The following is a 56,791-nucleotide window of genomic DNA, read 5'->3' as shown; positions in this document are numbered from 1 at the left end:
CGACAACATCGCCTGCGTCGTCGCCGACGTGGTGAGCCTGGAGGCGCCGGCCGCGGCCACGACCGCCGGCACCGGGCGGTGAGCACGTCAGGGGTCGGGTCGCTCGGCGCCTACGCGGTCGACCGCCGCCCGCTGGCCGTCCCGGCCTTCCGGCGACTGTGGGTGGCGTCGGCGGTCTGCGCGGTGGGCGGTTCCTTCAGCGTCATCGCCGTGCCGACGCAGCTGTACACGGTGACCGGCTCCTCGGCGGTCGTGGGCGCGGCGGCGGCGGTGTCGTTCGCCGCGCTGGTCGTGGCGGCGTTGTGGATCGGCGCGCTCGCCGACGTCATGGACCGGCGAAGAGTGTTACTGGCGGCCCACTGCGGCCTCGCGTTCACGTACGTGGCCTTGTGGGCCCAGGCCGTGCTCGGCGGGCGCTCCGTCCCGGTCGTGATGCTGTTGGTCGCCTGCCAGGGCCTGTCCTTCGCGGCGATCATGACCACGATGGGCGCCGTGGTGCCCCGCCTCGTCCCTGTCGAGCTGCTACCGGCGGCGAACAGCCTCAGCTCTCTGACCCGCTACGCCGGGTCGATCCTCGGACCGGTGCTGGCCGGGGTCGTGATCCCGATCGTCGGCCTCGACACGCTGTACCTGTTCGATGCCGTCGCACTGCTGGCCGTTGTGTGGGCGGTTGCCATGTTGCCGCCGTTGCCGCCGCTGCCGCCGCTGCCGCCGCAGCCGGTCGGATCGTCGAACGATCCGATCGTGCGCTTCCGTCGGCGTCGCCCCACAGTCGGCCAGTTAGTGGCCGGTTTCCGGTACGTGGCGGCCAGCCGGCTGCTCGTGGCGGTGCTCGCGGTGGACCTCGCGGCGATGGTCTTCGGCATGTCGACAGCCCTGTTTCCGGAACTCGCCCAGCACACCTACGGCGGACCCGCCGGAGGGGGCCTGGAGTTGGGACTGCTCTACGCCGCCTATCCGGCCGGGGTCGTCACAGCCGGGCTGTTGTCGGGCACGTTCACTCGCTCCCGGCGCCACGGTGCGCTCATGGCGGGGGCGGCCGCCGCCTGGGGCATCACCGTCGTGTTCCTCGGACTGGCCGCACAACTGTGGGTCGCACTGGCGGCGCTCGTCCTCGGCGGCGCGGTCAACTTCGTGCTGAGCACCTTCCGCAACGCCATCACACAGGCACACACTCACGACACCGTGCGCGGCCGGGTCCAGGGGTCGCTCACCGTCGTCCTCTTCGGAGGCCCGCACATCGCGAACCTGCTGCACGGGGCCGCCAGATCACTCCTCGATCCCCGAATGGTGATCTGCGTCGGCGGGCTGCTCACGACAGCGACCGTGGCGGCGATCACCTGGGCGGTGCCGGAGCTGCGGACCTACACCGCTCGGTCCACGACCTCCGACCCGCCGAGACCCGCCGTCCCGGCACGGCCGTGCGAATGACCCCTGAAGAGGCCCGCGTCGTCAGCGGCTGTCGCCGTACTCCGCGACGACCGCGAGCAGGGTCGTCATGGCGGCGGTGATCTCCGGGTCGCCGCCCGCCGGTCCGAGCACCTCCAGGTGCGCGGCTGTGGCGTCCGGACGGTCGTGCCTTCGCAGGGCGTAGGCAGGGCGCGGTCGGCATCCAGCGGCATCCATTGGTCCCCACAGGTCAGGGACCTGCGACTCTGACGCGGGGTGGCCCGCCTGGTGATGTCATGGAGGGAGTAGGCGCGCACGCGAAGGGAGTCAGAGATGGGTGCCATCGCACGCAGGGAGAGCGGCTGGCCCTTCCCGGACCTGCTGGAGTTGCTGGAGTCGCCGATGATGGGACTGCGCTCGTCGGCGGAGCTCATCCGCATCGAGGACTACGTGGACCGGGACCGGGACCGGTACGTCGTACGGGCCGAACTGCCCGGCATCGACCCGGACAAGGACGTCGACATCACCCTCACCAACGGGGTGCTGGAGATCCGCGCGCAGAAGACCCAGGAGACGCGGGAGCGGCACCGCTCCGAGTTCCACTACGGGGCGCTCTACCGGTCCCTCATGCTCCCGCCCGGCGTCAGGGAGGACGACGTCCAGGCCATGTACAAGGACGGTGTACTCGAAGTGAGCGTGGGCCTGGAGACGGAGCAGAGGGCCGAGGGACGGAAGATACCGATCCAGCGCCAGGCGGAGGAGGAGCGGTCTGAGACTGAGACCGGGCAGTGACCCGGCAGTGATCCGGCGCGGGGCTCCGGCGCGGTGACCGGCCGGGGGAGACCCGGCACGGTGCGCCGGGCCGAGGAACCCGGACATCGGCGAAGGACCCCGGGTATCGAACGGGCGAAGGGCGGGAGGATCTCCCGCCCTTCCGCGTCGGCGGCCACTGTTCTCCCGCCGCTCGGCGCGCTGTCAGGCGCCGCCCCGATCGGCTCCGTTGCTCCGATCGGCTCCGTCGTACCGTGTCGTGCCCGTCGAACCCCAGGATTCGCCCAGATTGCGCCCAGGGGCCAGGTGGACGGCCCGTGTCACTTGCGGCCCCACCGCGAGGTGTCGTCCTCTTCCCACTCCAGCTTGTCGACGATGTCGACCACGCCGTGGACCCGCAGTGCCATCGCGACCACGATCGCGGCGTCGCTGCGCCGGGCCATCCACCCGGTCAGCGTCACGACTCCCTGCCACACGTCGACGTCGATCCGCGAGTTCTCCGCCCACAGCGAGTGCTCGACGACGTCCTCGCGTACCTCCTTGGCGAGGTCGGCGTCGGAGCGCACGAACACCCTGAGCATGTCCTGACGGCTGACGACGCCGACCAGGACGCCGTCCGCGTCCACCACCGGCAGCCTCTTCACCCCGTGCTGGTCCATCAGCCTGATCGCGGAGACCACGGAGGCTCCCGGTGGGATCGTCACCGCGGGAGACGTCATCAGTTCGGCGGCGGTGTCACCGTGTGCGGTGTCCCTGACACTGTGGTTCTTCTCCGTCAGGCGGTGCCGCAGCCGGGCGCGCAGGGGAGGCTGGTACCCCTCGCGATAGTACTGCTCCTTGAACTGCTCCTTGCGCAGCAGGTCGGCCTCGGAGATGACCCCGATCACGTGTCCCTCGCCGTCGACGACGGGTACGGCGCTGACGCTGTGGGCGATGAGCACTTCAGCGACGTCTTTGAAGGGAGTGTTTCCGTTGACCGACGCCACATGCGTGGTCATGACGTCCTTCACTTTGACGCGCATCACGTGCCTCCAAACACGGTCAGAGAATGCCTGCCCTCATCCAAGTGGCGCCGGACGGCGCCGGGCAGAGGCCTTAGGTCCCGAAACGGAGGGCCGTTCGGACATAGGGAGCGGCTCAAGGCACGGCGCTGCCGCCTGTTCCGCCTAGAGCAGGAGCACGGCCGCGCCCTCGACGCGGTCGGCGGCGAGATCGGCCAGGGCCCGGTCGGCCGCGTCGAACGGATAGGGCGTGGTCGCGACCCTGGGACGGTGGAGCGCGGCGAGATCGAGGAAGGCGCGCCCGTCCGCGCGGGTGTTGGCCGTGACGCTGCGCAGGGTGCGCTCCTGGAACAGGTGCCGTTCGTAGTTCAGTACCGGGACGTCGGTCAGGTGGATCCCGGCGACGGCGAGCGTCCCGCCGCGGTCGAGGGCCGCGAGGGCGACAGGGACGAGTTCGCCCACGGGCGCGAACAGGATGGCCGCGTCCAGAGGCTCGGGCGGTGTGTCCCAGGCGCCGCCGGCCGAGCGCGCGCCCAGTGCCATGGCCAGCTCCCGAGCCTGCTCCGATCGCGTCATCACGTGTACGGCGGCACCCTGGGCGACGGCGATCTGCGCCGTCAGGTGGGCGGACGCGCCGAAGCCGTAGATCCCGAGGCGGCCCCCGGGCGGCAGGTCGGCGCGGAGCAGGGCGCGATAGCCGATGATCCCGGCGCACAGCAGCGGCGCGAGCGTCTCGGCCGACCCCTCGTCCGGCAGGAGGTACGCGAAGTCCGCCGGGACGGTGACGTGCTCGGCGTAGCCGCCGTCGGCGTCCCACCCGGTGTAGGTGGACGCCGGGCACAGGTTCTCCGCCCCGCCCAGGCAGTAGCGGCAGTGCCCGCAGGTCGAGCGCAGCCAGGCCACGCCCACCCTGGTGCCGGCGGGCGGGCCGGCCGTACCGGGACCGAGCGCCGCCACCCTGCCCACCACTTCGTGGCCGGGCACCGTCCTCGGCCGTCGCGGCGCGAGATCGCCTTCGGCCAGGTGGAGGTCCGTACGGCAGACCGCGCAGGCCTCGACGCGTACGAGCAGCTCGCCCGGACCGGGCACGGGAATCGGGAGCCGGGCACGTTCGAGGGGGTGGGTGGCGATCGGACCGGGACGGGCGACCACCCAGGCGTCCATCCCGTCAGCGCTTCCTGGCCCGGAGACGCACGATGGTGCGTAGGGTCAGCAACGCGACCACGACGATGACCTGCCCGCCCACGATCAGCTTGTTGACGTCGACCACCGGCTGCCAGCGCACGTCGCCGTCCTTGATGACGAACACGCCCGCCGGGGTCGCGCCGAGGCCGAACCCGCCGCCGACGCCCTCGCCGGGGTTGTCGCCCTCCTGCCTGCCGCTGCCGCCGCCTCCGCCTCCGGCGACCCGGGCGACCGGGATGACCGTGACCCCGTCTCGGACGATCGGCTCGCCGAACACCCGCGTGACGGTCGGCTTGTCCTGGGCTTGTTCGAGCATCTCGATGATGTCCATCATGATCCCCCTTCGCGGTGAATGTCGCCCTAACCATTCCCGCGTATGGCGGAGGTGAAAGACCCGGAGCCGTACCCGCCGCATCCGCCGGGTAGACAGGGATAGGTGAGGTTCGCGATGAAGGAGAGAAAATGATCATTGTCGGAGTGGACGGGTCGGCCGCCGGGCTGGAGGCCGCCTCGTGGGCGGCCCGGGAGGCCGCACTGCGCGGCACCTCGCTGCGGGTCGTCCACGCGATGCCGAAATGGGCGTCCGAGATGCCCGGCCACGGTCCGTACACGGACGTCGCGAGATGGATGCGGGAAGGGGCCGAATCCGTCCTTGAGGAGGCCCTGACCCGGATCGGCGAGCAGGAGGGGGACGTGGCCGTCGACTCCGCGCTGCTGCCCGGTGACGCCCGGATCGCGTTGATCAAGGCGGCGGAGGAGGCGGAGCTGCTCGTGGTCGGCAACCACGGGCTCGGCGGCTTCCGCGGCCTGCTCGTGGGCTCCGTGGCGCTCGGCGTGGCCGGCCGGGCCTCCTGCGAGGTCGTCGTGGTGCGCACGCTTCCGGTGAACGTCCGCCGCAGGATCGTCGTCGGCGTCGACGGATCGCCCGCGAACGCGGCCGCCATCGACTTCGCCTTCTCCGAGGCGGCCCTCCACGACACGGAGCTGCACGCCGTACACGCCTGGAGGGGGCTCGTCGCCGGCGGCGGGTTCGAGGCGGCCGCGTCGGTCCAGGAGGAGGACGGGCTGCGCGGCATGCTCACGGAGTCGGTGGCCGAGGCGGCGCGGCGGCACCCGGACGTGAAGGTCACCGAGCATGTCGTCAACGGGCATCCGGTCGAGGTTCTGAAGGAGGCGTCGGCCGGGGCGGGACTGCTCGTGGTCGGGGCCCGGGGGCGGAGCGGGCTGGCCGGGCTGGTGCTCGGATCGGTCAGTAACGCGCTTCTGCAGCACGCCGACTGCCCGGTGGCCGTGGTCCCGGCGCGGTGACCAGTACGCGGTGACCAGTACGCGGTGACCAGTACGCGGTGACCAGTACGCGGTGACCGGTACGGGCTGATGTGCACCGGCCGGGCACGGTATGTCACCCCTTCGGGGGACCCCGCGCCTCTCAGGGACCCGGTGGCGCGGGGTCCCGTCCCGACCGGATCAGCAAGGTGATCGGCAAGATGGCCGGCGGGATGAGGATCAGCGGGCCCGTGACGCGGCGGCGAACTGCGCCACGTCCTCGGCGCCGTCCTCGATCAGTTTGGCGGCCAGGTCGGACAGGGCACGCCCTGCCGCGAGCTCGTCCCCGATCTGGGGGACCGGCCGATCATGAGGGTTGCGCCGGGCGTGGGCGACGCTCTCGTGTCGAGTGCCGTCACCCGCGTGGAGCACGGCCCTCGCCGTGGTCACCTGATCTTCGTCGTCCTCGCTGATGAAGATCTCGACGTTCCATTCCTTGGCTTCCATCGCGAACACCTCCCACTCCAGCGTCCCCTCCGCCCGGATCGGACGGAAGGGACTTTTGGCCTGGTATGTCGCTATAAATCCGCGTTAATCCGTTTTCTTGGGACCAGGGGTCAGAAGCCGCGGATACGGCGCCCGGTGATGTGGTGCGGAACGATGCTGATGTACGTCTCGCGTTCACCGCCGGCCCAGGGCTCGACCTCGGTGCTCGCCGCCTCCGCCACCTCGCTCGCCGAAACGTGGTGGGCGGGCCCCTGTACGAGCACGCTCCACCCTTCCCGGTTGACGTCGTCGATGTGGTCGACTTCGAAGCCGATCGTGAGCTCGACGCCCACCATGCCGGTGCGCACGGCCTTCTCCATCGGGCCGCCGTACTGGGTGCGGAAGACGATGGCCCCGTTGTGGACCTTGAAGTTCACCGGGAAGACCGTCGGCCCGGACGGCCCGCTGAAGGCGACCCTGCCGACGCCGCCGGGAGCGATGAGTCGCATGCACTCCTCGGGATCGAGCGCGTGCAGGACCGGGTGCGCGGCGGCAGCCCCCTGGCCGGGCGGCTGGTCCATCCCGGCGCCGAGCAGGTCATCCGGTGTGGTCTCCAGCGCCGCCGCCAGCCGCAGCAGCGCCTCCTCGGTGATCGAGGCGGCGGACTCCTCGACGTACTCCACGAATCCGGGGGCCATTCCCGCTCGCTCTGCCAGATCCTCGCGGCTGAGCCCCAGACGCTTGCGGTGATAGGCGATGCGGCGGCCCAGATCACCGGGCGAGACTGTACGGCGGGACATCGGCTCCCCTTCCTTCATACCGGGTGTCAGGACACCCTCATGAGTGACGGTACGCCGTTCCGGTCGCCGTCGTCGCGATACCCCACCCAAGACCGCTTATACCGCCAGAGTCGGGGCATCAGGGACCTAAGCCCCTGCGGGCGGAGGACATAAGACGCTGCCGGGCGGCTCCGCCTCGGGCGGACGCTGGTCGGGGAAGCGAGTGAGGCGGCAGCGAGGGAGGAAACCATGCCCGTCACCGTCAGAGACGTCATGGGCCGGGTGGCGATCGCGGTCCAGGAGGACGCGGGATTCGCCGATATCGCCGCCGCGATGGAGCGGTACGGGGTGGGCGCGGTGGCCGTCGTCGACGCGGAACGCCGGCCCGTCGGAGTGGTCTCGGAGGACGACCTGCTGCTCCGGGAGACCGACGAGCCCGGAGGGATCGGCGGGATGCTCGACGTCGGCCGCCGCCGCGAGCACCGAAGGGCGCTCGGCGTCACCGCCGCCGAGATCATGAGCACGCCGCCCGTGACGGTGACCCCCGGGACGCCCGTACGGGTCGCCGCGCGCCTGATGCACGAGAAGCGGATCAAGCAACTGCCGGTGATCGACCCGGTCAGCGGGCGCATCGCCGGGACCGTGCACCAGTCCGACCTGCTCCGCATCTTCAACCGTCCCGTCGAGGACGTACGCGCGGACATCATGGACGTGATCAGGCGGCAGGCCGATCCGGAGTGCCTGGAGATCGTCATCGAGTCCGGCATGGTGACGCTCAGGGGACGGGTGCGGCGGCGCTCCCAGGTCTGCCATCTCGTCGAGGGCGTACGCGCGGTCGAGGGTGTGATCGACGTCACGACCGAGATCACGTTCGCCAGGAACGACCTGGCCGTCCCGCCGATGCTCTGACGCCGATGCTCTGGCGCCGCTGCTCTGACCGTGCCCCGGCCGCCGTACCGGCCAGGCCCCCGGCGTCGCTCCCGCTGTCGCCCCCCGCTGTCATTCCGGCCGCACGCCGGGCGGTTCACTCGCCGCGATCGACCTTCAGGCGCGCGGCGAGGGCCGCCGCCTGCGTGCGCCGCTGCATGTTGAGCTTGCTCAGCAGGTTGGACACGTAGTTCTTGACGGTCTTCTCGGCGAGGTAGAGACGCTCACCGATCTGCCGGTTGGTCAGTCCCTCGCCGATCAGCTCCAGGATGTGCCGCTCCTGCTCCGACAGCGCCGCGAGCGGATCCCTTTTGCCGGCCTGATCGCGCAGACGCTGGAGCATGGTCGCCGTCGTCTGCGGGTCGAGCAGCGACTGGCCCGAGGCCACCGTCCGGACGGCCCCCACGAGATCGGACCCGTGGATCTGCTTGAGCACGTATCCCGCGGCCCCCGCCATCACGGCGTCGAACAGCGCCTCGTCGTCGGCGAAGGACGTCAACATCAGGCAGGCCAGCTCGGGCATCCGCGAACGCACCTCCCGGCAGACGTCCACGCCGTTGCCGTCGGGCAGCCGTACGTCGAGGACCGCGACGTCCGGTTTGAGCGCCGGGATGCGCGCGATCGCGGACTCGGCCGTCCCGGCCTCGCCGACGACCTCGATGTCGTCCTCGGCCTCGAGCAAAGCCGCCACGCCGCGCCGTACGACCTCGTGGTCGTCCAGGAGGAATACACGAATCATGTCATGCACGCTAGCGTCCGTTTCGTCTGAATGGGTAGAGAGCGGGGACGCGGGCGGACCGATCGGCCCCGATGCGGGGCGGAGGTCCCGAAGCCATGGGACGTTGGGCCACTGCCCGGCCGTTCGGCGGATGATGGAATGAGATCAGCAGGCCCCCGAGAAGGAGACGCGCCATGACCGGACCCATCGTTGTCGGCGTCGACGGTTCCCCGCAATCGACCGCGGCAGTGGACTGGGCGGCGGACGACGCCGCGCGCAGGGGCGTCCCGTTGAAGATCGTGCACGTTCGCGAGCCGTGGGCGAACGAGTATCCCTTCCACCGGGTCGAGGGGTTCGACCAGTCGCTGTCCGACTTCTGCGAGGGCGTCATCAGCGGCGCCGTGCAGCGGGCCAGGGAACGCGTCCCCGGCCTCGCGGTCACCGCGGAACTGGCCACGGGCACGGTCGTGGAGAAGCTGAAGGCCGAGTCCCGGCAGGCCGGCGCGCTGGTCGTCGGCAGCAGGGGCATGGGCGGTTTCGCCGGCCTGGTGCTCGGATCGATCAGTATGGGCATCGCCGGTCGCGCCGCCTGCCCGGTCGTGATCGTACGGGGGCCGCGGAAGGACGAGCGGCGGGAGATCGTCGTCGGGTTCGACGGATCGGAGCACTCCGAGGCCGCCATGCGGTACGCCTTCGAAGAGGCGCAACTGCGCGGCGCCGGGGTGCGCGTGGTCTACGCGTGGCAGATGCCGGCGTTCACGCCGTTCGCGGTCGGCTACACCCGTGTGCTCGACGAGGTCTTCGAGCAGAGCGCGGAGATGGCGCGACGCCAGCTCGCGCCCTGGCGGGAGAAGTACCCGGACGTGCCGGTGACCCAGTCGGCCGTCTGCGGGCATCCCATCGCCGTCCTGTCGGACTTCTCCCGCGAGGCAGACCTGCTCGTGGTCGGGTCGCGCGGGCTCGGCGGGTTCGGCTCGGCCGTGCTGGGATCGGTCGGCCACGGGGTTCTGCACCGGGCTCATTGCGCCGTCGCCGTCGTGGGCCGGGGAGAGGAGGAGCGATGAGCGTGGAAACCCTGACCGCGGAGCAGATCATGACCCGCGTGCTGGTCACGGTCACCGTGGAGGAGTCCCCACTGATGGCGTGGGAGCTGATGCGCCGCGCCGGCGTCCACCACCTGCCCGTGGTCGACGACGACTGTCACGTCCTCGGCATCCTGACCAGGGAGGACGTCGCCGCCACCTGGTGCGGCGGCGGCCCGGACGAGCACTCGCGCCGCCAGGTGGGCGGCTTGCTCGGCCGGCGCCGGTTGCCCAAGGTCGGCCCGGGACACCCGCTGTCGCGGATCACGGGCGTGATGCTCGACGTCGGATGCGACGCCGTACCCGTCGTCTCGGCGGCGGGCACGCTGCTGGGGCTGGTCACCGTCAGCGACGTCCTGAGCGCAGTGGCCGGCCGGACCGCCCGGGAGGAGAAGGGCCGGGGCGAGGTGCGGACCGGGCTGTTCCATCTCAATCCCGTGCTGCCGCCCGACTGACCGCGCCGCCGCCCGTGCCACGCTCGTGTCGCCGGCCGTGCCACGCCCGTGCCACGCCCGTGCCTCTGACCGCGCCGCCGGCCGGACGGGGACCATCGGCTGATCCACGACCGACCTTCGGCCCTGAAACGCCCCGCGTGATCGGGCGGAGACTGGCGCCGGAGGTGATCTTCATGGCACGGGTTCTGGTCGCGTACGGCTCCAAGAGGGGGTCCACGGCCGAGATCGCCGAGTGGATCGGTCAGACGTTGCGCGAGGAGGGCCATCAGGTCGACGTCCTCGCGGCGGGCGCCGCGAGGGACGCGCGGGGCTACGACGCGGTGATCCTGGGCGGCGGACTGTACGCGAGGCGATGGCACAGGGACGTCCAGCGGTTCGCCCGCCGCCACGCGACCACTCTGCGGGCCGTGTCGGTCTGGCTGTTCAGCAGCGGGCCGCTGGACCATTCCGCGGTGGAGCGGGACATCCCCCCGACGCCGAACGTCGCCCGCTGGTCGGCCAGGCTGGAGGCCCTCGGCCACGCCACGTTCGGAGGGCGGCTCGCCGAGGACGCCGTGGGTTTCCCCGCGTCGTCGATGGCCAGGTCCATGGCGGGCGACTTCCGCGACCGGGCGCACGTCGAGGCCTGGGCGAAGGCGGTGGCCGCCGAGCTGGGGTGACGAAACGGCCGCCCGCCGGGTAGGAGCACCCACATGGGGCACCTGCCGGCGTACGCACCGATGACGGCCCAGCTCGGGCAGTTGCCGCCGGAGGCGCAGGACGAGCTGTTCGGCTACGAGATGAAGTGGGACGGCGTGCGCGCGCTCGGCTACGTCGAGGACGGGCGGCTGCGCCTGGCCTCGCGCAACGGGCTGGACGTCACCGTCGCCTATCCCGAGATCGGCCCGCTCGCGCACGCGGTCGGAGACGCGGTCGTGCTCGACGGGGAGATCGTGGCGTTCGGCGCGCGCGGCCTGCCCAGCTTCGAGGCGCTCCAGCCGCGCATGCACCAGCGCGATCCGGCCAGGATCAGGCTGCTGGCCCGGGCCGTCCCCGTCACATACCTGATCTTCGACATCCTCCATCTCGGGGACGCCACCACGATCCGCCTGCCGTACGCCGAGCGGCGCGAGCTGCTGGAGCGCACCGTCGTGGCGGGGGAGCGCTGGGATGTGCCGCCTCACTCCGCCGGAGGAGGCGCGACGGTGTTCGCGACCAGCCGCGAGCTGCTCCTGGAGGGTGTGGTCGCCAAGCGGCTCTCCTCGCCGTACCGGCCGGGACGGCGCAGCAGGGACTGGCTGAAGATCAAGCACTTCCGCACCCAGGATGTCGTCGTCGGCGGCTGGAAACCGGGCGAGGGGAGGCGCGCCGAGGGCATCGGCTCGCTGCTGCTCGGCGTGCACGACGACACCGGTCGGCTGGTCTTCGCCGGGCACGTCGGCACCGGCTTCACCGAGGCGATGCTCGCCGGCCTGGCCGAACGGCTGGCGCCGCTCGCCCGCGCGAAGAGCCCGTTCGACGACGAGGTGCCGCGCGAGCACGCCCGGCACGCGCGCTGGGTGGAGCCCGTCCTGGTCGGCGAGGTGCGGTACGCCGAGTGGACCGGGGACGGCCGGCTGCGCCACCCGAGCTGGCGCGGTCTGCGCCCGGACCGGCGGGCCGACGACGTGGTCAGGGAACCCGGCTGACCGGCCGCGCGGAGGCGATCTCCTCGGCACCTGCACGCGCGCGAAGTTATGGCGGAGACATAACCTAGATTCTGTCGAGTCCGGTTCCGCGCGCGGCGATCCGCGAGCCGAGGCGTTTGATGGCGGCGATGACAACCCAGACCTCGAAGCGATCACACAACAGGCTGCCCACCGAGGTGACCAGTTTCGTCGGCCGTCGGCACGAGGTGGCCGAGGCCAAGCGGCTGCTGTCCCAGTCACGCGTCGTGACGTTCACCGGGCCGGGCGGGGTCGGCAAGACACGGCTCGCGCTGCGGATCGCCGCCGACGTGCGCCGGGCCTTCCCCGACGGCGTGTGGTTGGTCGAGCTGGCCGCGCTGGACGACCCCGCCATGCTGTGCCAGACGGTGGCCGAGGCGCTGGAGATCCGCAACCAGTCGGCGCGGTCGTGCACGGAGGTGCTCGTCGACCACCTCGCGGACAAGCGGGCGCTGCTGGTTCTGGACAACTGTGAGCACCTCCTGAACGACTGCGCCGTCCTGGTGGAGACGCTCGCGCGGGCGACGACGGACCTGCGGATCCTCGCCACGAGCCGGCAGCCCCTGGGCGCCGCCGGCGAGCAGACGCTGGCCGTGCCGGCGATGGCGCTTCCCGACATGGACGGTGTGCCCCTGCCGCTGGAGACGATGACGCACTACGACGCGGTGCGCCTCTTCACCGAGCGGGCCTCCGCCGTGCTGCCCGGCTTCGCGGTCACCGAGGCCAACCACGAGACGGTGGAGCGGATCTGCCGCAGGCTCGACGGGATACCGCTCGCGATCGAGCTGGCCGCGGTGCGGCTGCGGGCGTTGTCCCTCGACCAGTTGCTCGACCGGCTGGACGACCGGTTCCGGTTGCTCACCGCCGGATCGCGGGCGGTGCTGCCCCGGCACAGGACGCTGCGCGCGCTGATCGACTGGAGCTACGGCCTCTGCACGGAGCAGGAACGCCTCCTGTGGGCCCGCGTCTCGGTCTTCGCCGGCAGCCTCGACCTGGAGGCGGCCGAGGAGGTCTGCTCCGGCGACGGGATCGCCAGGGAGGACGTGGTCGACCTGGTGATCGGGCTGGTCGACAAGTCCATCCTGATCCCGGACGAGCAGGGCCAGGCGATGCGGTACCGGCTCCTCGACACGATCCGGCACTACGGCAGGGAGAGGCTGGAGGAGTCCGGCCAGGACGCCGTGATGCGACGGCGGCACCGGGACTACTACCGAGGCCTGGCGGCGGAGGCCGACCGCCTGTTGTTCGGCCCGGACCAGGTGGCGTGGTTCACCCGGCTCAAGCGCGAGCACGCCAACCTGCGGACCTCGCTCGAGTACTGCTTCGCGCAGGGGGAGACCCTCGCGGGACTGGAGATGGCGACCGACCTCCTCTACCACTGGATCACCAGCTACTACCTGCACGAGGGCCGCGGCTGGCTGGACAGGGGCCTGGCGGCGGAGAGCGAGCGGGGCGAGGCGCGGGCCAGGGCCCTGTGGGCGAACTCCTGGCTGGCCATCATCCAGGCGGAGATCGCCCCGGCCGAGGCGATGCTGGCGGAGAGCCGCGCCCTCGGAGAGCGGCTGGGCCTGGAGCGGGTCCTCGCGTGGGTCGCGCTGTTCTCCGGCGTGGTCGCGCTGTACCAGGGAGAGGTCGACAAGGGGATCGAGCTCTACAAGGAGGCCATACGCCGTTACCGCGGCATCGACGACCCCATGGGCGAGGCGTTCACCTATCTCCGGCTCTGCCTGGCGTACTCCCTGATCGGCGAATCGGCCGCCGCCGTCGAGGCGGGGGAGCGGTGCGTCGAGGTCTGCGACGCCCACGGCGACGGGTGGCATCGGTCGTACGCCCTGATGGCGCTGGGGATCGAGGCCTGGCGCCAGGACGACCTCGCCCGCGCGGCCGAGCTGGAGAAGGAGAGCCTCCGGTTCAACCGGTCCCTGGACGACCTGCTCGGCGTCGGGTTGAACCTGGAGGTGCTGTCCTGGATCGCCGCCGCCCAGCGACAGTACGAGCGGGCCGGCCGGTTGCGGGGTGCCCTGCAGATCATCTGGGAGTCGTTGGGGAGCGTCCTGTCGAGCTACGCGTACCTGATGCGCTATCGCGACGAATGCGAGGTCCGGATCCGCAAGGGGCTCGGAGAGCCCTCCTTGCGCGCCGCGCTCAAACGGGGCGCCAGGATTCCCTACGACGAGGTGGTCGCCTACGCCCTGGAGGAGGCGCCCACCGAGGAGGAACGCGCGGAACGGCCGGCCGAGGCGTCACCGCTGACCCCCAGGGAGACGGAGATCGCCCAGCTCGTCGCCCAGGGCATGAGCAACAAGGAGATCGCCGCCACGCTCGTGATCGCGCAGCGCACCGCTGAGGGGCACATCGAGCACATCCTCAGCAAGCTCGGGTTCAGCTCGCGCGCCCAGATCGCTGTCTGGGCCCGCGAGTGGAACCGCGCCGCGGAGGAGCGGGACGCCGCCGGATCCTGAGCGACCCGGTCACTCCCGTCCCTTGCCGCAGGAGTGATGAAGGTCTCTCGTGGCCGGGAACTCCACCCAGACGGCCTTGCCCGTGGCGGTGCGGACACGGCCCCAGCAGCAGGAGAGCCGCTCGATCAGGTGCGACTCCCGTCCCAGCTCCGGCTCCCGTCCGTGGCCGTCCTCGGCGTCCGTACCGGCGGTGCCGGGGTGGGGAGTCGTCGGTGGGAGGACCGTGTCCCCGTCCTCGACCTCGCAGCGGAGCGTGCCGTCCACGAGATAGAGGCTGAGGCGGATCGGCCCGCCCGCGTGCCGCAGCGCGTCGGTGACCAGCTCGCACACCACCTGCTCCGCGACGGTTCCCTGGCCGCGCAGCTTCCAGTCGGCGAGCTGGGCGCGGGTCAGCCGTCGCGCCTGGCGCACGCAGGACGGGTGCCGCGTGAGGATCCAGGTGACGTCGTCCTGGTCGCTCTCCTTGACGGGGGGAGGGGTGCCGCTCCTCTGGAGGAGGCCGTAGGCGCTCGCCAGCCAGGTTCGCGCCCGCCGCCCCCAGGATGGCGCGAGATCGTGATCAAGGTTGTGGCCGAGACCGTCCGCGGGCGTGGACGGTGACGCCTGCTCGCCCATGTTTCCTCTACCCCCCGGGTCCTCACAGCCGCGTGGATCTCCCCTGCGGATCCCCTTGCCAGCGTCTCCCCCCGGGGGCCCCAGAGGGACGGGGATAAATCCCCATATAAGTACCTATATCGCACTAATGGGCAGAATGTCCCCAGGTGTGGGAAGAACCACAGGAGACGCCGAGGCGAGGCGTCCGCACCCTTAGGAGGCTTTCAGGAAGCGCTGTTAGCTTGCGCTTGCATGAGCTGGAAACGCAAGGTCAACGCCGCTGTCGCCGGCATCACCGGATACCACCTCACCCCCGTGGGGAAGTCGTCGGACCCGTCGAAGGAGCGGTCCGAGGGGAAGGGGACGGCAGCGAAGGGGCAGGGGGCGGCAGCCGCGCCGTACCACCCGGCGGGAGAGGACGACCGCCTGGTACGGGCGCCGGTCTTCGTGATCTCCCCGGTGAGAGCGGGATCCACGCTGCTGCGGTCGATGCTCAACAGTCATTCCATGATCCACGCGCCCCATGAGCTGCACGTCCGCCGACTCACCGTGGGCTACGGGAACTCCCTCGTCGGCATGGCCATGGAGGCGCTCGGGCACAGCCGAGGCGACCTCGAACACCTGCTGTGGGACCGGGTGCTCCACCGCGAGCTGGTGCGGAGCGGCAAACGGATCATCGTCGAGAAGACCCCCGCCAACGCGTTCGCCGCCGAGCGGATCGCCGCGTGCTGGCCGGACGTCAGATTCGTCTTCCTGCTGCGCCACCCCCTGTCCATCGCCCGCTCCTGGCACGAGGCCGGAGGCGGCAAGCGGGACATGGACGAGGCGGCGCGGGACGCCCTGCGGTACATGAAGGCGGTCCAGCGGGCGCGGCGCGCCTTTCCCGGTCTCACCGTCCGCTACGAGGACCTGACCGCCGAGCCGGTGGCGACCACCCGCCTCATCTGCGACTTCCTGGAGATCCCGTGGGAGGAGGGCATGCTCACCTGGCGGGGCGAGGCGGCGTACCAGAAGGGGCTGGGCGACTGGAAGGACAAGATCAAATCGGGCGCGGTGCAGAGCGGCCGCCCGCTGCCCGCCGCCGACGAGGTGCCCGCCGTCCTGCAGGAGCAGTGCCGTACGTGGGGATACCTCACGTGACCCCGCACGCCGAGGTGGAGCAGGTCTGGCCCAGGGACGGCCGGGTCAGGATCGTCGGCCGCGTCCACGGGATCGACCCGGATCCGGGCGCCTGCCGCCTGATCCTGGTCCTCAGGGAGCACAAGGAGCAGGAGGTCCACGCCGAGGCGGAGCTCGACGGCCACGGGTTCGACGTGAGCGTCCCGATCGGCGACCTGGTGCCCGCGTACGGCCCGCTCACCGGCGTCTGGGACGCCTACCTGGCCGTGTGGCGGGCAGGCGGGGAGCGCCGGCTGCGCGTCGGCCGGCTGCTCGACGACATCCCCGACAAGAACAAGGTCATGGTCTTCCCCGCGCAGGCCGTGCCGGTCGACGACCGCCGCGTGCTCGTACGACCGCGCTACACGGTCAGGAACAACCTCTCCGTCGACTACGAATGGAGCGAGGGATGAGGATCCGGTACATGCTGCTGCACGCCTACGGCATGGGCGGCACCATCCGCACGGTCATCAACCAGGCCAACGCCATGGCCGCGCGCGGGCACGAGGTGGAGCTGGCCAGCGTGGTCCGGCGCAGGGACGAACCGCAGTTCCCCGTCGACCCCCGGGTGCGCCTGGTGCCCCTCACCGACCAGCGCGAGAAGCCCTCCGGCTACCGCGCCAGGCTCGCCGGCCGCCGGGGCAGGACGGTGCCGCAGGGGGAGTACAAGTCCGACTGGTTCACCAGGGGCGTCGAGCGCGGCGTCGCCGACTACCTGGCCGGGGTCTGGGACGGCGTCCTGGTCACCACACGTCCCGGGCTCAACCTGCTCGCCGCGCGGTACGCGCCCGACAGCGCGATCCGGGTCGCCCAGGAGCACATGAACATGGCCAGCCACCGGCCCGACGTGCGCGCCGAGATCATCCGTACGTACCGGACGTTCGACGCCGTCGTCGTCCTCACCCACGGGGACCGGGCCGAGTACGAACGCGCCGTCCCCGGCGCCCGGGTGCTGCGCATCCCCAACGCCGTCCACGAGCACGACGCGGTACGGCCGGGCCCGCGCGGGAAGGTCGTGGTCGCCGCCGGGCGGCTGACCGAACAGAAGGGCTTCGACCTGCTCGTCCCCGCCTTCGCCCGGGTGGCGGCCGAGCACTCGGACTGGCAGCTGAGGATCTTCGGGACCGGCCCGGAGGAGCCGGCGCTGCGGGCGCTCATCGAGGAACTGCACCTGTACAACCACGTGTTCCTCATGGGGCGCACGGAACGGCTCGACGACGAGCTGGCCAAGGCGTCGGCGTTCGTGCTCAGCTCCCGGTTCGAGGGGCTGCCCATGGTCATGATCGAGGCCATGTCGCACGGCACGCCGATCGTGAGCTTCGACTGCCCGACCGGGCCCGCCGACGTGCTGACCGACGGCGTGGACGGCCTGCTCGTGCCGCCGGGCGACGTCGGCGCCCTCGCGGAGGCGCTCGACCGGGTCATCGCCGATCGCGCGCTGCGCGAGGGACTCGGCGCCGCCGCGCTCGCCGGAGCCGCTCCCTACACGGGCGAGGCGGTCACGCCCCAGTGGGAGGCGTTGTTCGGGGAACTCGCCCGGCGGCGCCGTGGCACGTCGGAATGAGCCGGAGCCGAGCGCGCGAAAACGGGCCGACGGCACCGGTAGCATCGGAAGGTAAAAGGTGCCGCGAGCGCGTCGCACTCGAGCGCGGGATTCGCGGGCCGACTCTTCAGCCGTTCGGATCGAGCAAGGAGCTACCGTGTCTGCCGCCCTCGAAATACGCATCACCCTCGCCGGAGCCGAGCGCGTGGTGGCGGCGGGCACGACGGCCGGGGAGGCGCTCGACGCCGACGGCAGGTCGGTCGTCGCCGCCAGGATCAACAGCGAGTTGCGGGACCTGGCCGCCGAGGTCGCCGAGGGCGACGTCGTCGAGCCGGTCGCCGTCGACAGCGCCGACGGCCGCGCCATCCTGCGCCACTCCACCGCCCACGTCATGGCCCAGGCCGTCCAGGAGATCTTCCCGGAGGCCAGGCTCGGCATCGGCCCGCCCGTGGAGAACGGCTTCTACTACGACTTCGACGTCAAGGAGCCCTTCACCCCCGAGGACCTCAAGCGCGTCGAGAAGCGCATGCGCGAGATCGTCAAGCAGGGCCAGACCTTCCGGCGGCGTCCCGTCAGCGACGAGGACGCCCGCGAGGAACTCGCCGCCGAGCCGTACAAGCTGGAGCTGATCGGGCTCAAGGGCGGCGCGGCCGACGCCGCCGACGGCGCGAACGTCGAGGTCGGCGGCGGCCAGCTCACCATCTACGACAACCTCGACCCCAAGTCGGGCGAGCTGTGCTGGAAGGACCTGTGCCGCGGCCCGCACCTGCCGACCACCCGGGTCATCCCGGCGTTCAAGCTGATGCGCGCCGGCGGCGCCTACTGGCGCGGCAGTGAGAAGAACCCGCAGCTCCAGCGCATCTACGGCACCGCGTGGGAGTCGCGCGAGAAGCAGGACGAGTACCTCCAGCTGCTCGCGGAGGCCGAGAAGCGCGACCACCGCAAGCTGGGCGCCGAGCTCGACCTGTTCAGCTTCCCGCCGGAGCTGGGCAGCGGCCTGCCGGTCTTCCATCCCAAGGGCGGGATCATCCGCAAGGAGATGGAAGACTACATGCGCCGGCGGCAGGCGGAGGCGGGGTACGAGTTCGTCAACACCCCGCACATCACCAAGTCGTCGCTCTTCGAGACCTCGGGGCACCTCCCCTGGTATGCCGACGACATGTTCCCGGCCTTCGAGCTGGAGGGCGTCGAGTACCGCGTCAAGCCGATGAACTGCCCGATGCACAACCTGATCTTCCGGGCGCGGGGGCGTTCCTACCGTGAGCTGCCGCTGCGGCTGTGCGAGTTCGGCTCGGTCTACCGGTACGAGAAGTCGGGTGTGGTGCACGGGCTGACCCGGGTGCGCGGCATGACGCAGGACGACGCGCACATCTACACCACCCGGGAGCAGATGGCCGACGAGATCAAGTCGCTCCTGAGGTTCGTGCTCAGCGTGCTGCGTGATTTCGGGCTCTCGGACTTCTACCTGGAGCTGTCCACCCGTGACGACTCCGAGAAGTTCATCGGCGATCCCGCCGAATGGGAGGAGGCCACCCGGGCGCTGCACCAGGTCGCCAGCGAGTCGGGGCTGGAGCTGGTGGACGACCCGGGCGGCGCGGCCTTCTACGGGCCGAAGATCTCCGTCCAGGCCAAGGACGCGATCGGCCGCACCTGGCAGCTGTCCACCATCCAGCTCGACTTGAACCAGCCCAAGCGGTTCGGGCTGGAGTACCAGGCGGCGGACGGCAGCAGGCAGACCCCGGTCATGATCCATCGGGCGCTGTTCGGCTCGATCGAGCGCTTCCTGGGCGTGCTGACCGAGCACTACGCGGGCGCCTTCCCTCCCTGGCTCGCGCCGGTCCAGGTCGTCGGCATCCCGATCGCCGACGCCCACGCCCCCTACCTGCAGGACGTCGCCAAGCGGCTGCGGGAGCGAGGGGTCCGGGTCGAGGTGGACACCGCCGACGACCGGATGCAGAAGAAGATCCGCAACGCGCAGAAGGCCAAGGTGCCGTTCATGCTGCTCGCGGGGGACGAGGACATCGCGGGCGGCGCCGTCTCCTTCCGCTACCGCAACGGAGAGCAGAAGAACGGTGTCCCGGTGGACGTCGCCATCGCCGAGATCGTCGACGCGATCGAGCGCAGGATCCAGGTCTGAGCCCGCTCGTCCGGGTCCGGGCACGGTCTGAGCGCCGTCCGGACCCCGGGCGCCGGGCCGGTGCGGTCGCATCGGAGAAGCCCCCGCCTCCCTTCGGGACGCGGGGGCTTCTCGCATCAGGGGTCAGGCCGCGTCGTCCTCGGCGTGCTCGGCACGGCCCTCGCCCGGCAGGCGTACGTCGTCCACGGTCACGTTGACCTCGACGACGCGCATGCCCAGCATCCGGCTCACCGACCGCGCCACGTTGACCTTGACCTCCGCGGCCACGTCCATGACCACGTGCCCGTACACGATGACGATGGTCACGTCCACCGCCACCTGCTGGTTCTCGATCTGCGCCCGCACGCCCTGGGTCGCCCGCTTGGAGCCGACGCCGATGCGGTCCCGCACCGACTCGAAGGCGCGCTCGAAGTCGCCGCCCAGGTCGGCGACGCCGGGGATCTCCAGGGCGGCCAGCGCGGCGACCTTCTCGACGACCTCGTCGGCCACCTTGATCCGGCCCTTGACGACGGACGTGCTGAGCAGGCCGGACGCGGCGTCACCGGCAGGCGTTCCGTCGGACGCGTCGAACGCCGCTTCGGGTGCCTCGGACGCGTCGTCGGCCGTCCGGGTGGTGGTGGTCGGGGACGAGGTCTCGGCCGGTGTTCCGGTCGCCTCCTCGATCAGCGCGTCGGCCTGTTCCTCGACGGTGGCGACATCGGGCATGGGAACACTCCTCGGAAGATGGAAGATCCGCGGGCTCGCAGGACGTGATTCTGCCGGAATTCGATGTGATTTATGCCGGTATCTATGGATGTCGCCGGAGCCGTACGCGAGCGTCGCCGGGGGCCGGAATATGCTGGCCCGCATGACGAACGAGCCGGAGTTGCAGCCGGGAGCGGGAGTGCCTGACGCGTTTGGGAGGCTCTGGACTCCGCACCGCATGGCCTACATCAAGGGTGAGAACAAGCCCAGCGGGTCAGGGCCGGGGGACGGCTGCCCCTTCTGTGAGATTCCCGCCATGAGCGACGAGGACGGCCTCGTCGTCGCCAGGGGGTCCGCCGTGTTCGCCGTGCTCAACCTGTATCCGTACAACTCGGGTCACCTGATGGTGTGTCCGTACCGGCACGTCGCCGACTACGCCGACCTGGAGGACGCGGAGACCGCGGAGCTGGCCGACTTCACCAAGCGGTCGTTGCAGGCGCTGCGCAAGGCCAGCGGCGCGCAAGGGTTCAACGTCGGCATGAACCTGGGCCAGGTCGCCGGCGCGGGCATCGCCGCCCACCTGCACCAGCACGTGGTGCCGCGGTGGGGCGGCGACACCAACTTCATGCCGGTCGTCGGGCACACCAAGGTCCTTCCGCAGCTCCTGCGTGAGACGCGGGACCTGCTCGCCGACGCCTGGCCCGCGGCCTGACGGCCCGGCGGGCGTAATCAGGGGAGGGCGACCGTGACCCGCGCGGGGGCGCCCTCGTTGTTCAGGCGATCGAGGGCCGTGACGTAGTACTCGCCGCTCTCCTTGGCGGTGTACGCCGGGCGGTCGTCCGCGGGGACGACCGCCACCAGGTGGCGCGCGTCCACGGTCGCGCAGTCGCCGTTCTCGCCGGTGACCCGGTAGACGCCGTACGCACGGGCCTGGGGCGCGGCGGTCCAGGTGAGGTTCCCGGCGGTGTTCTTCAAACCCGTCGGTACGGCCGGAACCGCGGCCGGAAGGCCCTTGATCACCGGGAGCAGGGCGGGCCGCGTGTAGTGGTTCTTGGCGATGCGGTCCAGGACGCCCAGGGGGTTCGCGGCGAGGCCGCTGGCGCTGAAGTAGACGTCGCCCTTCACCTCGGGATACCGGCGGTTCACCGTGAGGTGGGAGGGCATCTCGGCCGGTTTCGTCCAGGCGGGGGTGTCCTTGGTGCCGACGCGGTAGAGCGCCTGGCCGATGTAGAGATCGACGCCGCTGCCGCGTACGGCCTCGGCCCACCAGGGCACGAGCGCGTCGTAGTCGGCCACCGAGAACCCGCGCGGCCAGTACAGCTGCGGGATCAGGTAGTCGACGGACCCCGCCTTGATCCACGCCTTCGCGTCCGCGTAGATCGCGTCATAGGCCGACATGCCGTTCGTGTCGGACCCCTTGGGGTCGTTCGACTTGTTGCGCCAGATGCCGAACGGGCTGATCCCGAACTTCACGTACGGCTTGGTCCCGTGCACGGCCCCGGACACCTGCGCGACCAGCTTGTTGACGTTGTCCCGCCGCCAGTCGGCGAGCTTCGCGCCCTTGCCGTACTTCGCGAACGCCGCGGCGTCGGCGAACCGGGTGCCGTTGCCGGGATAGGGGTAGAAGTAGTCGTCGAAGTGGACGCCGTCCACGTCGTAGCGGCGCACCACGTCGGTGACGACCTTGGCCACCCAGGCGCGTACCTCGGGCAGGCCGGGGTTGTAGTAGAGGCGCCCCTCGTGCTTGACGGTCCACTCGGGGTGCACCCGGGCCGGATGCCCGGCCGGAAGCGCCGACACGTCCGTGGTGTACGCGGCGCGGTACGGGTTGAACCACGCCTGGAACTCCAGGCCGCGCTTGTGCGCCTCGGAGATCAGGAACGGCAGCGGATCCCAACCGGGATCCTTGCCAGGGGTGCCGGTCAGGAACTGCGACCAGGGTTCGAGCGTGGACGCGTAGATCGCGTCGGAAGCGGGCCTCACCTGCACGAACACCGCGTTGAGCCGGCGCTTCACGGCGTTGTCGAGTATCTCGACGTACTCCGCCCGCTGCCGCGCCGGGGTCAGCCCGGTCCTGGACGGCCAGTCCGAGTTGTGCACGGTCGCGATCCACACCCCGCGGAGCTGCCGCTTGGGGGAGGTGCCGCTCGCGGTGCAGGTCTCGGCGGCCGCGGCCGTCCGGACCGTCGTGGTGGACTTCTTCGGGGCGGGCTCCGGGCCGTAGGCGTACGCCGCGCCGGCGCTGGCGGCGGCGACGACCAGACTCGCCAGAAGCGGGCCGCGCACCGACCCTCCGCGGGCCGAGCCTCCCCGCTCCGCCGCGCGTTCCTCACTGATCGCCCGCTCGCGGCGGCCCGCCCGATTCGCCATGGGTCATCAGTGTGGCATCGACGACCGGATGGTTTAACCCGAAGAAGGAACCCGGAGCAGATTTTGCCCTCGGGCGCCCAATACCGGCGGCCGGGCCCCGATGGCCCGGCCGCCGGTGGATCAGTGCTCGGCCGCCGCCGCCACCTTCTCCGCGAGGTGGGCCGGGAGCGGTTCGTAGCGCAGGAAGTCCCGGTGGAACGTCCCCGTCCCGTGGGACATCGAGCGCAGATCGACCGCGTACCGCGTGATCTCCAGTTCGGGCACCTCGGCCTTGACCAGCGTGCGTCCGGTGCCGACCGGCTCGCTGCCGAGCACCCTGCCGCGGCGCGAGGACAGGTCCGACATGATGGCGCCCACGAACTCGTCGGACACCAGGACGGAGACCTCGTCCACGGGTTCGAGCAGCAGCGTGGGCACCTTTCCCGCCGCCTCCTTCAGCGCCAGTTGCCCGGCGATCTGGAAGGCCATGTCGGAGGAGTCGACGGAGTGGGCCTTGCCGTCGTACAGCGTGACCCGGATGTCGACCATGGGGTATCCGGCCACCACTCCGCGCTCCATCTGCGCCCGGACCCCCTTCTCCACGGACGGGATGAACTGGCGGGGCACCACGCCTCCGACGATCTTGTCGACGAACTCCAGCCCGCCTCCGGACGGCAGCGGCTCCACCTCGATGTGGCAGATGGCGTACTGCCCGTGGCCGCCGGTCTGCTTGACGTTCCTGCCCATGCCCTGGGCCCGGCCGCCGAACGTCTCACGGAGCGGCACCCGCAGCGGGACCCGCTCCACCTCCACGCCGTGCCGCCGGGTCATCCGGTCCAGCAGGACGTCGGCGTGCGCCTCGCCCATGCACCAGAGCACGAGCTGACGGGTCTCCGGGTTGTTCTCCAGGCGGAGGGTCGGATCCTCGGCCACCAGGCGGGCCAGGGCCTGGCTGAGCTTGTCCTCGTCGGCCTTGGATCTCGCCCTGATCGCGACCGGCAGCAGTGGGTCGGGCATCGTCCACGCCTTCATCAGGAGCGGCCGCTCCCGGTCCGACAGCGTGTCCCCGGTCTCGGCCCTGGACAGCTTGGCGATCGCGCAGATGTCCCCGGCCACGCACTTGGCGACGGCACGCTGCGTCTTCCCCAGGGGCGAGCCGATGCCGCCGATGCGCTCGTCCACGTCGTGGTCCTCGTGCCCGCGGTCGGCGAGGCCGTGCCCGGACACGTGGACGAGCATGTCCGGGCGCAGCGTCCCGGAGAAGACCCGTACCAGGCTGATCCGCCCGACGTACGGGTCGCTCGTGGTTTTGACGACCTCGGCCACCAGCGGGCCGTCGGGATCGCCGGTGACGTCCGTCACGGCCCTGCCGTCGATCGTGGTGATCTCCGGCAGCGGGTGCTCCAGGGGCGACGGGAATCCCTGCGTGATGATCTCGAGGAGCTCGAGCATGCCCGTCCCCGGCGCGGAGGCCAGCACCGGATGGAAGCTGCCCCGCGCGACGGCCTTCTCCAGGTCGTCGATGAGGATCTTGGTGTCGATGGACTCCCCGGAGAGGTAGCGGTCCATCAGGGACTCGTCCTCGCTCTCCTGGATGATCCCCTCGATCAGGTCGCCCCGATACTGATCGATCAGGGCGAGTTGCTCCTGGTCCGGTTCCCGTTCCGTACGGCGGCCGCCCGAATAGTCGAGGAACCGCTGGGTCAGCAACCCGAGCAGCCCCCTGCCGTCGACGGGCAGGTACAGCGGGGCGACGCCGTCGCCGAACACGTCCTGGCAGGTCGCGAGCACCTCGTCGAAGTTGGCCCGGTGGTGGTCGATCTTGGTGATGACCACCGCGCGGGGCATGCCGACGAGGCCGCACTCCTCCCAGAGCATGCGGGTGAGCCCGTCCACGCCGTCGACCGCGGAGACGACGAAGAGCGCGGCGTCGGCCGCGCGCAGCCCGGCCCGCAGGTCGCCGACGAAGTCGGCGTATCCGGGCGTGTCCAGCAGATTGATCTTGATGCCGTTGTGCACCAGTGGGGCGAGGGAGAGGTTGACCGAGCGCTGCTGGCGCACCTCCACCTCGTCGAAGTCGCTGACCGTGCTGCCTTCCTCGACCCGGCCGGCGCGGGGGATGGTGCCCGTCGCCGCCAGCAACGCCTCGATCAGCGTGGTCTTGCCGGCTCCGGAATGGCCGACCAGCACGACATTACGCACCATGTCCGGCCGATCGGCCAAGGGTGCCCTGCCCGCGGCCCCTGCTTGGCCGCCGTTCGCCTTCTCCGCCACTTCGCCTCCCGGATCTGCGAGCGGCCGGGGGCGCCGGCCGCTCTGCCGTCGCTGCGCGCGCCCCGTCCCCTCGCCCTCGCGGACCCGCCGGGCGAGGCCGGGCCGACCGTCCTCCCCGTCGGGGATCCCAGGCGCGTGTTCTTCACCTTTTACCCATGTGGCGCAGATCACAAGACCTTTCGACGGAATGGGCTTGCGAGCCTCACCAGGTGTTCCATGGCCTACCATCGGAGCGCGATGCTGAACGTCCTGCGACCCGCCGTCACCCGAGTGCTGACCCCTCTGGGGCGGTTGCTCGCCCGCCACGGAATCTCCCCCGACGTCGTCACCGCCGTCGGCACGCTGGGAGTGGTGGCCTCGGCGCTGATCCTCTTTCCCATGGGCCACCTCTTCTGGGGGGCGCTCGCGATCACCGTCTTCGTCCTCGCCGACCTGCTCGACGGCGTGCTCGCCCGGATGAGCGGCGGCACGGGCAGCAAGTGGGGTGCCTTCCTCGACTCGACACTCGACCGGCTCGGCGACGCCGCCGTCTTCTCCGGGCTCATCCTTCATTTCATCCTTGAGGACGAGCGGGAGATCGTCCTCGCGGGCGTAGCGCTCTTCTGCCTTGTCGCGGGAGCATTGGTGTCGTACGCCAAGGCTCGGGCGGAAGGGCTCGGGATGACCGCGAACGTCGGCATAGCCGAGCGGGGGGAGCGGATCGCCGTCATCCTCGTGGCTTCGGGGCTCTCCGGCCTGGGCGTGCCGTACATCCTGGCGATCGGGCTGTGGCTGCTGGCAGCGGCGAGCGCGGTCACGGTCGTCCAGCGGATGGTCCACGTCTACCGACAGGCGGTGGTGAGGTGAAGCGCCCCCAAGGGCGTCTATCCGTTGCTGATCGGATCGTCGCCGCGGGATACTCCGCGGGCTGGGCGGTGACGCGCCACCTGCCGGAGCGCGTGGCCGGGTGGATCTTCCAGGTCATCGCCGACGTCATGTGGCGCAGGCGGGGGAAGTCCGTACGCCGGCTGGAGTCCAACCTGGCGAGGGTGATCGGAGCCGACGCCTCGGCCTCCTCCGTGCGCGAGGTCAGCCGGGCGGGCCTGCGCTCCTACTTCCGCTACTGGGTCGAGGCGTTCCGCCTCCCCGCGATGAGCCGCGAGCGCATTCTCGGCGGCATGCGCTCCACCGGCGAGCAAGCGATCTTCGACAATCTCGGCAGGGGCCGCGGTGTGGTGCTCGCCCTGCCGCACATGGGCAACTGGGACGTCGCCGGCGCCTGGCTCGTGCACACGGGACACCCGTTCACGACCGTGGCCGAGCGGCTCAAGCCGGAGTCGCTGTTCGAGCGTTTCCTGGCCTACCGGGAGGCCCTCGGCATGGAGGTCCTGCCGCTGACCGGCAAGAACGGCGGCAGCGGCATGGCGTTCGGCACGCTCGCCCAGCGGCTGCGCGCCGGCCGCCCGGTCTGCCTGCCCGCCGACCGCGACCTGACCGCCTCCGGGGTGGAGGTCGAGTTCTTCGGCGCCCGGACCCGCATGGTGGCCGGGCCCGCGCTGCTCGCGATCCAGACGGGCGCGGCGCTGCTGCCCGCCATCCTGTGGTTCGAGGGGCGCGACTGGGGGCTGCGGATCCACGAGGAGATCCCGGTCCCGGAGGAGGGCACCCGCCGGGAGAAGGTCGCCGCGATGACGCAGAGCATGGCGGCCGTCTTCGAGAAGGGCATCGCGGAGCACCCGGAGGACTGGCACATGCTTCAGCGGCTGTGGCTGGACGACCTGGAGCCGCGACCTGCGAGCGCGTCGTGAGGGCGCGTCGTGAGAGCGGCGCGGCACGGGACGGGGCTGAGGCGGGGACGGGCATGAGGATCGGCATCGTCTGCCCGTACACCTGGGAGGTCCCCGGAGGCGTGCAGGCCCACGTCCGCGACCTCGCCGAGGCGCTCATCGCCGACGGCCACTTCGTCTCGGTGATCGCTCCCGCGGGTGACGACGCCCCGCTGGAGCCGTACGTCGTGTCGGCGGGCCGCGCGGTGCCCGTGCCGTACAACGGGTCGGTCGCCCGCCTGGCGTTCGGCTTCCTGTCGGCGGGCCGGGTGCGCAAGTGGATCCGCGAGGGCAGGTTCGACGTGCTGCACGTGCACGAGCCCGCGGTGCCGTCCCTCGGCCTGCTCGCCTGCTGGGTCGCGCGCGGCCCGATCGTCGCGACCTTCCACGCGTCCTACGAGCGGTCCCGCGCCATGTCGGTGGCCGCGCCGATGCTGCAGAGCGCCCTGGAGAAGATCACCGGGAGGATCGCGGTCTCCGACGCGGCGCGCAAGACGCTGGTCGAGCACCTCGGCGGCGACGCCGTGCTGATCCCCAACGGAGTCACCGTCAGCCGGTACGCCGAGGCCGAGCCGCTGCCCGGCTGGGGGCCGGACGGCGACGTCATCGGCTTTCTCGGCCGGATGGACGAGCCGCGCAAGGGCCTGCCCGTCCTGCTGTCCGCCTTCGAGATTCTCGCCGAGGACCGGCCGAACCTCCGGCTGCTGATCGCCGGACCCGGTGACGCGGCCGACGTGCTGGAACGCGTGCCGAAGAGGTTCCACGACCGGGTGGGGCTGCTCGGCATGGTCAGCGAGGGCGACAAGGTCCGCGCCTACCACTCGGTCGACGTCTTCTGCGCGCCCAACCTCGGCGGCGAGAGCTTCGGCATCGTGCTCACCGAGGCCATGTCCGCGGGGGCGCCCATCCTGGCCAGCGACATCCCGGCGTTCCGGCGGGTGCTCGGGGAGGGGCAGGCCGGCGCGCTGTTCGAGACGGGAGACCCCGAGGCCCTGGCCAAGGAGGCCGCCCGGCTGCTCGACGATCCCGAGCGCCGGGCCAAGCTGTCGGACGAGGCGCGTCACGCGGTGCGCAAGTACGACTGGTCGACCGTCGCCCGCGACGTGTCGCGCGTCTACGAGACCGTGACGGACGCGGCCGCGGGTGTCGTGGAGGACGACGTACCGTGACCACCACCGTTCTGATCCTCGTCGTCGGTGTGCTCGTCGTGCTCACCGCCGTCTACATCTCCTGGCGGGCCGGGCGGCTCGACCGGCTGCACATCCGGCTGGAGACCGCGCAGGCCGCGCTCGACGCCGCTCTCCTGCGGCGGGCCGCCGTCTGCCTGGAACTCGCCGGTTCGCGCATCCTCGATCCCGCGACCTCGCTCGTGCTCGCGGCCTCCGCCCACGAGGCCCGTACGGCGGGGCCGGACGAGCGCGAACACGCCGAGAGCGACCTTTCACGGACGCTGCGCGCGGTCGTGGACCAGGAGCGGTTCCGGGAGAAACTGGCCGAGCATCCGGCGGGGCCCGCGCTGCTGGAGGAACTCGACACCGCGGTCGCCAAGGTCGTCTACTCCCGGCGCTTCTTCAACAACGCCGTCGGCGTCACCCGTACGGCGCAACGCCGCTGGCTGGCGCGGACGCTGAGGCTGGCGGGGCACACCGAATATCCTCGGTTCTTCGAGATCGACGATGCTCCACCGGTGGCTCTCGCCGCGGAATAGTGGCTTTTGACCGTTCCAAGAGGGATCTGCTATTTAGCGCCGGTAAGCTCGTTGCCGTTTCGCGGCGTGAGCCGGTTCGGACGTGGCTGTCGCCGCTCCGGCCGGCTCTCCAGGGAGGAGCTGAGGACTAGTGCGGGCGCAACGGTTGATCGGTGTCACGCTCGGCCTGGGGGCGGTTCTCGCCGGGGCGGCGTGCTCCTCCGACGGCGACACCGCGCCGGCCGCGCAGCCTCAGGCCGCGGCCGCCTCGCCGTCTCCCACCCCACCACCCGAACACCCCTTCACCGGGCGGCCGATCGCCCAGCGCCGGCCGGTGCTCGCCGTGAAGATCGAGAACACCTCGGCGGGCAAGCCGCAGATGGGCGTGCGCAGCGCCGACATCGTCTACGTCGAGCAGGTCGAGGGCGGGCTCACCCGTCTCATGGCGATCTTCTCCTCCAAGCTGCCCGCCCAGGTCGGCCCCGTCCGCAGCGCCCGGATCTCCGACCTGCACATCCTGCCGCAGTTCGGCAAGCCCGCCCTGTCGTACTCCGGCGTGCAGACCAAGATGATCCCGTACGTGCAGAAGGCGTCGCTGTTCGACGTGTCCGACAGCAGCGCGCCCGGCGCGTACTTCCGGGCGCCGGGCAGGTACGCGCCGTACAACCTCTTCGGGACCCCGAGGAAGCTGCTCGCCAAGGCGTCCCAGGCGGCCAAGGCGGACGACATCGGATTCGTGTTCTCCGACGAGCCCCCGGCCGGTGGCGTCCCGCAGAAGACCGTGCGCGTGCGCTACCCGGCGGCGAACTTCGAGTTCGCCTGGTCGGAGACGCAGAAGCGCTGGCTGGTCAGCCAGGACGGCAAGAAGGACATGGCCGCCGAGGGCGGCCAGCAGGGCGCGCCCACGATCGTGGTCCAGTGGGTCAAGACCGACAGGTCGGAGTTCCACGACTTCACCGGCAGCTACACGCCCATGGTCCACACCGTGGGCAAGGGAACCGGCGTCGTGCTGCGGGACGGCATGGCCTACAAGGTCAAGTGGGAGCGCCCCTCGGAGGAGGAGGGCACCACCTACACCATGGCCGACGGCACGCCGATGCCGTTCGCGCGCGGCCAGGTCTGGGTCGTCCTCGCCTCCCGCAAGCCCGTCGCCCCCTGACCAGAGGGACCGGAGGAGCCCCTGGGGCTCCTGATGCGCGGGGCGTACAAAAAGCGGGCCGAACCCTTACAGGATGGCGCGTCGGGCCAAGCTTCGGTCAGGACCTAACATGGAGTGGAATCCATTGGTCCGCCGTCGTGAGGTAGCAACGTGTCCAGCAGCACGCCCGAAGTCAACGAGACCGCCGCCGTCGGCACCGCCCGTGTGAAGCGCGGCATGGCCGAGATGCTCAAGGGCGGCGTCATCATGGACGTCGTCACGCCCGAGCAGGCCAAGATCGCCGAGGACGCCGGCGCGGTCGCGGTCATGGCGCTGGAGCGGGTGCCCGCCGACATCCGCGCCCAGGGTGGGGTTTCCCGGATGAGCGACCCCGACATGATCGAGGGCATCATCGGCGCCGTCTCCATTCCGGTCATGGCCAAGGCCCGCATCGGCCACTTCGTCGAGGCGCAGGTGCTTCAGGCGCTTGGCGTCGACTACATCGACGAGTCCGAGGTGCTGACCCCGGCCGACTACGCCAACCACATCGACAAGTGGCGCTTCACCGTTCCCTACGTCTGCGGTGCCACCAACCTGGGCGAGGCGCTGCGCCGCATCACCGAGGGCGCCGCGATGATCCGCTCCAAGGGTGAGGCCGGCACCGGCGACGTCTCCAACGCCGTCACCCACATGCGCACCATCCGCGCCGAGATCCGGCGGCTCACCTCGCTCCCCGAGGACGAGCTGTACGTCGCCGCCAAGGAACTGCAGGCGCCGTACGAACTGGTCGCCGAGGTCGCCAAGGCCGGAAAGCTGCCGGTCGTGCTGTTCACCGCGGGCGGCATCGCCACCCCGGCCGACGCCGCGATGATGATGCAGCTCGGCGCCGAGGGCGTCTTCGTCGGCTCCGGCATCTTCAAGTCCGGTGACCCGGCCAAGCGCGCCGCCGCCATCGTCAAGGCCACCACCTTCTACGACGACCCCGACGTGGTCGCCAAGGTCTCGCGCGGTCTCGGCGAGGCGATGGTCGGCATCAACGTCGACGACATCCCGGTCCCGCACCGGCTGGCCGAGCGCGGCTGGTGATCACGCCGCTACGCGGCTGAGCGCGACGGCGGTCCCGATCACGGGGCCGCCGTCTCCGCGTCTCAGGGGTCCTTCCGCCTCTTCCGGGGACCCCGCCGGGCAAATACTTAGACAGGCTAAGTTAGTATGGCTAAGTATGACGACGGATGACACGCGGGGGCTGGCGGAGAGCCTGTCCCGGGAGCTGCGCCACCTGGTGCTCCTACTGCGCCGCACGACGGCGGGCCAGCCGATCACCACCCAGCAGTACTCCGTGCTCGGCTCCCTGGAGGGCGGCGGCCGGCGGATGACCGAGCTGGCCGAGGAGCACGCGGTGCAACTCCCCACGATGACGGTGCAGATCAACCGGCTGGAGGAGGCCGGACTGGTGGCGCGCGCGGCCGATCCCGCCGACGCGCGGGTCCGCACCGTCGAACTCACCGACGAGGGGCGCACCCGCCTGTACGCCGTCCGGCAGTCCAGGATCGCCTACCTCACCCGTCAGCTGAGCACGCTCACCCTGGAGGAGCGCGCCGCCATCGACGTCGCACTGCCCGCCCTCGCCAAGCTCGGCCGGAGCTGAAGGAGCCCACGGTGTCACAGCAGAACGGCGGGATCCTCCGTCAGCCCGTATCGGTCTGGGCCACGGCGTTCGCCGCGGTGGTGGCCTTCATGGGGATCGGGCTCGTCGATCCCATCCTCCCGTCGATCGCGCAGGGCCTGCACGCCACGCCGAGCCAGGTGTCGCTGCTGTTCACCAGCTACTTCCTGGTCACCGCGGTCGCGATGCTGGTCACCGGCTGGGTCTCCAGCAGGATCGGCGGCAAGCGGACCCTGTTGCTCGGTCTCGCGCTCGTCATCGTCTTCGCCGCCCTGGCCGGGACGTCCGGAACGGTCGGGCAGCTCGTCGGCTTCCGCGCCGGCTGGGGCCTCGGCAACGCGCTGTTCGTGGCCACGGCGCTGGCGGTGATCGTCGGCGCGGCCAGCGGCGGCGCCGAGAAGGCCATCATCCTGTACGAGGCGGCCCTCGGCCTCGGCATCTCCCTCGGCCCGCTGGTCGGGGCGCTCCTGGGCGACTGGAACTGGCGGGCGCCCTTCTTCGGCACCGCGACGCTGATGGCCGTCGGCTTCGTCCTGATCGTGACCATGCTCGCGGCGACGCCGAAGCCCGCCGTGCGGACCCGGCTGGGCGATCCGATCCGCGCCCTCGCCCACGGCGGCCTGTCCACCACCGCCTTCACCGCGCTCTTCTACAACTTCGCGTTCTTCACCGTGCTGGCGTTCACGCCGTTCATCCTCGGCATGTCGGCGTACGGCATCGGCGCGGTGTTCTTCGGCTGGGGCGTGTGCGTCGCGCTGGCCTCCGTCTTCGGGGCTCCCTGGCTGCAGCGCCGCCTCGGGTCGGTCCGGGTGCTCTTCCTCTCCCTCGGGCTGCTGGCCGTCCTCCAGGTGGGCATCGCGCTCTCCGGGCAGGCCGGGACGGTCGTCTTCGTCATCCTGTGCGGCATTCCCATCGGGTTCAACAACACGATCTTCACCGAGGCCGCGATGGAGGTGTCCGACGCGCCGCGTCCCGTCGCCTCGGCCGGATACAACTTCGTCCGCTGGATGGGCGGCGCGCTCGCGCCGTACATCGTGACCAAGCTGGGCGAGGAGTTCGGGGACGCCGTGCCGTACTACGTGGGCGCGGCCTGCTGCCTCGTCGGCATCGCGATCCTGTACGCCCGGCGGCACCACCTGGCCACCCTGGACCACGTCGACGTCGATCACACCTTCCAGGACGCGTCGCCCGCACAGGCATAAAACGTGCGGTTTGGGGCGTTCTGCGCCTTGGTTCTACGCTGGGACCACCGCTGACGAAAGGATGATCGTGACGACTGCGCCGCTGATCGGCGTGCTCGCCCTCCAGGGCGACGTGCGCGAGCACGCCCGCGCCATCGAGGCCGCGGGCGCCAGGGCGATGGCCGTACGCCGCAGGAGCGAACTGGACGCGGTCGACGCGCTGGTGCTCCCCGGCGGCGAGTCGACCACGATGTGGAAGCTCGCGACCGCGTTCGACCTGCTCGAACCGCTCCGGCTACGGATCAAGGACGGCCTGCCCACGTACGGCTCCTGCGCGGGGATGATCATGCTGGCCGACCGGATCGAGGGGGGCGTCGACGGCCAGGAGACGCTGGGCGGCATCGACATGGTCGTGCGCCGCAACGCCTTCGGCCGCCAGGTCGACTCCTTCGAGGCCGATCTCGACTTCGCGGCCAAGGGCCGCGTCCGGGCCGTCTTCATCCGCGCGCCGTGGGTCGAGTCGATCGGACCCGACGTGGAGGTGCTGGGCAGGGCGGAGCCCGGGGGTAGGATCGTCGCGGTCCGACAGGGACCTCTGCTCGCGACGTCCTTCCACCCGGAGTTGACGGGTGACGCGCGGGTGCACTCGTATTTTGTCGAAATGGTGAGGGAGTTCTAGGCGATGTCCGGCCACTCCAAATGGGCGACGACGAAGCACAAGAAGGCCGCGCTCGACTCCAAGCGCGGCAAGCTGTTCGCCAAGCTCATCAAGAACATCGAGGTCGCGGCCCGGACCGGCGGCCCCGACCCGGACGGTAACCCGACGCTGTATGACGCGATCACCAAGGCGCGGAAGAACTCCGTGCCCATCGACAACATCGAGCGGGCGCGCAAGCGCGGCGGCGGCCTGGAGGCCGGCGGCGCCGACTGGCAGACCATCATGTACGAGGGCTATGCCCCCGGCGGCGTGGCCGTGCTGATCGAGTGCCTCACCGACAACCGCAACCGGGCGGCGTCCGAGGTCCGCGTCGCGCTGACCCGCAACGGCGGCTCGCTGGCCGACCCCGGCTCGGTGTCGTACATGTTCAACCGCAAGGGCGTCGTCCTGGTGCCGAGGGCCGGCGACCTCTCCGAGGACGACGTGCTGATGGCCGTCCTCGACGCGGGCGCCGAGGAGGTCAACGACCTCGGAGAGGCGTTCGAGGTCGTGTCCGAGGCGACGAACCTGATCCCGGTGCGCACGGCGCTCCAGGACGCGGGGATCGACTACGAGTCCGCCGAGGCGAGCTTCCTGCCCAGCATGAACATCCCGCTCGACGAGGAGGGCGCGCGCAAGGTCTTCCGCCTCATCGACGCGCTCGAGGACAGCGACGACGTGCAGAACGTCTGGGCGAACTTCGACGTCTCCGACGAGATCATGGAGAGGCTGGAGGCGTAGGCGCCTCCCGCCGGTCCGCCGCCCGCGCCGTCGCCCCGGTCATCGCGTGACCAGGACGGGTACGGCACGGGCGGCACGGAAAACCGGTTGGCGGCGGGCCGCCTACCGGCATAGTTTGGCCGATCATGGACATCCGTGACCTGACCGCCGACGATCTCGACGCGGTACTCGATAACCGCAAGCGCGCCTTCGGCCCCCTCTCCGGCGGAGACGCCGAGACCTGGCGCCAGATGGTGGCGCCGCTTCTGCCGGAGGGGCGCTACATCGGCGCCTTCGACGGCTCCCGACTGGTCGCGACCGCGCGGATCAACGCCTACACCCAGTGGTGGCACGGCCGGCCGATGTCGATGGCTGGCGTCGCGGGCGTCACGGTCTCTCCGGAGGACCGGGGCCGCGGTGTGGGCCGCCTCATCATGCGGGCGACCATCGACCGGGCGGCCGAGCTCGGTCACGTCGTCTCCGCCCTCTATCCGGCCACCACGCCGCTCTATCGCGGCATGGGCTGGGAGCACGCGGGCGGCCTGAACCGGGCGACCCTCCCCACCGAGACGCTGCGCGCGCTGGGCACGGGCGGCGCCGACGTCAAGCTGCGCCGGATGGGCCCGGACGACGCGCCCGAGCTCATCGCGACGATGGGGCGGGTCTACGCCTCCACCCGCGCGTCCGGCCCGCTCTGCTACGACGAGCGCACGTGGCGCCTGTGGCTGGCCGACGATGACGACTTCTGCTACATCGCCGACGACGGTTTCGTGATCTACCGGTGGAGCGGCAAGGACATCGAGGTCGACGGCTGCGTGGCCGGGTCCGAGGCGACGACGCGGGCCCTGTGGTCGCTGGTCGGCACGGCCTCCTCGATCGCCAAGTCGGTCACGGCGTGCATAGAGCCGCAGGACCCCCTGCTCTGGCTGATCCGCGAGCGGTCGCAGGACGAGATCAGGCAGACGCGCTGGATGTTCCGCCTGATCGACCTCCCCGCCGCCGTCGCCCGGCGCGGCTTCCCGGCGGGAGTCTCGCTGGACGCCGTCGTCCACGTCGAGGACGCGCAACGCCCGTCGAACTCCGGCTCCTGGCGGCTGGAGGTCTCCGCGGGATCGGGCACCGCCACCGCCGTCGCGGATGGGGGAGCGGAGAGGGGGCCCACCTTCACGGTCGGCGGCCTGTCCGCGCTGTTCGCCGGCGTCCCCACGGCCACGCTGCGCCGTACCGGCCTGGTCACGGGCGGCTCCGCCGAGGACGACGAGGCGCTCGACTCGGCCTTCCGTTGCGCGGCGTACATGATCGACTACTTCTGATTCCGCGTTACCGGCGATCTAGCGCCCCCGCCCGGAGTAGAGTTCTTCGCCGAACACGTGTTCGGCGAAGAACGGATCCGGGGGAGGCGTGCCGGTGCGATTGCCCGAGCTGAGGGTGATGGGAGTCGATCCGGGGCTGACCCGATGCGGCATCGGAGCGGTCGAGGGCCGTCCCGGCGCCGCGCTTCGCATGGTCGCCGTCGGGGTGGTCCGCACGCCCGCCGATGACGACATCGGCTCACGGCTGGTCGCCATCGAGGCCGGGATCGAGCGCTGGCTCGACGAGATCCGGCCGGACGCGGTGGCCGTGGAACGCGTCTTCGCCCAGCACAACGTGCGCACCGTGATGGGCACCGCACAGGCGTCCGCGGTCGCCATCACCTGCGCCGCGCGCCGGGGCCTGCCGGTCGCGCTGCACACGCCGAGCGAGGTGAAGGCCGCCATCACCGGGAACGGCAACGCCGACAAGAAGCAGGTCGGCACCATGGTCACCCGGCTGCTGAGGCTGGACGCCATGCCCAAGCCGGCCGACGCCGCCGACGCGCTGGCCCTCGCCATCTGCCACGTCTGGCGCGGGGGCGTGCAGAACCGGCTGGCCCTGGCCCAGGCGCAGGCCCTCGCCAAGAGAGGCGGTCCGGGGGCGAACATCGCGCTGCAGCCCGGTTACCGTCACCCCGGAGCCGGCCGATGAGCGGGGCGCATCGGATGTCGGCATCCTCTGGTAGGACTGGGGACCGCGAGGCCGGGCGGGCCGATGGGGGAGGGAGCGCGCAGTGATCGCATCCGTGGCGGGCCGGGTGACCGGCATCGGGCCGGACGCCGCCGTGATCGAGGTGGGCGGGGTGGGCATCCTGGTCCACTGCACCCCGGGCACGCTGGCCGGCCTGCGGGTGGGTGAGCCCGGCAGGCTCGCGACCGCGCTGGTCGTCCGCGAGGAGTCGCTCACCCTGTACGGCTTCGCCTCCGACGACGAGCGCACCGTGTTCGAGATGCTCCAGACCGCCAGCGGCGTCGGGCCGCGCATCGCGCTCGCCATGCTGGCCGTGCACACGCCGAGCGCGCTGCGGGTGGCCGTCGCCAGTGCCGACATCAAGGCGCTGACCATGGTGCCCGGCATCGGCCAGAAGGGCGCCCAGCGCATCGTGCTCGAACTCAAGGGCAAGCTGGGCACGCCCGACGAGGCGGTCAACGCCGCGTTGGGCGGCGGGGCTCCGGTTCCCGCCTGGCGCGATCAGGTCCATTCCGGCCTGGTCGGCCTCGGCTACTCCACCAGGGACGCCGACGAGGCCGTCGCCGCCGTGGCCCCCGAGGCGGACGCCGAAGTGTCCGCCGGCCGGGCGCCCCAGGTCGCCGCGCTGCTCAAGTCGGCCCTGCGCGCGCTGAGCGTCCGGTGAGCCGTCCGGTGAAACTTTCAGCGCGCCCGCCGATCCCGGGGAGACCGTCGTGAGCATGGAGCGAGACCTGGTGTCGCCCGACGCCGAGGGCGACGAGCACGCGATCGAGGCGGCGCTGCGGCCCCGGCGGCTGGAGGAGTTCATCGGCCAAGGGCGGGTGAGGGAGCAGCTCTCGCTGGTGCTGGAGAGCGCCCTGCGCCGCAACCGCCCGCCGGACCATGTGCTGATGAGCGGCGGCCCCGGCCTGGGCAAGACGACGCTCGCCATGATCATCGCGGCCGAGCTGGGCGCGCCGCTCCGGATGACCTCGGGTCCGGCTCTGGAGCGGGCCGGCGATCTGGCCGCGATCCTCTCGACGCTGGCCGAGGGCGAGGTCCTCTTCATCGACGAGATCCACCGGATGGCCCGGCCCGCCGAGGAGATGCTCTACCTCGCGATGGAGGACTTCCGGGTCGACATCGTCGTCGGCAAGGGCCCGGGCGCCACCTCCATCCCGCTGGACATCGCGCCGTTCACGCTGGTCGGGGCGACCACGCGGGCGGGCCTGCTCCCCGCGCCGCTGCGCGACCGTTTCGGGTTCACCGCCCACATGGACTTCTACGAGGCGGCCGAGCTGGAGCAGGTCCTGCACCGGTCGGCGCGGCTGCTGTCCGTCGAGCTGCCCGGTGAGGGCGCGCACGAGATCGCCCGCCGCTCGCGCGGCACGCCCCGCATCGCGAACCGGCTGCTCCGGCGGGTCCGCGACTTCTCCGACGTCCGGGCCGAAGGGGTGATCACACGGGAGATCGCGGCCGCGGCTCTCAACCTCTACGAGGTGGACGCCGAGGGGCTCGACCGGCTCGACCGCGCGGTCCTGGGGGCGCTGCTGCGCAAGTTCGGCGGTGGTCCGGTGGGGCTGTCCACGCTGGCGGTGGCGGTGGGGGAGGAGCCGGAGACCGTGGAGGTCGTGGCCGAGCCGTTCCTCGTACGGCAGGGCCTGCTCGCCCGCACCCCGCGGGGCCGCGTGGCGACGGCGGCGGCCTGGGCGCACCTCGGGCTGGTGCCGCCGCCCGACGCCTTCGGTGCCGTTCCGGTGTTCCTGGAGGATCAGCAGAACATCTCGGAGCCCTGAATGCCCGCGCCTGAAAGCCGTACATTTCATGAAAGAAGCGGAAATATCGGGGTGATGGAAGTCGGACGCCAAGGGCGTACTGCCCGCGCATGGTCACAGATCGGTTGCAAAGACGCTGAAATGGGCACTTTCCCGCGTGCCATATCGTGGGTTCGTTGCCGCTCTTCGAGCGGCTCGCCTACACTGCGTGGCTTGACTGGCCGCTTACGCTGACGCTTCTCAGCGACGTGGCAGCCGCGCTCAAACGCGAAACAGGACCTCCGGCGTCAAGCCGGTTCATCACGTAATGGAAAGGGTGGCCCCCGTGGGCAACAACCCGCTTGGGACGTTTCTGCCACTGATCTTGCTGGTAGTGGTGTTCTACTTCCTGCTGATCCGCCCGCAGCGCAAGCGGCAGCAGGAGCAGCTGTCCATGCAGAACTCGCTCGCTCCGGGCGCACGGGTCATGACGACCACCGGTCTGTTCGGCACCGTGGTGGGCCTTCAGGACGAGGACGTCATCCTGGAGATCGCGCCGGGCGTGGAGACGCGATGGGTCAAGGCGGCGATCGGCCGCGTTGTCACTCCCGTTGAGGACGCTGACGACGCCGAGCCGGATTCTGCCCAGTCCGTGGCGGAAGAGGGCGTTCAGAAGGACGCCCATGAGGACATTCAGAAAGACAAGGACGAGCCGGTGACCGAGACCCCCGAAGACGGGGGCGCCAAGGATTCGAGCACCAAGCAGTCCTGAGTACGCTCACTGAAGATCCCTTGACGAAAGAATCGACCACCAGTGGCCCCACCGACCAGTAGCCAGATCAAGCCGGGACGCACGCTCCTGGTTCTTCTGGCGATCATCCTCGCCATGGGGGCGACGATCGCCTTGCAGAAGGCATTCGTCCCCAAGTTCGGTCTCGATCTCGCGGGTGGCACGACGGTGACGCTGTCGCCCGTGACCACCGACGGCAAGGCGCCTCCGCAGGAGAGCCTCGACCGGGCCGTCAACATCATCCGGGACCGCGTGAACGGCACCGGCATCTCGGACGCGGAGGTCGCCAGATCCGGCGACAACATCGTCATCTCGGTGCCCGGCGCCGGCCGCGACGAGGCCATCAAGCTGGTCGCCACCACGGCGGAGATGCGCTTCCGCCAGGTGCTCGCGGTCGCCGCGGCCACGACGCCGCCGACCACTCTGCCCACCACGGCCGCCACGCCGAGCCCGTCCGCGGTCACCCCGTCCACCGGGACCTCGCCCGCCGGTCGCGCGCTGTCGAAGGCTCTCGCCGAGCCGACTCCGACGCCCACCGTGACGAGGCGCGCCAGGTCGCATACCGCGACCGGTGAGAAGACCGGTGCGGGGACACGCGCCAAGGCGACCCCGTCGCCCACACCGTCGGTCACGCCGAGCGAGGAGGACCCGCTCGCCGGGCAGGACCTCAGCGGCATCGACCCGGCCATGCTGCAGAAGTTCCGGACGATCGACTGCACCGCGAAGAACAGGGGCCAGGGCGCCCAGGACGACCCGAACAAGCAGATCGTGGCCTGCAGCCAGGACGGCAGCGCGAGGTACATCCTCGACAAGGCCGCGGTCCAGGGTTCGCAGATCACCACCGCGTCGTCGGGCGTGCGCCAGGACACCGGCGAGTGGGTCGTCAACCTCGACTTCAAGAGCCAGGGCGCGTCGCAGTGGAGCGACCTCACCGCCAAGGCGTTCGGCGCGCAGCAGCCGCGCAACCAGATCGGCGTCGTCCTCGACGGACTGGTGATCACGGCTCCCGCCTCGAACGGCCGGATCCCCGGCGGCAAGACCGAGATCTCGGGCAGCTTCAACCAGCAGAGCGCGACCGAACTGGCCGACCAGCTCAAGTACGGCGCGCTGCCGCTCAAGTTCGTGCAGAGCTCCGTCGTCTCCGTCTCGTCCACACTCGGCCAGGACCAGCTCCGCGGCGGTCTCGTGTCCGGCGCCATCGGCCTGCTGATCGTCATGCTCTACCTGCTGCTCTACTACCGAGGGCTGGGCGCCATCGGCATCGCGAGCCTCGGCATCGCGACGATCGTCACCTACTTCTCGGTGGCCGTCCTCAGCGCGAACGTCGGCTTCCGATGGTCGCTGCCGCACATCATCGGCCTCGTGGTCTCGATCGGCATCACCGCGGACTCGTTCATCGTCTACTTCGAACGCATCCGTGACGAGATGAAGGAAGGCCACCGCACCCTCCGCGCCGCCGTGGAGGTCGCCTGGCGGCGGGCGAAGCGGACGATCCTGGTCGCCGACGCGGTCATGTTCATCGCCGCGGTGGTGCTCTACTTCCTCGCGGTCGGCGGCGTCGCCGGATTCGCGTTCGCCATGGGCCTGACCACGCTCATCGACATCATCGTGGTCTTCCTGTTCACCAAGCCCCTCATGTCGCTGGCCGCCAGGATGAAGTTCTTCTCCAAGGGCCACAAGCTGTCCGGTCTCGACGCCGAGCGTATGGGCCGTACCAACAGCGGTGCCGAGCACCTGCAGGAGGCGTGATGCCGGGCATTATCAGCCGCCTGTACCGCGGCGACATCAACATCGACTTCGTCGGCAAGCGGAAGCTCTGGTACGGCCTCTCGGCCCTGCTGATGATCGTCTCCATTGTCGGCATGGTCATCCACGGCCTCAACCTCGGCGTGGAGTTCAAGGGCGGGTCGGTCTTCGACTTCCCCCGCGCCACGAACTCGAGCGTCGAGGAGGTCAGGACGACCATCAAGGACGCGGGTGTCCACCAGGTCATCGTCCAGGAGGCCGGGCCGAACTGGCGGGTCACCACCGAGAGCCTCGACACCAACGAGGTTCCCAAGGTCCAGCAGGCCGTCGCGGACAAGTACCACCTCAAGGCCGACGATGTCAGCACCCAGGTCATCGGTGCCACCTGGGGCGGCGAGGTCATGCAGAAGGCCTGGATCGGCCTGGCCGTCTTCATGCTCGCGATCATGCTGTACCTCAGCCTCGCGTTCGAGTGGCGGATGGCGCTCGCCGCCATCGTGGCCCTCGTGCACGACCTCGTGATCACGGCCGGCATCTACGCCTGGTCGGGCTTCGAGGTCACCCCGGCCACCATGCTGGGCTTCCTCACGATCCTCGGTTACTCGTTGTACGACGCGGTCGTCGTCTTCGACATGATCAAGGAGGTGACGGGCAAGATCGGCACGAGCGCGAAGATGACCTACACGCAGGCCGCGAACAACGCGCTCAGCCACACGCTGATCCGCTCGCTGAACACCTCGCTGGTCGCGATCCTGCCGGTGGCGGCGATCCTGTTCATCGGGACCACGCTGCTCGGCGCCGGGACGCTGAAGGACCTGTCCCTGGCGCTCTTCGTCGGAATGATCGTCGGCACCTACTCCTCGCTCTGCGTGGCCACACCGATCCTGGTCACGCTGAAGGAGCGCGAGCCGCAGTGGCGGAAGCTCGCCGAACGTGTGGCCCAGCGGGAGGCGTCCGTCGCGAAGGCGGCGGCCGCGAGCGCCAAGCAGCCCGTGGTGGCGGGATCCCAGAACGGGGTCGCGACCACGGATGACGGAAAGCGCAAGAAGCGTTAGGTAGACAGAGACGGTGACGGCGCTCCTGTGCCGCCTCCCGGGATGCCCGGCATCATGGGAGGGACGCGGGGGCGCCGTCCTCATGAAGTGGGTTGGAAATGACTGAGTGGGTTTCCCTGATCCGGGACGTTCCCGACTACCCGAAGCCGGGAGTCCTGTTCAAGGACATCACCCCGCTGCTGGCCGATCATGGCGCGTTCGTGCAGGTCGTGGATGAGCTGGGAAGCGGCCTGACGTTCGACAAGGTGGTCGGCATCGAGGCGCGCGGCTTCATCCTGGCCGCCCCGGTGGCGTACCGGGCGGGCGCCGGTTTCGTCCCCGTACGCAAGAAGGGCAAACTGCCTGCCCAGACGCTCGCGGCGAACTATGATCTGGAGTACGGCTCCGCGACGGTGGAAGTGCACACTGATGCCTTCGTTCCGGGTGAGCGGGTGCTGATCGTGGACGACGTGCTCGCCACGGGCGGCACAGCGAACGCGACGGTGGAGCTGGTCAGGAGATCGGGCGCCCACGTCGTCGCGGTGTCCGTCCTGATGGAGCTGTCCTTCCTCTCCGGCCGTGACCGGCTGCCTGGTCTGGAGGTCCGTTCCCTGGTGGTCGTCTGATTCGGGCGCATCCAGGCGAAAAGCGGGCAGACGACGCGGATACACTGGGGAGCCTGGACTCGACGTGAGGAGTCTGTGTGCCCCGTGATGTGGTCGTGCCCGACGGCGTGCGGGCCCGGAGCGAATCCCGGCCCGCCGAGGCCGAGGAGACCGTAGCCGCGCGCGACGCATCGGAGGCCGCGGAGGAGAGACCCGCGCCTGCCGTGCGACGCCGGCGGGCGCGGTTCGGGGGGCAGTGGGGTGCTATGAATCCGGTTCTGGAACCGCTCTTCAAGACGGTTCGCGCGACCCATCCCAAGGCGGACCTCCGGCTGATCGAGCGCGCGTACGATGTCGCCGCGCATCACCACCGCGACCAGAAGCGCAAGAGCGGCGATCCCTACATCACGCACCCGCTGGCCGTGGCGACGATCCTGGCCGAGCTCGGCACGGATGACGAGACGCTCTGCGCCGCGCTCCTGCACGACACCGTGGAGGACACCGCCTACAGCCTCGAGGAGCTGCGCGCCGACTTCGGCGAGAGCATCGCCCTGCTCGTCGACGGCGTCACCAAGCTGGACAAGGTCAAGTTCGGCGACGCGGCGCAGGCGGAGACCGTCAGGAAGATGGTCGTCGCCATGGCGCGCGACATCCGGGTGCTGGTCATCAAGCTCGCCGACCGGCTGCACAACATGCGCACGATGCGCTACCTGCCCGAGCACAAGCGGCAGCAGAAGTCCCGCGAGACGCTGGAGATCTTCGCGCCGCTGGCCCACCGGCTCGGCATGAACACCATCAAGTGGGAGCTAGAGGACCTCGCGTTCGCCATGCTCTATCCGAAGCGGTACGACGAGATCGCCCGGATGGTGTCCGAGCGCGCGCCGCGCCGGGACCTGTTCCTGCAGGACGTGATCGAGAAGGTCTCCGGCGACCTGCGCGAGGCCAAGATCCGGGCGACGGTGAAGGGCCGCCCGAAGCACTACTACTCGATCTACCAGAAGATGATCGCCAAGGACGTCGCGTTCGAGGACATCTACGACCTGATGGGCATCCGCGTACTGGTGGACACCGTGCGCGACTGCTACGCGGCCCTCGGAACGATCCACGCCCAGTGGAGGCCGGTGCCCGGGCGGTTCAAGGACTACATCGCGATGCCCAAGTTCAACATGTACCAGTCGTTGCACACGACGGTCATGGGGCCAGAGGGCAAGACGATCGAGCTGCAGATCCGCACCCGCGCCATGCACCACCGGGCGGAGTACGGCGTGGCCGCCCACTGGAAGTACAAGGAGGAGATGAACGGCGCCCCCGGCCCCGCGGCCAAGGGGAAGCAGGTCAACGACATGGCCTGGCTGCGCCAGCTCCTCGACTGGCAGAAGGAGACCTCCGACCCGGGCGAGTTCCTGGAGTCGCTGCGCTTCGACCTGTCGGTCTCGGAGGTGTTCGTCTTCACGCCGCGCGGCCAGGTGATCGCGCTGCCCGAGGGTGCCACACCCGTCGACTTCGCGTACGCCGTGCACACCGAGGTGGGGCACCGCTGCATCGGGGCCAGGGTCAACGGCCGCCTGGTGCCGCTGGAGTCCCGGCTGGGCAACGGCGACACGGTGGAGATCTTCACCTCCAAGTCCCCGGACGCCGGACCGTCCCGCGACTGGCTGAAGTTCGTCAAGAGCGGCCGGGCCCGCAACAAGATCCGCCAGTGGTTCTCCAAGGAGCGCAGGGAGACCGCGATCGAGGCCGGCAAGGAGGCCATCGGGCGGGCGATGCGCAAGCAGGGGCTGCCGCTCCAGCGCCTGATGTCGGGGGAGGCGCTCCTCGCGCTCGCCCGCGACCTCAGGTACCCCGACGTGTCCGCGCTCTACGCGGCGGTGGGCGAGGGCCACTCCGGTGCCCAGGCGGTCGTCCAGAAGCTCGTGCAATCCCTCGGAGGCGTCGAGGGGGCAGAGGAGGACATCGCCGAGGCGGCGGTCCCCACGAAGCTCAGAGGACGCCCCAGGGGAGGTTCCAACGCCGGTGTCAACGTCGCCGGCGACCCGGACGTGTGGGTACGGCTGTCGCGGTGCTGTACGCCGGTTCCCGGTGACGACATCGTGGGCTTCGTCACGCGCGGGCACGGGGTCTCGGTCCACCGGAACAACTGCCCGAACGTGGAGCAGCTCAACGAGCAGCCCGACCGGCTCGTGCAGGTGTCGTGGGCGCCGGGAGACGACTCGGTCTTCCTCGTCGCGATCCAGGTCGAGGCACTGGACCGGCCCCGGCTCCTGTCGGACGTCACCCGGACCCTGTCCGACCAGCATGTGAACATCCTGTCCGCCACGGTGGCCACCAGCAGGGACCGCGTCGCGGTGAGCAAGTTCACCTTCGAGATGGGCGATCCCAAGCATCTCGGCCACGTGCTCAAGGCGGTGCGCAACATCCAGGGCGTCTACGACGTCTACCGCGTGACGAACTGACCGGCCGCACCTCGAACCACCCGAACCACCCGGACCACCCGAACCACTCGAACCACTCGAACCACTCGAATGAGCGCACTGGCTCGTTCACACGTCGACCCCCGTCGCGAACGCGCGGCGGGGGTCGACGTGTGAACGAGCCGGATCAGGAGAACTCGGCGAGCGTGCGCTCGGCCTCCTCAAGCCACGAACGCCGGGCGGTCAGGGCCTCCTCGGTCTCCTTGACGTCCTTGTCCCTGCCCGCGGCCTGCGCCTTGGACAGCCGGGTCTCGAGCTGCTCGATGGACTTGCGGAGCTGGTTGACCGTGTCCTGCGCGCGGGCCCTGGCCTCGGGGTTCGAGCGACGCCACTCGTTCTCCTCGGCCTTGCGGACCGCGTCGTCGATCTTGCGCAGGCCGCCTTCGAGCCGGTCGCGCTGCTCGCGCGGCACCGGGCCGGCCGCCTCCCAGCGCTCCAGGATGCCGCGCAGGACGCCGCGGGCGCTCCTGGCGTCCGTGACGGGCAGCAGCTTGCCCGCCTCGGCGAGCAGCGCCTCCTTCGCCTCGGCGTTGGCCGCGAACGAGGCGTCCCGCTCGGCGAAGACGGCCGACCTGGCGTGGAAGAACTGGTCCTGGGCGCCCTTGAACCTGCCCCAGAGCTCGTCCTCCACCTCGCGCGAGGCGCGGCCGGCGTTCTTCCACTGGCGCATCAGCTCGCGGTAGGCGGCGGCCGTCGCGTTCCAGTCGGTCGAGGCCGCCAGGGCCTCCGCCTCGGCCACGATGCGCTCCTTGGCGCCGCGCACCGCGTCACGCTGCTCGTCGAGCGAGGAGAAGTACGCCTTGCGCCGCTTGGCGAACGCCGTACGGGCGGCGGACAGGCGCTTCCACAGGCCCGCCTCGGTGGCGCGGTCGATCCGCTCGGCGGCCTTCCACTCGTCCACGAGCTGCCGCAGGCGCTCGCCACCGGACTTCCAGTGGGTGGCGTCCTCGGCGATCCGCTCCGCCTCGGCGACGATCCGCTCCTTGACCTCGCGGGCCTGGACCCGTGCCTGGTCGCGCGCGGCCTTCACCTCTTCCCGGCGCTTGCCGACGAGGTCGCTGAGCGCGCCGAGGCGGTCCTGGAGCGCGCCCAGGTCGCCGATCGCATGCGCCTCGGCGACCGCCTCGCGGAGCTTCAGGATGTTCGCCTCCGCCTGCGCGGGCGGCAGGTCGGTGCCCTTCACCCGCTGTTCGAGGAGCTGGACCTGCCCGGCCAGCTCCTCGTACTTGCGGTGGTAGTAGGCGAGAGCCTCTTCCGGCTCACCGGCCTGCCAGGACCCGACGGCTCGTTCGCCCTCGGCCGTACGCACGTAGACGGTGCCGTCGTCGTCTACCCGGCCCCACGGGTCGGTGGTCACGGTGTCCTCCCGCACTCGAATCAGCCTCCAGGGCTTCACTGTGCCCTTGGTTGTATTACGTCAGCTCTTGCTGTTTATTGTCACGTCTTTGATTTCGACGGGCTGCTTGGGTGCGCCCGTTCCGTCGTTCTGGGCTCCAGCGATGATCCCGCGCTTGGCCACTTTGTCCAGGATTTCCAGCCCCTTCGTCACCGTACCGAAAGGTGTGTAGTCGGCGCTCAGGCCGGTCTCCCCGTACACGATGAAGAACTGGCTGCCGTTCGTGGCGGGGCCGCTGTTGGCCATGGCGAGCACGCCGCGGTTGTACTTGGCGCCCGCGAGGTTCTCGTCGACGAACCGGTAGCCGGGGCCGCCCTGGCCGTCGGTCGCGTTCTTGCCGTCCGCCTTCGCGAGCGGGTCGCCGCACTGCAGGATGGGGAACGTGGTGCCCAGCCGATGGCATCTCGTGTTGTCGAAGTAGTCCTTCGACGCGAGGTACTTGAACGAGTTGACCGTGCAGGGCGCGTTGACGGAGTCGAGCGTGGCGACGATGTCGCCGTAGTTCGTCTTGATCGTCATGGTCGCCGGCGCGGTGCTGATCTTCTCCGGCGGCGTGCCGACGTTCTTGACCTGCTCTCCTGGGGCGGACGCGACGTAGGTGCACGTCCCCGTCGACGGGTCGTACGCCTTGGGCTCCGCCGCCGCCGTGGTCGGCTTGGCCGTCGCGGTGGCGTCGTCACCGCCGCCCATCAGCGCGACCGCGCCCACGGCCGCGCCGATCACGACCACGACGGCGGTGCTCGTCCCGATGAGCGCGGTGCGCCGAGACTTGCGCTGCCGCTCAAGTCTCGCCTGCGCCTGCCGCTGGTAATGCTCACGGGCCAGCTGCTTCTGGCGGTCCTTGCCGGTGCCCACTTCGTCCTCCCGACTGTCCAAGAATGACTATTGAGGTGGGCGAATCGTATCGGCACACGGGTATTGGTTCGCAGCCCGCCGACCCGCACCGGTACCCTTCGGTTACATTCGCTCGCGCATTCCTTGATACATCTTCTGAGACGAAGAGGCCGATTCCGTGCTCGTCGCCGGGTTTCCCGCAGGGTCCTTCCAGACCAACTGCTACGTCGTCGCTCCCGCCGCAGGCGAGGAGTGCGTCGTCATCGACCCAGGTCAGGACGCTGTCGAGGGTCTCGACGAGGTTCTGCGCGAGCACCGGCTGAAGCCGGTCGCGGTGCTGCTCACCCATGGCCACATGGACCACATGTGGTCGGTCGTGCCCGTCTGCGGAGCGCGTGACGTCCCCGCGTGGATCCACCCCGAGGACCGCGAACTGCTGTCGGATCCGGCCAAGGGGTTGTCCCTGCAGACCAGGCAGATGCTGTTCGGCGGCCTGGAGTTCACCGAGCCCGACGACGTCAGGGAGCTGTCGGACGGCGCGACGCTGAAACTCGCTGGTTTGGAGATCACGGTCGACCACGCGCCCGGCCATACCAGGGGGTCGGTGACGTTCCGGGTACCTGAGATCATGTTCTCGGGAGACCTGCTGTTCGCCGGCTCCATCGGCCGTACCGACCTTCCGGGCGGTGACTACGCGACGATCCTGCGCAGCCTGGCCACGGTGTGCCTGCCGCTGCCGGACGAGACGACGGTCCTGCCCGGTCACGGACCGCAGACGACCATTGGCCGCGAGCGCGCGACCAACCCTTATCTCAGGGGCCTGCACGAGGAGCAGGCTTCGGGCGGGGACGCGCCGCACGCCGGCCCGACCAGGGGACTGTAATGAGCTTTCAAGCGCCGAAGGGCACCTTCGACTGGATGCCGCCGCGCTCCGAGTGGGCCCTCGCCGTACGCGACGCGCTGTCCGCGCCGGCCCGCCGGGCGGGCTACGGCTACATCGAGACGCCCGCCTTCGAGGACACCCGGCTGTTCTCCCGCGGTGTCGGCGAGTCGACCGACATCGTGACCAAGGAGATGTACACGTTCGAGGACAAGGGCGGGCGGTCCATCACGCTCCGTCCCGAGGGCACCGCGTCCGTGGTGCGCGCGGTGATCGAGCACGGCCTGCCGGGCGGCCCGCTGCCCGTCAAGCTGTGGTACTCCGGCAGCTACTACCGCTACGAGCGCGCCCAGAAGGGCCGGTACCGCCACTTCTCCCAGGTGGGCGCCGAGGCGCTGGGCGGTGAGGACCCGGCGCTCGACGCCGAGCTGATCGTGCTCGCGGTGGACGGCTACGCCGGGCTGGGCCTGCGGAACGTGCGGCTGCTGCTGAACTCGCTGGGCTGCCGCGAGTGCCGTCCCGCGTACCGCGCCGCGCTGCAGGAGTTCCTGCGGGGGCTCGACCTGGACGAGCCGACCCGCCAGCGCATCGAGATCAACCCGCTGCGGGTGCTCGACGACAAGCGTCCCGACGTCCAGTCCCAGCTCGCGGACGCGCCGCTGGTGACCGACCACCTGTGCGGGGCCTGCAAGGCCTACCACGAGGAGGTCCGCGGCCTGCTGTCCGACGTGGGCGTCTCCTACACCGACGACCCCCGGTTGGTCCGCGGCCTCGACTACTACACCAGGACGACCTTCGAGTTCGTGCACGACGGCCTCGGCGCCCAGTCGGCCGTCGGCGGAGGGGGCCGCTACGACGGGCTGAGCGAGATGATCGGCGGACCCCCGCTGCCCAGCGTGGGCTGGGCCCTCGGGGTGGACCGCACGGTCCTCGCGATGGAGGCGGAGGGCCTGCTCACCGAGCGGCCGGGCACGATGGACGTCTTCGCCGTACCGCTCGGCGAGGAGGCGCGGCGCCGGGTGTTCACGCTCGTGGCCGAGCTGCGCCGGGCCGGCCTGTCCGTCGACATGGCCTTCGGGGGGCGCGGCGTCAAGGGCGCGATGAAGGCCGCCGACCGCAGCGGCGCCCGGTACGCCCTGATCCTCGGCGACCGAGATCTCGAGGCGGGAGCCGCACAGCTCAAGGACCTGACCACAGCCGAGCAGACCGCGGTGCCGATCGCCGAGGTCGTCGACATCCTGAAGGGGAAATTCTCGTGATCCGCAGTCACGAAGCAGGGACGCTTCGTAGGGAGCATGCAGGCCAGCGGGTGACGCTGGCGGGCTGGGTGGCCCGACGCCGGGACCACGGCGGTGTCGTCTTCATCGATCTGCGGGATGCCTCCGGCTCCGCCCAGGTGGTCTTCCGCGAGGAGGACCACGCCCACGACCTGCGCTCGGAGTACTGCGTCAAGGTGACGGGCGAGGTCCGGGTGCGCCCCGAGGGCAACGAGAACCCCGACCTGCCGACCGGCGCCGTCGAGGTCGTCGCCTCCGAGGTCGAGGTGCTGAGCGAGGCCGCGCCGCTGCCGTTCCCGATCGAGGGCAGCACCGGGGTGTCCGAGGAGGCGCGGCTGAAGTACCGCTACCTCGACATCCGCCGGGCGCAGATCGCGAACGCCCTGAAGATCCGCTCGCAGGCGACGTACCTGGCGAACGAGGTCATGAAGGAGCGCGGGTTCGTCTACGTCGAGACGCCGAACCTCACCCGCTCCACCCCCGAGGGGGCCCGTGACTTCCTGGTGCCGGTACGGCTCCAGCCGGGCAACTGGTACGCCCTTCCGCAGTCTCCGCAGCTGTTCAAGCAGCTGCTCATGGTCTCCGGCCTGGAGCGCTACTACCAGCTCGCGCGCTGCTTCCGCGACGAGGACCTGCGCGCCGACCGGCAGCCGGAGTTCACCCAGATCGACATCGAGATGTCGTTCGTCGACCAGGACGACGTCATCGAGCTCGGCGAGGCCCTGATCGGCCGCATCTGGAAGGAGACGATCGGCTACGACCTGCCCACGCCGCTGCCCCGGATCACCTACGCCGACGCGATGGCGCGGTACGGCTCGGACAAGCCCGACCTGCGTTTCGGGGTCGAGCTGGTCGATCTGACCGAATACTTCGCGGAGACCACGTTCAGGGTGTTCCAGGCGCCGTACGTCGGTGCCGTGGTGATGCCGGGCGGCGCCGGGCAGACCCGCAAGGAGCTGGACGCCTGGCAGGAGTGGGCCAAGTCCCGCGGCGCCCGCGGCCTCGCGTACGTGCTGGTCCAGGAGGACGGCTTCGGCGGTCCTGTCGCCAAGAACCTGTCCGAAACGGAGATCGCCGGCCTGGCCAAGGCCACGGGTGCGCAGCCCGGCGACGCGGTCTTCTTCGCCGCCGGTCTGCCCGGCCCCTCGCGGGAGCTGCTCGGTGCGGCCCGGCTGGAGATCGGCCGCCGCTGCGACCTGATCGACGAGTCCCAGTGGTCGTTCCTGTGGGTCGTCGACGCCCCGATGTTCGAGCCCGTCGTCGACGAGGTCGGCCGCGAGACCGGCTGGACCGCGGTGCACCACCCGTTCACCGGTCCGAAGCCCGAGTGGGCCGACAACTTCCAGGACAACCCCGGCGAGGCCCTGGCGTACGCGTACGACATGGTCTGCAACGGCATGGAGATCGGCGGCGGCTCGATCCGTATCCACCGTGCCGAGATGCAGCAGCGGGTCTTCGACGTGCTGGGCATCTCCAAGGAGGAGGCGGAGAGCAAGTTCGGCTTCCTGCTGGAGGCGTTCAAGTACGGCCCGCCGCCGCACGGGGGCATCGCCTACGGCTGGGACCGCGTCTGCATGCTGCTCAGCGGCGGCGAGTCGATCCGTGACGTGATCGCGTTCCCGAAGACCGCCTCCGGGTTCGACCCGCTGACCGGCGCGCCCACGCCGATCACGACCGACCAGCGCAAGGAGGCCGGTGTGGACGCCAAGCCCAAGAGCGAGGCGGCCCCGCAGGCCTGACACGGCCGGAGACGCCCCTCGGCGCGCTCCGGACGCGGTCTCCCATACGAGAACGGCCCCTGGTGCCCGGCGGCGAATCGCCGGGCACCAGGGGCCGTTTCCCGTCCCGCGGGCGCGGGGTCAGGAGATCCTGACGGTCTTGATCACAACCTTGGTCTTGGGCGCGTTCGAGCCGCCGTCGTCGCTGGTGATGTCGACGCCGTCCTTGGCGGTGTTGACCCCACCCTTGGCGATCTTGTCGACGACCTCCATGCCCTGGCGGACGATGCCGAACGGCGTGTACGCCTGCGGAAGCTGGGCGTTCTCGTCGGTGTAGGAGATGACGAACTGGCTGCCGTTGGAGTTGGCGGCGTCGCCCGCCTGGGCCATGAACACCACGCCGCGGGCGTACTGCGGCCCGAGGTTCTCGTCGGGGAACAGGTAGCCGGGGCCGCCGGTGCCGTCGGTCGGGTTCTCGCCGTCGCCCTTGGCCTGGGGGTCGCCGCACTGCAGCAGGCCGAGGCCGTTGGTCTCGATCGTGGTGAGGCGGTGGCAGACCGTGTTGTCGAAGTACTTCTTGCTCGCCAGGAACGCGAACGAGTTCACCGTGCAGGGCGTGTCGCCGGGGGCGATGTCGAGGACGATCTTGCCGAGGTTGGTGTAAATCGTCATCGCCTTGGCGTTGATCACCGCCTTGCTGAGCCGCTTCGGCGGCATCCCGACGAACTTCGCCGGGCTGCCGGTGTCGTCCTTGCGGTACTCGCAGGTGACCTTGCGCAGGTCCGTGGGCTTGACACTGGGCGTCGCACTCGGGAGATCCGACGGGACGGCCGAGGGAGCCTCGGAAGGCGAGGCCGAAGGGGGCGCCTCGGCAATGTCCTTGGACTCGCTGCACGCCGCGAGCCCGCCCACGAGTGCGAGCACACCGAGGCCGACGCCGAAGGTGGTGCGCCTGGCCTTGCCCTTGCGCCAAGCCGGGTGCTGCTGCCGGTCCGTGTCGGTCACCGTTATGCCTTCCCTTTTACCTGTTTTGACCACTGCGATGCGTCACTTTATCGGCGATCCTGTCGGGTTCGCGTAAGCAGGAGACTCACAGGTATCTCAAGTAGCAGAAATCACGATCTTGCGGTAAAGAGCCATCCCGTTACGATTACGTGGTGACAAGTGGGCCTTACCTCCGATTTCCCCACGTTCACCGGCAATCCCTGACCTTCGTGGCGGACGACGATGTCTGGATCGCTCCACTCGACGGCGGGAGGGCCTGGCGGCTGACGGTCGACCGGGCCAGGGTGAGCCACCCGAGGTTCTCTCCCGACGGCGCGAGGGTCGCCTGGACGAGCCGGCGCGACGGCGATCCGGAGATCCACGTGGTCCCGATCGGAGGCGGGCCGGTCACGCGGCTCACCTACTGGGGGGACTACCGCACGGAGTCGCGGGGCTGGCTGGACGACCACACCGTCGCCGTCGTCAGCGGGCAGGGCCAGCCCTTCGGTTTCTGGACCTGGGCGTACGCGGTCCCTGACGACGGCGGTCCGGCGACGCGGCAGCCGTACGGGCCGGTCGAGGACCTGCACGTGTCGGAGGGGGACGCACTGCTGCTCACCGGGGCGGCGGGACACGACCCGGCGCACTGGAAGCGCTACAGGGGAGGCGGCACCGGCAGGCTCTGGTTCAACGGGCGGCGCCTGCTCGACGGCCATGAGGGCCAGATCGCCGCACCGATGATCGTCGAGGGCCGGATCGCCTTCCTCTCCGACCACGAGGGGGTCGGCAACGTCTACTCCTGCGCCCCGGACGGCTCCGACCTCGTACGGCACACCTGGCACGAGGACTTCTACGCCCGCCAGGCGAGCACCGACGGGCGGCGGATCGTGTATAGCCGGGCCGGGGAGCTGTGGCTCCTCCCCGGCCTCGACGCCCGCCCGGAGCGCCTCGATGTGACGCTGGGCGGCGCGGGAGCGGGCCGGCGGCCGTATGCGGCGCAGCCGTCCGTGGAGCACCTGTCGTGCGACGCCACCGGCCGGGCCAGCGCCGTGGAGGTGGCGGGCACGGTGCTGTGGCTGACGCACGAGGACGGGCCGGCGCGAAGCCTGACCGCACGTCCGGGAGTCCGGGCCAGGCTCCCCATCGTGCTCGGCGCCGTACGGGGCCAGGAGGGGGAGGAGGCACCGCGGCGCGGCAACGGGCCGGTCGCATGGGTGAGCGACGCCGGCGGCGAGGACGGGATCGAACTCGTGGAACCCGGCGGCACGGTCAGGAGCATCGCCGGCGGCCGGCTCGGGCGCGTACTGGAGATCACAGGAGCGCCGGACGGAGCCACGATCGCGGTGACCACCCACGACGGCGGGCTCCTGCTCGTGGACGTGGCGAGCGGCGAGGTGACGGAGCTGGCGCGGTCGGCGTGCGGCCCGCTCAGCGGGGCGAGGTTCTCACCCGACTCCGCCTGGCTGGCCTGGTCGCATCCCGAGGTGGGCCTGCTGCGCGCGATCCGGATGGCCCGGGTGCCCAGGCCGTCCGCGTCCGTCGCGAAAGACGCGGCGAGGACGGATGGCGCGGCCAGGACGGACAGCGCGGAGGGCACTGACCGTGCGGACGGCACGGACGCGGTTCCGGTGATCGTCGAGGTCACCGACGGCCGGTTCAGCGACACCGAGCCGGTGTTCACACCCGACGGGAGATATCTGGCCTTCCTGTCCATGCGGGGCTTCGACCCGATCTTCGACGTGCACAGCTTCGACCTGGCCTTCCCCGTCGGCTCCCGGCCCTTCCTGCTGCCGCTCGCCCGCAGCACGCACTCGCCGTTCGCGCCCTCCGTGGACGGGCGCCCGGCCGAGCCGGAGGAGGGCGGCCGCGCGGACATCGTCGTGGACACCGAGGGGATGGCGAGCCGGGTGGTCGCCCTGCCGGTCCCCGAGGCCCACTACTCGAGCCTCCAGGCCGTCAAGGACGGTCTGGCCTGGCTGCGCCACCCGCTCCGAGGCTCCCTGGGCACCGGGCAGGACGCGACGCGGCCACGGACGGTCCTCGAACGGTTCGACCTCGGGAAGCGCGCGTGCGAGGAGGTCGCGAACGCCGACGCCTTCTCGGTCAGCGGCGACGGCGGGCGCGTCGCGTACATCGACGGCCACGCCATGAAGGTCACCGGCGGGGCCGAAGACCCGGCCGAGGTGGACCTGCGCAGGATCAGGGTCGAGGTCGATCCGCGGAGCCGCTGGCGGCAGGCGTACGCGGAGGCCGGGCGGCTGGTGCGCGACCACTTCTGGGTGGCGGACCTCGCGGGCGTCGACTGGCCGGCCGTGCTCGCCGCGTACCGCCCCTGGCTGGACCGGATCTCCGGCGCCGACGAGTTCGCCGACGTGCTCGGCGAGGCCCTGGGCGAGCTGGCGTCCTCGCACGCGTACGTGCGGCCGGGGCCGTCCGGCGGGTCCTTCAGGCCCGTCGGGATGCTGGGCGCCGATCTCGCCCCTGACACCGACGGCCTCTGGCGGGTCCGCAGGATCCTGCCCGCGGAGTCCTCCGACCCGCAGGCCCGGTCCCCGCTCGCCGGTTCCGGCGTACGGCCCGGCGACGCGGTCCTCGCGGTGGACGGCCGCCCGGTCGACCCGCGTACGGGCCCGGCCCCTCTGCTGGTGGACACGGCGGGCCGGCCGGTCGAGCTCACGGTCGAGTCGGGCGCCAGGGTGTTCCGGGTGGCGGTGGTCCCGCTGTGGGACGACCGCACGCTGCGCTACCACGCCTGGGTGGCGGAGCGCAGGGAGCGGGTGCGGCGGCTGAGCGGGGGCAGGGCGGGCTATCTGCACGTCCCCGACATGGACGCGTCCGGCTGGGCGCAACTCCACCGGGACCTCGGCCGCGAGCTGGTGCGGGACGTCCTCGTCGTCGATCTCAGGGGAAACCGCGGGGGGTTCACCTCCCAGCTCGTGCTGGAGAAGCTGTCGCGGCGGATCGTCGGCTGGGAGATGAGCCGCCACCTGCGGCCGCAGAGCTATCCGATGGACGCGCCTCGGGGTCCGGTGGTCGTGGTGTGCGACGAGGCGACGTGCTCCGACGGGGACATCATCACTGGAGCCGCGCAGACCCTCGGCCTCGGGCCGGTGGTGGGGACCAGGACGTGGGGCGGGGTGATCGGCTACGACGGATGGCACCGCCTGGGCGACGGCACCTCCTTCACCGTCCCCGGATACGCGAACTGGATCCGCGGGTACGGCTGGGAGCTGGAGAACCGGGGGGCCACGCCCGACGTGGAGGTGCTGAACACACCCGCGGACTGGGCCGCCGGCGCCGACCCGCAGCTCGACACGGCGGTGCGGCTGGCGCTGGAGAAGCTCGCGGACGCGCCCGCGGCCGCGCCGCCCGACCCCGCGACCCGTCCGAGGAGGGGCAGGACCGTCACCTGACCGGGCCACGGGTCGCTCGCACGCGGGCGACCGGTGGTGACGTGGGAAGGCCGATCTGTGAGGGTGGGAATCCCCTCCCTCCAGGGAGGGGAGAAATTCAGATTGTTCTCAGATCTCTTTGAGAACCTCGCCGTGATCGCATCCGTATCAGGGTGAGGAACAACCCTGCCACGATCACGAAGCCAGGAGTGACGCCCATGTTCGACGAGATCCTCGGCCTGCCCGTCCACCCCCTGCTCGTCCACGCGGCGGTCGTGCTGACACCGCTGCTGGCCCTCCTGTCGGTCGCCCACGCCGCGCTGCCGAGGTTCCGCGGGAAGTTCGACTGGATGCTCGTCCTGACGGCGGTCGGCGCTCCCGTCGCCGTCTTCGTGGCGAAGGAGAGCGGCGAGGCGTTCGAGAGGAATCTCTTCGAGGGGCGGACGTCGCCCGCCGTCGCCGCGCACGAGAGCTTCGCCAACCCCCTGCTGATCAGTACGGCCGCACTGGGCGTCGTCGCCCTGCTGCTCGTCTTCGGCGCCAGGAAGTGGCCGAAGGCCGCCGGCACGGTGCTGTCCGCCGCTTCCGTGGTCCTCGCGGTCGTCGCCGGTTACTACGTCGTACGCGCCGGGCACAGCGGGGCGACGGCGGTCTGGGGCGGCTAGAGTCGAGGTTGTGGACAGTCTGTTCGATTCGATGGCCGAGGAGGCCCACAGAGGCCAGGAACCGCTGGCCGTCCGGATGCGACCACGCGGTCTGGACGAGGTGATCGGACAGCGCCACCTGCTCGGCCAGGGCACACCGTTGCGCCGCCTGGTCGAGAGCGAGGCCCCCATGTCCCTGTTCCTGTGGGGGCCGCCGGGCACCGGAAAGACCACACTCGCCTATGTCGTGGCGGGCGCCACCAAGCGCCGGTTCGTGGAGATCTCCGCCGTCTCCGCCGGCGTCAAGGACGTACGCGCCGCGATCGACCAGGCCCGCCGCGAGCTCGGCATGAGCGGCCGGCAGACCGTCCTCTTCGTCGACGAGGTGCACCGCTTCAACAAGGCCCAGCAGGACGCGCTGCTCCCGGCGGTCGAGAACCGCTGGGTCACCTTCATCGGCGCCACCACGGAGAACCCGTTCTTCTCGGTCATCTCGCCGCTGCTGTCCCGGTCGCTGCTCCTCACCCTGGAGTCGCTGACCGAAGACGACGTGCGGGCCGTCCTGGAGCGGGCGGTCGGCGACCCGCGCGGCCTCGGCGGGCGCGCCACACTGCACCCCGACGCCCTCGACCAGCTCGTACGGCTCGCCGGGGGCGACGCCCGCCGGTCCCTGACCTACCTCGAGGCGGCGGCGCTGCTGTCCGACGAGATCACCGTCGAGGTCGTGGAGCGGGCGGTCGACAAGGCGGCGGTCCGCTACGACCGGCAGGGCGACCAGCACTACGACGTGATCAGCGCGTTCATCAAGAGCATGCGCGGTTCGGACGCCGACGCCGCCCTGCACTACCTGGCCCGCATGGTCGAGGCGGGGGAGGACCCCCGGTTCATCGCCCGCCGGATTGTGATCTTCGCCTCAGAGGACGTCGGCATGGCCGATCCCACCTGCCTCCAGGTCGCCGTGGCGGCCGCGCAGGCGGTGGAGTTCATCGGGCTTCCCGAGGGCCGCATCAACCTTGCCCAGGCGGTGATCCACTGCGCGCTGGCGCCCAAGTCCAACGCGGTCGTCTCGGCCATCGGCGCCGCCGCCGACGACGTACGGCGCGGCCTGATCGGGCAGATCCCGTCCCACCTGCGCGACGCCCACTATCCCGGCGCGAGCAAGCTGGGCCACGGCAAGGGCTACCAGTACCCCCACGACTTCGAGCACGGCCTGGTCCGGCAGGACTACGCGCCCAAGGAGCTCAGGGACCGGCGCTACTACCAGCCCACCAAGCACGGCGCGGAGGTGCGGTTCGCCGAGCGCTGGGCGCGGATCCGCGACTTCCTCAGGGGCGACGGCCGTACGTGACGGCCGTACCCGAAGGTCGCGCCTGACGGACGCCCGGCGGCCGGGCGGGGGCCGGGC

The 56,791-nt window shown here is 70.7% G+C and carries 54 protein-coding genes (1 of these 54 cut by a window edge); 40 read left to right on the top strand and 14 right to left on the bottom strand.

Going from position 1 to position 56,791, the window contains the following annotated elements; all coding sequences use genetic code 11:
* On the top strand, positions 1-82 hold the end of the coding sequence (locus IMZ11_RS27675) for a MerR family transcriptional regulator (protein ID WP_228645337.1). Its footprint begins 1,031 nt before the window's first position; 82 of the gene's 1,113 nt are visible here — the last part of the coding sequence; its start codon lies beyond the left edge, outside the window; it ends in the stop codon at positions 80-82.
* Positions 79-1,431: an MFS transporter gene (locus IMZ11_RS27670; RefSeq protein ID WP_228645336.1), complete on the top strand. Its 1,353-nt coding sequence runs from the start codon at positions 79-81 to the stop codon at positions 1,429-1,431. The genes IMZ11_RS27675 and IMZ11_RS27670 overlap by 4 nt, the downstream gene beginning before the upstream one ends.
* A gap of 21 nt (positions 1,432-1,452) precedes the next feature.
* On the opposite strand, the gene IMZ11_RS27665 is transcribed toward IMZ11_RS27670, so the two are convergent.
* Complete coding sequence (locus IMZ11_RS27665) at positions 1,453-1,626, bottom strand: hypothetical protein (protein WP_228645335.1); 174 nt, start codon at positions 1,624-1,626, stop codon at positions 1,453-1,455.
* 96 nt (positions 1,627-1,722) lie between these two features.
* On the opposite strand from IMZ11_RS27665, the gene IMZ11_RS27660 reads away from it, so the two are divergent.
* The gene (locus IMZ11_RS27660; RefSeq protein WP_228645334.1) at positions 1,723-2,181 is read left to right on the top strand and encodes an Hsp20/alpha crystallin family protein; all 459 of its coding nucleotides are present in this window, start codon (positions 1,723-1,725) and stop codon (positions 2,179-2,181) included.
* Between the two features lie 299 nt (positions 2,182-2,480).
* On the opposite strand, the gene IMZ11_RS27655 is transcribed toward IMZ11_RS27660, so the two are convergent.
* From IMZ11_RS27655 to IMZ11_RS27645, 3 genes are all read right to left on the bottom strand, one after another.
* Positions 2,481-3,182 (bottom strand): CBS domain-containing protein, encoded by a 702-nt coding sequence (locus IMZ11_RS27655; RefSeq protein ID WP_228645333.1) that lies wholly within the window; start codon positions 3,180-3,182, stop codon positions 2,481-2,483.
* A gap of 144 nt (positions 3,183-3,326) precedes the next feature.
* Entirely contained in the window at positions 3,327-4,325 is a 999-nt protein-coding gene (locus IMZ11_RS27650; RefSeq protein WP_228645332.1) for a zinc-binding alcohol dehydrogenase family protein, read from the bottom strand.
* 4 nt (positions 4,326-4,329) lie between these two features.
* Positions 4,330-4,680 (bottom strand): spore germination protein GerW family protein, encoded by a 351-nt coding sequence (locus IMZ11_RS27645; RefSeq protein WP_228645331.1) that lies wholly within the window; start codon positions 4,678-4,680, stop codon positions 4,330-4,332.
* Between the two features lie 128 nt (positions 4,681-4,808).
* Here IMZ11_RS27645 and IMZ11_RS27640 point away from each other — a divergent pair, with 128 nt between their 5' ends.
* Positions 4,809-5,654 (top strand): universal stress protein, encoded by an 846-nt coding sequence (locus IMZ11_RS27640; RefSeq protein WP_228645330.1) that lies wholly within the window; start codon positions 4,809-4,811, stop codon positions 5,652-5,654.
* A 198-nt stretch (positions 5,655-5,852) separates the two neighbouring features.
* Here IMZ11_RS27640 and IMZ11_RS27635 read toward each other — a convergent pair whose 3' ends face one another.
* Positions 5,853-6,119, bottom strand: a complete 267-nt coding sequence (locus IMZ11_RS27635) for a DUF1876 domain-containing protein (protein WP_061257285.1) — start codon at positions 6,117-6,119, stop codon at positions 5,853-5,855.
* 110 nt (positions 6,120-6,229) lie between these two features.
* Positions 6,230-6,898, bottom strand: coding sequence for a pyridoxamine 5'-phosphate oxidase family protein (locus tag IMZ11_RS27630; protein ID WP_228645329.1), 669 nt, complete (start codon positions 6,896-6,898; stop codon positions 6,230-6,232).
* Between the two features lie 228 nt (positions 6,899-7,126).
* Between IMZ11_RS27630 and IMZ11_RS27625 the strand changes: the two genes are divergently transcribed.
* A complete protein-coding gene (locus IMZ11_RS27625; protein ID WP_228645328.1) occupies positions 7,127-7,786 on the top strand; it encodes a CBS domain-containing protein in 660 nt (219 codons plus the stop codon).
* A 115-nt stretch (positions 7,787-7,901) separates the two neighbouring features.
* On the opposite strand, the gene IMZ11_RS27620 is transcribed toward IMZ11_RS27625, so the two are convergent.
* Positions 7,902-8,543: a response regulator transcription factor gene (locus tag IMZ11_RS27620; protein WP_061257287.1), complete on the bottom strand. Its 642-nt coding sequence runs from the start codon at positions 8,541-8,543 to the stop codon at positions 7,902-7,904.
* A gap of 173 nt (positions 8,544-8,716) precedes the next feature.
* Here IMZ11_RS27620 and IMZ11_RS27615 point away from each other — a divergent pair, with 173 nt between their 5' ends.
* The 5 genes from IMZ11_RS27615 to IMZ11_RS27595 all read left to right on the top strand — a co-directional run bounded on the left by IMZ11_RS27615 (position 8,717) and on the right by IMZ11_RS27595 (position 14,206).
* Positions 8,717-9,586 (top strand): universal stress protein, encoded by an 870-nt coding sequence (locus IMZ11_RS27615; RefSeq protein ID WP_228645327.1) that lies wholly within the window; start codon positions 8,717-8,719, stop codon positions 9,584-9,586.
* Positions 9,583-10,059, top strand: coding sequence for an HPP family protein (locus IMZ11_RS27610; RefSeq protein WP_228645326.1), 477 nt, complete (start codon positions 9,583-9,585; stop codon positions 10,057-10,059). The genes IMZ11_RS27615 and IMZ11_RS27610 overlap by 4 nt, the downstream gene beginning before the upstream one ends.
* Positions 10,060-10,232: 173 nt before the next feature.
* Entirely contained in the window at positions 10,233-10,718 is a 486-nt protein-coding gene (locus IMZ11_RS27605; RefSeq protein ID WP_228645325.1) for a flavodoxin domain-containing protein, read from the top strand.
* A 33-nt stretch (positions 10,719-10,751) separates the two neighbouring features.
* Entirely contained in the window at positions 10,752-11,726 is a 975-nt protein-coding gene (ligD, locus tag IMZ11_RS27600) for a non-homologous end-joining DNA ligase (protein ID WP_228645324.1), read from the top strand.
* Positions 11,727-11,854: 128 nt separating this feature from the next.
* The gene (locus tag IMZ11_RS27595; protein ID WP_228645323.1) at positions 11,855-14,206 is read left to right on the top strand and encodes a LuxR C-terminal-related transcriptional regulator; all 2,352 of its coding nucleotides are present in this window, start codon (positions 11,855-11,857) and stop codon (positions 14,204-14,206) included.
* 9 nt (positions 14,207-14,215) lie between these two features.
* Here the strand turns inward: IMZ11_RS27595 and IMZ11_RS27590 are convergent, their stop codons facing one another.
* Complete coding sequence (locus IMZ11_RS27590) at positions 14,216-14,821, bottom strand: ATP-binding protein (RefSeq protein ID WP_228645322.1); 606 nt, start codon at positions 14,819-14,821, stop codon at positions 14,216-14,218.
* A gap of 231 nt (positions 14,822-15,052) precedes the next feature.
* Here IMZ11_RS27590 and IMZ11_RS27585 point away from each other — a divergent pair, with 231 nt between their 5' ends.
* The 4 genes from IMZ11_RS27585 (at position 15,053) to thrS (ending at position 19,638) form a co-directional block, all read left to right on the top strand.
* Complete coding sequence (locus tag IMZ11_RS27585; RefSeq protein WP_228645321.1) at positions 15,053-15,940, top strand: sulfotransferase; 888 nt, start codon at positions 15,053-15,055, stop codon at positions 15,938-15,940.
* Entirely contained in the window at positions 15,937-16,371 is a 435-nt protein-coding gene (locus IMZ11_RS27580; protein WP_228645320.1) for a hypothetical protein, read from the top strand. The genes IMZ11_RS27585 and IMZ11_RS27580 overlap by 4 nt, the downstream gene beginning before the upstream one ends.
* Positions 16,368-17,522 carry a glycosyltransferase family 4 protein gene (locus tag IMZ11_RS27575; RefSeq protein WP_228645319.1) on the top strand — a complete coding sequence of 385 codons (1,155 nt, stop codon included), beginning with the start codon at positions 16,368-16,370 and terminating at the stop codon, positions 17,520-17,522. Before IMZ11_RS27580 ends, IMZ11_RS27575 begins: the two co-directional genes overlap by 4 nt.
* Before the next feature lie 136 nt (positions 17,523-17,658).
* Positions 17,659-19,638: a threonine--tRNA ligase gene (gene thrS / locus IMZ11_RS27570; RefSeq protein WP_228645318.1), complete on the top strand. Its 1,980-nt coding sequence runs from the start codon at positions 17,659-17,661 to the stop codon at positions 19,636-19,638.
* Positions 19,639-19,761: 123 nt separating this feature from the next.
* Here thrS and IMZ11_RS27565 read toward each other — a convergent pair whose 3' ends face one another.
* Positions 19,762-20,343 carry an Asp23/Gls24 family envelope stress response protein gene (locus tag IMZ11_RS27565; RefSeq protein WP_228645317.1) on the bottom strand — a complete coding sequence of 194 codons (582 nt, stop codon included), beginning with the start codon at positions 20,341-20,343 and terminating at the stop codon, positions 19,762-19,764.
* Positions 20,344-20,485: 142 nt separating this feature from the next.
* Between IMZ11_RS27565 and IMZ11_RS27560 the strand changes: the two genes are divergently transcribed.
* Complete coding sequence (locus IMZ11_RS27560; protein ID WP_228645316.1) at positions 20,486-21,034, top strand: HIT domain-containing protein; 549 nt, start codon at positions 20,486-20,488, stop codon at positions 21,032-21,034.
* 17 nt (positions 21,035-21,051) lie between these two features.
* On the opposite strand, the gene IMZ11_RS27555 is transcribed toward IMZ11_RS27560, so the two are convergent.
* Together IMZ11_RS27555 and IMZ11_RS27550 are read right to left on the bottom strand one after the other, a co-directional pair.
* Complete coding sequence (locus IMZ11_RS27555; RefSeq protein WP_228645315.1) at positions 21,052-22,692, bottom strand: glycoside hydrolase family 10 protein; 1,641 nt, start codon at positions 22,690-22,692, stop codon at positions 21,052-21,054.
* 120 nt (positions 22,693-22,812) lie between these two features.
* Positions 22,813-24,945 carry an elongation factor G-like protein EF-G2 gene (locus IMZ11_RS27550; protein WP_228645314.1) on the bottom strand — a complete coding sequence of 711 codons (2,133 nt, stop codon included), beginning with the start codon at positions 24,943-24,945 and terminating at the stop codon, positions 22,813-22,815.
* 237 nt (positions 24,946-25,182) lie between these two features.
* Here IMZ11_RS27550 and pgsA point away from each other — a divergent pair, with 237 nt between their 5' ends.
* From pgsA to IMZ11_RS27455, 19 genes are all read left to right on the top strand, one after another.
* Entirely contained in the window at positions 25,183-25,791 is a 609-nt protein-coding gene (pgsA, locus tag IMZ11_RS27545; RefSeq protein WP_061257291.1) for a phosphatidylinositol phosphate synthase, read from the top strand.
* The gene (locus IMZ11_RS27540; RefSeq protein WP_228645313.1) at positions 25,788-26,732 is read left to right on the top strand and encodes a phosphatidylinositol mannoside acyltransferase; all 945 of its coding nucleotides are present in this window, start codon (positions 25,788-25,790) and stop codon (positions 26,730-26,732) included. Before pgsA ends, IMZ11_RS27540 begins: the two co-directional genes overlap by 4 nt.
* A gap of 53 nt (positions 26,733-26,785) precedes the next feature.
* Positions 26,786-27,919, top strand: coding sequence for a glycosyltransferase family 4 protein (locus IMZ11_RS27535; protein WP_228645312.1), 1,134 nt, complete (start codon positions 26,786-26,788; stop codon positions 27,917-27,919).
* Positions 27,916-28,458, top strand: a complete 543-nt coding sequence (locus tag IMZ11_RS27530) for a hypothetical protein (RefSeq protein WP_228645311.1) — start codon at positions 27,916-27,918, stop codon at positions 28,456-28,458. Before IMZ11_RS27535 ends, IMZ11_RS27530 begins: the two co-directional genes overlap by 4 nt.
* Before the next feature lie 130 nt (positions 28,459-28,588).
* Positions 28,589-29,596 (top strand): DUF3048 domain-containing protein, encoded by a 1,008-nt coding sequence (locus IMZ11_RS27525; RefSeq protein ID WP_228645310.1) that lies wholly within the window; start codon positions 28,589-28,591, stop codon positions 29,594-29,596.
* A 150-nt stretch (positions 29,597-29,746) separates the two neighbouring features.
* Positions 29,747-30,661: a pyridoxal 5'-phosphate synthase lyase subunit PdxS gene (gene pdxS, locus IMZ11_RS27520; RefSeq protein WP_082777009.1), complete on the top strand. Its 915-nt coding sequence runs from the start codon at positions 29,747-29,749 to the stop codon at positions 30,659-30,661.
* A 136-nt stretch (positions 30,662-30,797) separates the two neighbouring features.
* Entirely contained in the window at positions 30,798-31,223 is a 426-nt protein-coding gene (locus IMZ11_RS27515; RefSeq protein ID WP_228645309.1) for a MarR family winged helix-turn-helix transcriptional regulator, read from the top strand.
* An 11-nt stretch (positions 31,224-31,234) separates the two neighbouring features.
* A complete protein-coding gene (locus tag IMZ11_RS27510; RefSeq protein ID WP_228645308.1) occupies positions 31,235-32,443 on the top strand; it encodes an MFS transporter in 1,209 nt (402 codons plus the stop codon).
* Positions 32,444-32,510: 67 nt separating this feature from the next.
* On the top strand, positions 32,511-33,101 hold the full coding sequence (pdxT, locus tag IMZ11_RS27505; RefSeq protein ID WP_082777025.1) for a pyridoxal 5'-phosphate synthase glutaminase subunit PdxT: 591 nt from the start codon (positions 32,511-32,513) through the stop codon (positions 33,099-33,101).
* 3 nt (positions 33,102-33,104) lie between these two features.
* Positions 33,105-33,860, top strand: coding sequence for a YebC/PmpR family DNA-binding transcriptional regulator (locus IMZ11_RS27500; RefSeq protein ID WP_061257213.1), 756 nt, complete (start codon positions 33,105-33,107; stop codon positions 33,858-33,860).
* A 125-nt stretch (positions 33,861-33,985) separates the two neighbouring features.
* The gene (gene eis / locus IMZ11_RS27495; protein WP_228645307.1) at positions 33,986-35,152 is read left to right on the top strand and encodes an enhanced intracellular survival protein Eis; all 1,167 of its coding nucleotides are present in this window, start codon (positions 33,986-33,988) and stop codon (positions 35,150-35,152) included.
* A gap of 109 nt (positions 35,153-35,261) precedes the next feature.
* Entirely contained in the window at positions 35,262-35,843 is a 582-nt protein-coding gene (ruvC, locus tag IMZ11_RS27490; protein ID WP_228645349.1) for a crossover junction endodeoxyribonuclease RuvC, read from the top strand.
* A gap of 82 nt (positions 35,844-35,925) precedes the next feature.
* The gene (gene ruvA / locus IMZ11_RS27485) at positions 35,926-36,546 is read left to right on the top strand and encodes a Holliday junction branch migration protein RuvA (protein ID WP_228645306.1); all 621 of its coding nucleotides are present in this window, start codon (positions 35,926-35,928) and stop codon (positions 36,544-36,546) included.
* A 55-nt stretch (positions 36,547-36,601) separates the two neighbouring features.
* On the top strand, positions 36,602-37,657 hold the full coding sequence (ruvB, locus tag IMZ11_RS27480) for a Holliday junction branch migration DNA helicase RuvB (protein WP_228645348.1): 1,056 nt from the start codon (positions 36,602-36,604) through the stop codon (positions 37,655-37,657).
* A 304-nt stretch (positions 37,658-37,961) separates the two neighbouring features.
* Complete coding sequence (yajC, locus tag IMZ11_RS27475; RefSeq protein ID WP_228645305.1) at positions 37,962-38,387, top strand: preprotein translocase subunit YajC; 426 nt, start codon at positions 37,962-37,964, stop codon at positions 38,385-38,387.
* Positions 38,388-38,429: 42 nt separating this feature from the next.
* On the top strand, positions 38,430-40,154 hold the full coding sequence (gene secD / locus IMZ11_RS27470; RefSeq protein WP_308066848.1) for a protein translocase subunit SecD: 1,725 nt from the start codon (positions 38,430-38,432) through the stop codon (positions 40,152-40,154).
* Positions 40,154-41,206: a protein translocase subunit SecF gene (secF, locus tag IMZ11_RS27465; RefSeq protein WP_228645304.1), complete on the top strand. Its 1,053-nt coding sequence runs from the start codon at positions 40,154-40,156 to the stop codon at positions 41,204-41,206. Before secD ends, secF begins: the two co-directional genes overlap by 1 nt.
* 98 nt (positions 41,207-41,304) lie before the next feature.
* Complete coding sequence (locus IMZ11_RS27460) at positions 41,305-41,811, top strand: adenine phosphoribosyltransferase (protein WP_061257218.1); 507 nt, start codon at positions 41,305-41,307, stop codon at positions 41,809-41,811.
* A 245-nt stretch (positions 41,812-42,056) separates the two neighbouring features.
* Positions 42,057-44,243: a bifunctional (p)ppGpp synthetase/guanosine-3',5'-bis(diphosphate) 3'-pyrophosphohydrolase gene (locus IMZ11_RS27455; protein WP_228645346.1), complete on the top strand. Its 2,187-nt coding sequence runs from the start codon at positions 42,057-42,059 to the stop codon at positions 44,241-44,243.
* 145 nt (positions 44,244-44,388) lie between these two features.
* On the opposite strand, the gene IMZ11_RS27450 is transcribed toward IMZ11_RS27455, so the two are convergent.
* Both IMZ11_RS27450 and IMZ11_RS27445 read right to left on the bottom strand, forming a co-directional pair.
* Complete coding sequence (locus IMZ11_RS27450) at positions 44,389-45,633, bottom strand: DUF349 domain-containing protein (protein WP_228645303.1); 1,245 nt, start codon at positions 45,631-45,633, stop codon at positions 44,389-44,391.
* Between the two features lie 45 nt (positions 45,634-45,678).
* Complete coding sequence (locus IMZ11_RS27445) at positions 45,679-46,512, bottom strand: peptidylprolyl isomerase (protein WP_228645302.1); 834 nt, start codon at positions 46,510-46,512, stop codon at positions 45,679-45,681.
* 157 nt (positions 46,513-46,669) lie between these two features.
* On the opposite strand from IMZ11_RS27445, the gene IMZ11_RS27440 reads away from it, so the two are divergent.
* The 3 genes from IMZ11_RS27440 to aspS are packed head-to-tail and all read left to right on the top strand — an operon-like array spanning position 46,670 to position 50,387.
* A complete protein-coding gene (locus IMZ11_RS27440; protein WP_228645301.1) occupies positions 46,670-47,374 on the top strand; it encodes an MBL fold metallo-hydrolase in 705 nt (234 codons plus the stop codon).
* Positions 47,374-48,630, top strand: a complete 1,257-nt coding sequence (hisS, locus tag IMZ11_RS27435) for a histidine--tRNA ligase (RefSeq protein ID WP_061257221.1) — start codon at positions 47,374-47,376, stop codon at positions 48,628-48,630. Before IMZ11_RS27440 ends, hisS begins: the two co-directional genes overlap by 1 nt.
* Positions 48,627-50,387 (top strand): aspartate--tRNA ligase, encoded by a 1,761-nt coding sequence (gene aspS, locus IMZ11_RS27430; RefSeq protein WP_228645300.1) that lies wholly within the window; start codon positions 48,627-48,629, stop codon positions 50,385-50,387. Before hisS ends, aspS begins: the two co-directional genes overlap by 4 nt.
* A gap of 120 nt (positions 50,388-50,507) precedes the next feature.
* Here aspS and IMZ11_RS46350 read toward each other — a convergent pair whose 3' ends face one another.
* Positions 50,508-51,371, bottom strand: a complete 864-nt coding sequence (locus tag IMZ11_RS46350; protein WP_228645299.1) for a peptidylprolyl isomerase — start codon at positions 51,369-51,371, stop codon at positions 50,508-50,510.
* A gap of 209 nt (positions 51,372-51,580) precedes the next feature.
* Here IMZ11_RS46350 and IMZ11_RS27420 point away from each other — a divergent pair, with 209 nt between their 5' ends.
* The 3 genes from IMZ11_RS27420 to IMZ11_RS27410 all read left to right on the top strand — a co-directional run bounded on the left by IMZ11_RS27420 (position 51,581) and on the right by IMZ11_RS27410 (position 56,734).
* Entirely contained in the window at positions 51,581-54,763 is a 3,183-nt protein-coding gene (locus IMZ11_RS27420) for a S41 family peptidase (RefSeq protein WP_228645298.1), read from the top strand.
* A gap of 197 nt (positions 54,764-54,960) precedes the next feature.
* Entirely contained in the window at positions 54,961-55,407 is a 447-nt protein-coding gene (locus tag IMZ11_RS27415) for a DUF2231 domain-containing protein (protein WP_228645297.1), read from the top strand.
* A 31-nt stretch (positions 55,408-55,438) separates the two neighbouring features.
* Entirely contained in the window at positions 55,439-56,734 is a 1,296-nt protein-coding gene (locus IMZ11_RS27410) for a replication-associated recombination protein A (protein WP_228645345.1), read from the top strand.
* The last annotated feature ends 57 nt before the right edge of the window (positions 56,735-56,791 follow it).

Origin of the sequence: Microtetraspora sp. AC03309 (assembly GCF_020826795.1) — a bacterium.
Taxonomy (GTDB): domain Bacteria; phylum Actinomycetota; class Actinomycetes; order Streptosporangiales; family Streptosporangiaceae; genus Microtetraspora; species Microtetraspora glauca.
This window is presented reverse-complemented; position numbering and strand designations above follow the sequence as displayed.

Excerpts from the sequence above, each read along its gene's own strand:
- IMZ11_RS27610 (WP_228645326.1), top strand. The coding sequence starts at position 9,583 with ATGAGCGTGGAAACCCTGACCGCGGAGCAGATCATGACCCGCGTGCTG.
- IMZ11_RS27595 (WP_228645323.1), top strand. The coding sequence starts at position 11,855 with ATGACAACCCAGACCTCGAAGCGATCACACAACAGGCTGCCCACCGAG.
- hisS (WP_061257221.1), top strand. The coding sequence starts at position 47,374 with ATGAGCTTTCAAGCGCCGAAGGGCACCTTCGACTGGATGCCGCCGCGC.
- IMZ11_RS27620 (WP_061257287.1), bottom strand. The coding sequence starts at position 8,543 with ATGATTCGTGTATTCCTCCTGGACGACCACGAGGTCGTACGGCGCGGC.
- pgsA (WP_061257291.1), top strand. The coding sequence starts at position 25,183 with ATGCTGAACGTCCTGCGACCCGCCGTCACCCGAGTGCTGACCCCTCTG.
- IMZ11_RS27575 (WP_228645319.1), top strand. The coding sequence starts at position 16,368 with ATGAGGATCCGGTACATGCTGCTGCACGCCTACGGCATGGGCGGCACC.
- IMZ11_RS27655 (WP_228645333.1), bottom strand. The coding sequence starts at position 3,182 with ATGCGCGTCAAAGTGAAGGACGTCATGACCACGCATGTGGCGTCGGTC.
- IMZ11_RS27640 (WP_228645330.1), top strand. The coding sequence starts at position 4,809 with ATGATCATTGTCGGAGTGGACGGGTCGGCCGCCGGGCTGGAGGCCGCC.
- IMZ11_RS27565 (WP_228645317.1), bottom strand. The coding sequence starts at position 20,343 with ATGCCCGATGTCGCCACCGTCGAGGAACAGGCCGACGCGCTGATCGAG.
- IMZ11_RS27635 (WP_061257285.1), bottom strand. The coding sequence starts at position 6,119 with ATGGAAGCCAAGGAATGGAACGTCGAGATCTTCATCAGCGAGGACGAC.
- IMZ11_RS27460 (WP_061257218.1), top strand. The coding sequence starts at position 41,305 with ATGACTGAGTGGGTTTCCCTGATCCGGGACGTTCCCGACTACCCGAAG.
- IMZ11_RS27665 (WP_228645335.1), bottom strand. The coding sequence starts at position 1,626 with ATGGATGCCGCTGGATGCCGACCGCGCCCTGCCTACGCCCTGCGAAGG.
- IMZ11_RS27560 (WP_228645316.1), top strand. The coding sequence starts at position 20,486 with ATGACGAACGAGCCGGAGTTGCAGCCGGGAGCGGGAGTGCCTGACGCG.
- IMZ11_RS27590 (WP_228645322.1), bottom strand. The coding sequence starts at position 14,821 with ATGGGCGAGCAGGCGTCACCGTCCACGCCCGCGGACGGTCTCGGCCAC.
- IMZ11_RS27605 (WP_228645325.1), top strand. The coding sequence starts at position 10,233 with ATGGCACGGGTTCTGGTCGCGTACGGCTCCAAGAGGGGGTCCACGGCC.
- secF (WP_228645304.1), top strand. The coding sequence starts at position 40,154 with ATGCCGGGCATTATCAGCCGCCTGTACCGCGGCGACATCAACATCGAC.
- IMZ11_RS27625 (WP_228645328.1), top strand. The coding sequence starts at position 7,127 with ATGCCCGTCACCGTCAGAGACGTCATGGGCCGGGTGGCGATCGCGGTC.
- IMZ11_RS27410 (WP_228645345.1), top strand. The coding sequence starts at position 55,439 with ATGGCCGAGGAGGCCCACAGAGGCCAGGAACCGCTGGCCGTCCGGATG.
- IMZ11_RS27630 (WP_228645329.1), bottom strand. The coding sequence starts at position 6,898 with ATGTCCCGCCGTACAGTCTCGCCCGGTGATCTGGGCCGCCGCATCGCC.
- IMZ11_RS27535 (WP_228645312.1), top strand. The coding sequence starts at position 26,786 with ATGAGGATCGGCATCGTCTGCCCGTACACCTGGGAGGTCCCCGGAGGC.
- IMZ11_RS27515 (WP_228645309.1), top strand. The coding sequence starts at position 30,798 with ATGACGACGGATGACACGCGGGGGCTGGCGGAGAGCCTGTCCCGGGAG.
- IMZ11_RS27500 (WP_061257213.1), top strand. The coding sequence starts at position 33,105 with ATGTCCGGCCACTCCAAATGGGCGACGACGAAGCACAAGAAGGCCGCG.
- IMZ11_RS27650 (WP_228645332.1), bottom strand. The coding sequence starts at position 4,325 with ATGGACGCCTGGGTGGTCGCCCGTCCCGGTCCGATCGCCACCCACCCC.
- IMZ11_RS27415 (WP_228645297.1), top strand. The coding sequence starts at position 54,961 with ATGTTCGACGAGATCCTCGGCCTGCCCGTCCACCCCCTGCTCGTCCAC.
- IMZ11_RS27645 (WP_228645331.1), bottom strand. The coding sequence starts at position 4,680 with ATGATGGACATCATCGAGATGCTCGAACAAGCCCAGGACAAGCCGACC.
- IMZ11_RS27555 (WP_228645315.1), bottom strand. The coding sequence starts at position 22,692 with ATGGCGAATCGGGCGGGCCGCCGCGAGCGGGCGATCAGTGAGGAACGC.
- IMZ11_RS27585 (WP_228645321.1), top strand. The coding sequence starts at position 15,053 with ATGAGCTGGAAACGCAAGGTCAACGCCGCTGTCGCCGGCATCACCGGA.
- IMZ11_RS27455 (WP_228645346.1), top strand. The coding sequence starts at position 42,057 with ATGAATCCGGTTCTGGAACCGCTCTTCAAGACGGTTCGCGCGACCCAT.
- ligD (WP_228645324.1), top strand. The coding sequence starts at position 10,752 with ATGGGGCACCTGCCGGCGTACGCACCGATGACGGCCCAGCTCGGGCAG.
- eis (WP_228645307.1), top strand. The coding sequence starts at position 33,986 with ATGGACATCCGTGACCTGACCGCCGACGATCTCGACGCGGTACTCGAT.
- ruvB (WP_228645348.1), top strand. The coding sequence starts at position 36,602 with ATGGAGCGAGACCTGGTGTCGCCCGACGCCGAGGGCGACGAGCACGCG.
- IMZ11_RS27660 (WP_228645334.1), top strand. The coding sequence starts at position 1,723 with ATGGGTGCCATCGCACGCAGGGAGAGCGGCTGGCCCTTCCCGGACCTG.
- IMZ11_RS27615 (WP_228645327.1), top strand. The coding sequence starts at position 8,717 with ATGACCGGACCCATCGTTGTCGGCGTCGACGGTTCCCCGCAATCGACC.